This is a genomic window from Amycolatopsis panacis, from assembly GCF_003600245.1.
Classification (GTDB): Bacteria; Actinomycetota; Actinomycetes; order Mycobacteriales; family Pseudonocardiaceae; genus Amycolatopsis; species Amycolatopsis sulphurea.
Genome location: NZ_QZFV01000131.1, coordinates 1 through 56,626, shown reverse-complemented (window position 1 = coordinate 56,626; position 56,626 = coordinate 1). Strand labels below are relative to the sequence as shown.

Genomic DNA, 56,626 nt, shown 5'->3' with positions numbered 1-56,626 from the left:
ACAGCGGGCGGCTGCTGGTGCGTTTCGAGCAGGTGCTCACCCGCGACGTCGCGGAAACGCTGCGCGGGGCTCTGCTCACCGTGGACACCGGCGCGCTGCCGCCGACCGGTGATCCGGAGGAGTTCTACGACCACGAGCTGGCCGGCCTGCGTGCCGAGCTGGCCGACGGCACGGTGCTGGGCACCGTCGCCGAGGTCGTGCACTCCCCGGCCGGGGAGCTGCTCGAACTGGACGTGGACGGCCGCGAAGTGCTCGTGCCGTTCGTCCGGGCGATCGTGCCGACGGTCGATCTCGCCGGCGGGCGCGTGGTGCTCGAACCGCCGGAAGGCTTGCTGGAATGAGGAAATCCCCGGCGCGGGCGGAAGCCACCGATTACGGGAACCGATAGCGGTGCGCATCGACGTCGTCACGATCTTCCCCGAATATCTCGACCCGCTGCGTGCCGCGCTGCTGGGCCGGGCGATCGACCGCGGCCTCATCGAGGTCGGTGTGCACGATCTGCGCGACTGGACGCACGACGTGCACCGTGCGGTCGACGACGCCCCGTACGGCGGCGGCCCCGGCATGGTCATGAAGCCGGAGATCTGGGGTCCGGCGCTGGACGACGTGTGCACCGCCGCGACGCGTCTCGTGGTGCCGACGCCGGCCGGTCGGCCGTTCACGCAGGAGATGGCACACGCGTACGCCGCGGAAGAGCACCTGGTGTTCGCCTGCGGCCGTTACGAGGGCATCGACCAGCGGGTGGTGGACGACGCGGCGCGCCGGATGCCGGTCGACGAGGTGTCCATCGGTGACTATGTGCTGGTCGGCGGCGAGGCCGCGGTGCTGGTGATGGTCGAAGCGGTGGTCCGGCTGCTGCCCGGAGTACTCGGCAACGTCCGGTCTGCGGCCGAGGACTCGTTCTCCGACGGCCTGCTCGAAGGCCCCAGCTACACTCGCCCGGAGGTGTGGCGCGAGCTGGCGGTGCCGGACGTGCTGCGCTCGGGCAACCACGCGGTGATCGACCGCTGGCGCCGGGACCAGGCGCTCGCGCGCACCGCCGCCCGCCGCCCGGATCTGCTGGCGCGGCTGCCCGAAGGCAGCCTGGACCGCCGCGATCACGAGGTGCTCGACCGGCTCGGCGAGGAGCCCGGCCAGCCCCCGTGCGAACCGGACTCGGCAGGTTTGCCATAATGGACCGGTTGGCGTGACGCGCAGCCTCCTTCGCCGCCGGATCTCCGGATGCGGAGCCGCGACGTCGGCCGGAATGCCATCAGCCCCGGGCTAGTCGCAGTGGGCCCCACTGCGCGCCCAAGCTGTACGTAAGCCAGACGAATACGAGGACGGACCACCGATGAACACCCTGGACGCGCTGGACGCGCAGTCACTGCGTTCCGACATCCCGGACTTCCGCCCGGGCGACACGCTCAAGGTCCACGTCCGCGTCATCGAGGGCAACCGCGAGCGCAACCAGGTCTTCCAGGGCGTCGTGATCCGCCGTCAGGGCGGCGGCATCCGGGAGACCTTCACCGTCCGCAAGGTCTCCTTCGGCGTCGGCGTCGAGCGCACCTTCCCGGTGCACTCGCCGAACCTCGCCCAGGTCGAGGTCTTCAAGCGCGGCGACGTGCGCCGGGCGAAGCTGTACTACCTGCGCGAGCTGCGCGGCAAGAAGGCGAAGATCAAGGAGCGCCGCGAAAACCGCGAGACCACCGCTGCGCGCTGAGTGCCGGTCCGGTTACCGGTAGCCTGGCGCCGTGGTCGAACCCGTGTCCCAGAACGCCGCTGAAGGCGAACCCGACCGCCCGGAAGAGGAGCAGGAGCAATCCTCCGGGCGTGCGGGCTCGCATCGGCGGGGCAAATCCCCGAAGAAGAAGCGGTCGTTCTGGAAGGAACTGCCGATCCTGATCGCGATCGCCCTGGTGCTCACGATCCTGATCCAGGCGTTCCTCGCGAAGGTCTACATGATCCCCTCGGGATCCATGGAGTCCACCCTGCACGGCTGCCCCAGCTGCACCGGCGACCGGATCCTGGTCGACCGGGTGACCTACGACTTCACCGACCCCTCCCCGGGTGACGTGATCGTGTTCAAAGGCCCGCCCGCGTGGACCGAGAACGAGATCGCGCCGCAGGAGTCGAGCAACATCGTGGTACGCGCACTGCGCGGCCTCGGCTCGCTGGTCGGGTTCGCCCCGCCGGACGAGCGGGACTTCGTCAAGCGGGTGATCGCGACCGGCGGCCAGACCGTCCAGTGCTGCGATGCCCGGAACCGGGTGATCGTGGACGGCAAGGCGCTCGACGAGCCCTACATCCACTGGGAAGACTCCAACCACCGCGTTCAGGAGCCTTTCGCCCCGGTGAAGGTTCCGCAGGGTTCGCTCTGGGTGATGGGCGACAACCGCAACAACTCCGAGGACTCCCGATATCAGGGTGGCGGCGGAGCCAACGGTGCGGTGCCGGTCGACGACGTGATCGGCAAGGCCCGGCTCATCGTGCTCCCGCCGAGCCGTTGGAACGTCATCTCAGCGCCGAATCCGCAGGAGAACGCCCAGCCGGTGGCGTTGAGCGCCCCGGCCTGGCAGCAGGGCCTGCCGCTCGGCGCCGGCTTCGCCGCGGCGGTGCCCACGCTGTTCCTCGGCCGGCGCCTGAAGTCGGGCCTCCGCAAGGCGGCCGGCCGGAGACGGTAAGTGCCTGCGCGACAGTCCGGTGGTGCCGTTGTGACCCTTCCCCGCATGTCGGCCGAGCCGCTGCGTCCGCCACGGGCCGTGGTGCGCGGGGAGTTGTTCTGGGGCCTGCAAAGCGCGCTGGACCGGCGCGGCCTCGGCCCGGTCGCCGGAGTGGACGAGGCGGGCGCCGGAGCGTGCGCCGGTCCGCTGGTGGTGGCGTCGTGCGTGCTGCGGCCCGGTGACGGGGCGCGGCTGCCGGAGCTCACCGATTCGAAAATGCTCACCGCGAAGGCCCGGGACCGGGTGTACGACCGCGTGCTGCAGCGGGCGCTCGACTACGCGGTCATCGTCATTCCCACCGAACAGGTGGATCTGCTCGGTATCCGGGTGATGAACCTGGAAGGCATGCGCCGGGCCGTCGCGGCCTTGCACAGCCACCCCGGGTACGTGCTCACCGACGGTTTCCCGGTGCCCGGCATCCCGGCCCCGAACGCCGCGGTCATCAAGGGCGACCGCAGCGTCGCGGCGATCGCGGCGGCCTCGGTACTGGCGAAGGTGACTCGCGACCGCATCATGACCGGTCTGCACGACGAGCTGCCGGACTACGGTTTCAACGTGCACAAGGGCTACAGCACCTCGGATCATCTGGCCGCGCTGCGCGAGCACGGCCCGAGCCGGGTGCACCGCTGGTCCTATACCAATGTGGCCACCTCGGCCCTTGCGCACGGGCTCACCCCGCCGCATCCGGTCGTCCTCACTTACGCTGCACTGGAGAACTCCTTGGAGAAACCGGGCGGGCCGGTCCGTGCCACGGGCCGCTCGGTGGGTAAGAATGAACGCTCCGCCGCCGGAGCAGGACGAACGCGAGGAGGGGCGCGGATTTCATGAGCGCAGAGGATCTCGAGAAGTACGAGACCGAGATGGAGCTCTCGCTGTACCGCGAGTACCGCGACATAGTCGGCCAGTTCTCGTACGTGGTGGAGACCGAGCGGCGGTTCTACCTGGCCAACGCGGTGGACGTGCAGGTCCGCGACGGCGGGGGCGAGGTGTACTTCGAAGTCCGCATGTCGGACGCCTGGGTCTGGGACATGTACCGCCCGGCCCGGTTCGTCAAGCACGTCCGGGTCATCACCTTCAAGGACGTCAACGTGGAGGAGCTGGACAAACCCGACCTCCGGCTCCCGGAGGACGGCCCGTTCTCGGGCTGACTGTTTCGGCTCCGAAGGCCACGCGCACCCGATACCGGCGAGCGCGTGGCCTTCGTCGTCTTCGCGGCTGAGCGCTTTCAGCCATCCACAACCCCCCAGTTGTCCACAGGTGAGGCCGAAAGGTCTGGCGGCACGCTTTGTCACGCTGCGATGGTGGAGAGACCACGCACCGTGATCGCGGTGCTCCGTCCGTCGAGGGGGACCGATGAACGACGAACCGGACCCCGGCGCGCTCTGGCGCCGGACCTTCGGGCGCTGGGGTGAGGACCTCGCGCTCCGGCACCTGCAGAACGCGGGCATGATCCTGCTCAGCCGCAACTGGCACTGCCGCGAAGGCGAGCTCGACCTCGTTCTGTCCGAACGCAACCGCGGCCGTGACTGCGTCGTGTTCTGCGAAGTGAAGACCCGCTCCGGGGACAGCCATGGCACGCCGGCCGAATCAGTCACCCCGGAGAAAGCCGAACGCGTCCACCGCGCGGCCCTGCGTTGGCTGCGGGAGCACCGCGTCGGCTGGTGCCGGACCCGCTACGACGTCGTCACCGTTTTCGCCCGGGCCGGCGTGCAACCGGTTGTCCGCCATCTTGCCGGGGCGTTCTGATGCCTCACGCGAAATCGTGGTCCGTCGCGTTGTTCGGCATCGAGGGCCGGGTCGTCGAGATCGAGGCCGATCTCGGGGGCGGCCTGAGCCGGGTCACCTTGGTCGGGCTGCCCGACGCCGGGCTGCGCGAGGCGAAGGACCGCGTGCGCTCGGCCGTGCGGAACTCCGGCCAGCCGTGGCCGGACGGCAAGATCACCCTTGCCCTGTCCCCGGCGAACCTGCCGAAGATGGGTTCCGGCTACGACCTGGGCATCGCGGCCGCCGTCCTCGCCGCGACCGGCGCGGTGCCCGCCACCAAGCTGTTCCGCACCATCCTGCTCGGCGAACTCGCGCTCGACGGCCGGACCCGCCCGGTCCGCGGGGTGCTGCCCGGACTGCTCGCCGCCCGCGCCGCCGGTCACGAACGCGCCATCGTCCCCACGGAGTGCCTGTCCGAAGCCGCTCTCGTCGACGGGCTCGAGATCTCCGGCGTCTCCCGGCTGACCGACCTGGTCGCCTGGCTGAAGGACGAAGGCGAACTTGCCGAGGCACCGCCCCCGTCCGTCACCGAACCCGACCCGAGACCCGACCTCGCGGATGTCGTCGGCCAGCCGGAAGCCCGCTGGGCCTTGGAAGTCGCCGCCGCGGGCGGTCACCACCTGCTCCTGTCAGGCCCGCCCGGCGTCGGGAAAACCCTTCTCGCGCAACGGCTTCCCGGTCTGCTCCCGGAGCTGTCGCCGGAGGATGCGCTGCAGGTCACCGCCATCCATTCGGTCGAGGGAGCGCTGTCGAAGTCCTCGCCTCTGGTCACCGTGCCGCCGTTCGTCGCCCCGCACCACTCGATCACCACCGCCGCCCTGATCGGCGGCGGCACCGGCCTCGCCGCCCCCGGTGCGATCAGCCGGGCCCACCGCGGGGTCCTGTTCCTTGACGAAGCTTGCGAGTACGGAAACCAGAAACTCGACTCCCTGCGCACCGTCCTGGAAGAAGGCGAGGTCCGCATCGCCCGCGCGAAAGGCGTGGTCCGCTACCCGGCCCGGTTCCAGCTGATCATGGCCACGAACCCGTGCCCCTGCGCTCCGCCACGGGAGATCGACTGCACCTGCTCCGTCCCCACTCGCCGCCGCTACCTGGCGAGGCTCTCCGGCCCGCTCCTGGACCGCGTGGACCTCCGCGTCCGCCTCCACTCCCTGACCGCGATCTCCGCCCACCACACGACACCACCCGAACCCTCCGCGACGGTCCGGGAACGCGTACTGGCCGCCCGCGACCGCGCCCGCCACCGCTGGCGATCCCACGGCTGGCGCATCAACTCGGATGTCCCCGGCCCGATCCTGCGCCGAGACTTCCCGCTGCCCGCAAGCACCACCGTCGTACTCGACAAAGCACTGAACAAAGGCCTCCTCACCGCCCGCGGTGCCGACCGATGCCTCCGCATCGCCTGGACCCTCACCGACCTGGCCGGCCTTCCCACCCCCGCCGGCGAACAAGTCGCCGCCGCCCTCAACTTCCGCGAACGAGTCACCCCCTGACCGATCCGCCACATCCCACCCCGCCTTCGCCCGGAGCTACCCCCAGCCGAGCCGAGAGTCGCTCCTCCAGACCAAGGCCACCGCGTCCGAGCCGGGAGTTACCCGCCGGGCCAAGGTCCTACCCGAGGCGGGAGCTGCCCGCCGGGCCAAGGCCCCACCCGAGGCGGGAGCTGCCCGCCGGGCCAAGAACGGCTCCGTCGAGGCAGGAATCGCACCGTAGATCCAAGGCCCCCCGCCAGACCAGAAGGAGCCGCCCCATCCGAGCCGAGATCGCCCCACCGGCCCAAGCGGTCCGGCTCAGCCGAGATCCCCCGTCAAGCCAGGCAGCCCGCCGGGGCTCGGAGCCGCCCCGTCGAGCCAGTGCCACCCCCGTCCCAGCCAGGAATCGCCCCACCGGGCCGAGACCGTCCTGCCAAGTCCAGAGCAGCTCGCCAGGCTCGGAGCCACTCGGTCGAGCCCGGTCACCCCACCCGACCGAGGAGCCGCCCTGCCGAGCCAAGACTGCCCTGCCGAGCCAAGACTGCCCTGTCAACCCCAAGAACCGTCCGCCAGGCCCGGAGCCGCGCCCCGCCGGGACCGAGTTCGACTCTCCCGAGCCACCGAGCCACCGAGCCACCGAGCCACCGAGCCACCGAGCCACCGAGCCACCGAGCCACCGAGCCACCGAGCCACCGAGCCACCGAGCCACCGAGCCACCGAGCCACCGAGCCACCGAGCCACCCGGCTTTCGACAGCGCCGGTTCCCTCACCGGCGGCCTTTCCCGCCCCATCCGCCCATAGCCGACCGATCCGTCCCACCGTCTGCGACCTACCTCTGTCTCTTCGGCCTCCCGGACCCGAACTGACCGAAACCAACCCCGCGCCCGCAAACCCACGAATTCGCGAACCCACGAACAAGGAATTCCCGATGACCGACCCGACCAATTGCTCAGCTGTCCCTGAACCGCCCCAACGGCGAAAGCCCGCTCCCGCACCCAAACCCACCACAGCCCACGATTACCGCGCCCGCCCCGAACCCGACTCGCCCTACCACATCGATCCGGCCGCAGGCCCCGGACCAGCCCGCCCCCTCGCCTCCGGCAGCGACTCCGACCCGGACCTCAGCCCAGCCCCACACTCCGACTCCGCGCACCGACCCACCTCGCCCGGCCGCCCCCAGCAGCCCGCCCCCACCGACCCGGCCCATCTCCGCGAGCCCGAGCCGCCGTACGAATCACCGCAATCCCCGGCCCCCCGCCAACCTCGCAACTCCGAGTCCCCACACCAATCCGCCACACTCCGGCGCCGTCATCGCCGCCCGCACCTGCTGGCCGACGAACTGCCCACCGCGGGCCGGCCGCTCAAGCTCGTCCCGGATCAGGAACCTCATCCGGAACAGGACCCCGCCTGGGTCCGGGATCAGCTCACCTCACCCCGACCCTTCGCCGTCGTCGAGGACAGCGCCAGAAGAGGTGCGGTATGACCGCTCTTCCCGACCAGACATCGGCCACCGAAGTCGAACGCCTGGCCCGCGCGTACCTGTTACGTGTCGCGGAGCCGCCGGCTCCTGCGCTGCTCGCGTTCGTGGGCGAGCAAGGACCGATCGACGCGGCAGAGCGGGTTCGTACCGGCGACTGTCCTGAGCCGGTCCGCAAGGAGACCGCGGCGAGGCGGGTCTCCGTGATCGCAGAACGAGACCTCGAACTCGCCGATAAAGCCGGCGCGCGGCTGGTGACCCCGGAGGACCACGAGTGGCCGGCTTGGCCCCTGCTGTCCTTGGCGGTCGCGACCGGGCGCGGTGTGCCGAACGTCGCCGCGCCGCTAGGCCTTTGGGTTCGCGGCAGCGCCAACCTCGCGGAGGCAGCCGACCGCGCGGTAGCCATCGTCGGGGCCAGACTGGCCACGGACTACGGGCGGGAAAACTCCCTCGAGCTCGCGTACGCATTGGCTGCCCGCCAAATACCGGTGTTCTCCGGCGCCGCGATGGGGATCGATGCCGCTGCACATCGCGGAGCGTTGGGCGCTGAAGGAGTCACCGTCGCGGTGCTCGGCTGTGCTGTCGACTTCGTCTATCCGGCCGGTCACGTAGAACTGATGAAACGCATCGTCGACCACGGCGGCGCGGTCGTCAGCGAGTATGCGCCAGGCACGCCACCTGCTCGACATCGTTTTCTCGTACGCAACCGCCTCATCGCTGGCCTCACCGACGGCACGGTGGTCGTCGAAGCAGGCGTACGGAGCGGCGCGCGCAACACCGCCACCACGGCGGGCGCGCTCGGCAAAGTGGTGATGGCAGTCCCTGGACCAGTGCACTCCGTCAGCTCCGCGGGCTGCCACGCGCTCATCAGGGATTGCCAAGCCACGCTCGTGACCACAGTCGACGAAGTCATGGAAACCGTTGGCCGCTTCGGCGCTGAGGAAGCCAAGCCGGACGCACCTCGCCGCCCCACGGACAACCTTGCTCCGGAGGCGTTGCGGGTCTACGAAGCGCTGGAGCCGCGCGCAGGCCGTTCTCCGGAACAGATCGCTGAAGGTGCTGGAGTGCCGGTGACGAGGGTGCGCGCCTTACTGCCGGAGCTGGAAATCGACGGTTTCGCAGTACGTGGCGACAGCGGGTGGCGGCGAATAATCCGGACGGCTGCCCGATGATCGGCGTGGCGATACTTGACCAACGGCGATGGTTCGCGCAGCGTAATCGTCATGTCGTCAGCGACCGCGCGCACCGGTGCAACTGCGCGTCCCGGGGGGCACCGAAAACATCCGCCCCGCCCCGATCTTCGAGCTCTTCGCGATGCTCTGCCGGAAGCCGCCCAAGGCGCGGTCGCCGACTACGAACGGCATCTGTCGCTGGAGCGCGGGCTGTCGCCGCATACTGTCCGCGCGTACGTCGGCGACGTCGTGTCCCTCCTGGCGTTCCTGACCGCGGCGGAGGGTGAGGCGCCCGCTCGGAGCCTTCGCGACCTCGACATCACGCAGCTGCGCGCGTGGCTTGCCGGGCAACGCACTGCAGGCGCTGGCCGCACCACCTTGGCTCGCCGAGCCGCTGCGGCGCGCACATTCACGGCTTGGGCGCACCGGACTGGTTTGCTGCCGTCGGACCCGGGCGGGCGACTGGCCGCGCCCCGCGCACACCGGACGCTGCCGGGGGTGTTGCGGGCCGATCAGGCCGACGCCCTGATGACCGCTTCCGCGAGTGGAGCGGCTGACCGGAATCCGGTAGCGCTGCGTGATCGTGCGCTGATCGAGGTGCTGTACGCGACCGGTATTCGGGTATCCGAGCTGTGCGGGCTGGACGTCGGTGCGGTGGATTTCTCACGCCGGGTGGTCACTGTCGTGGGCAAGGGCGACAAGGAGCGCACGGTCCCGTTCGGGGTGCCAGCGGCCGCGGCGTTGTCCGAGTGGCTCGAAGAAGGCCGACCGGAACTCGTTGGGCAACGCTCGGGATCGGCGCTGTTCCTGGGCGTCCGCGGCAAGCGGATCGACCCGCGAGCAGCACGCCAGGTCGTGCATGAGGCGGTGGCCGCGGTGCCCGGTGCCCTCGACATGGGCCCGCACGGGTTACGCCATTCGGCCGCGACGCATTTGCTCGAGGGAGGTGCCGACCTCAGAAGCGTTCAGGAACTGCTCGGTCACGCTACGCTTGCCACGACCCAGCTCTACACTCACGTCACCGTTGATCGGCTGAAGGCGATCCATGACCGAGCACACCCCCGGGCCTGACGAGGCCGGCGGTTGCTCGGCCGGGAGAACCGGGGCCGCACCGGCGGCGCACGCGCATCCGCACGAGCACGGAGACCATACTGAGCCACATGCCGAGAACGACGGTGCAATGACCGCTACACCGCAGGTCAGCGAAACCGGGGTGGAAGCCGCCGGGGCACCGGACGCCGTCGACGAGGACGGGCGTCCGGGCCATGACGTCGATGCGGGGATACAGGCGCTGTGGCAGCAGTTCGCCGGTCAGCCCGACCAGGCCTCACGTGACCGGCTGGTCCTGCACTACGCGCCGCTGGTGAAGTACGTCGCGGGCCGGGTCGGCACCGGCCTGCCCACCCATGTCGACGTGGGTGACCTTGTGCAGTCCGGCATCTTCGGGCTGGTCGACGCCATCGAGAAGTTCGATCCGGAACGCGGCCTGCGGTTCGAGACTTACGCGATGCAGCGCATCCGCGGCGCCATCCTGGACGACCTGCGTTCCCAGGACTGGGTTCCGCGCGCCGTGCGGAGCAAGGCGAAGGAGACCGCGCGCGCCCTGGAACGCCTCGGCGCCCGCCTGCACCGCACCCCGACCGACGCCGAACTCGCCGGCGAGATGGGCATCGGCCTCGACGACCTGCGCGACTTCTACGGCCAGCTGCGGCTCACCAGCGTCGTGGCACTCGAAGACCTCGTCGCCGCAGGAAAGGATGCCGGCTCCCTGGTCGACACCCTGCCCGACGACGACGCTGTCGACCCGGTCGCCGTTCTCGTCGACCAGGACAACCGGCGCCAGCTGGCCGAGGCGATCGCCCAGCTCACCGACCGGGACAAGATCGTGGTGAGCCTCTACTACTTCGAGAGCCTCACCCTCGCCGAGATCGGCAAGGTCCTGGGCGTCACGGAATCACGGGTGAGCCAACTGCACACACGTGCCGTGATGCGGCTGCGCGCCAAGCTGATGGAACAGCCCAGCGGCTGACCACCGCGCCGACGAAACGGCGCTGGCCGGCTTGGCTCGGCCACGGCTGGACGCGGCGCCGATGGCCTGGTCGTGTCCGGGCTTGCCCGAGCGCGGTCGTGGGGCTGGTTGGGTCGCGGAGCGGGATGGGTGTTCGCGAGTCGAGACCTGTTTGGGTGTGCCGGGTTCGAACCAGCCACAGGCCCGAATCGAAGCTGGATATCACCTGATTGGGTTTCCTTCTTTCGGGTATTTCTGTTGTGGGCAAGGAAGCGTCGGCTCAAGGGCCTTCGGCCCAGGGTTTGAGGCTTACTCGTCCGGGTGAGCCGAGCAGGGACAGCGGGTCGAGGTATTCGGTGCCGCGGCGCGCGCCCCAGTGCAGGCAGGCCGCTACGGGGCAGCCGGGGTGTCCGGGGGCGACCGTGCCGATGGGCTGGCTGCGGTAGATCTGTTCGCCGGTGGTGACCGATGGTGTGACGGGCAGGTAAGTCGTATGGAGACCACCGTCGTGGTCCAGCGCGACGACGCCACGGCCGGCGACTTGACCGGCGAACACCACCACGCCCATGTCCGCGGCCAGTACTTGCTGTTCCGGCGCGGCTTCCAGGTCGACGCCGCGGTGTCCCGGTCCGAATGGTGTTTCCGGCGGCTCGAAGTTCCGCGTCACCTTCGGATGTGGGGTCAGCGGCCAGGCGAACCTTCCGGCTTGGGTCGAGGTAGCGGGCGTACCGGCTTGGGGTTCGGACGGTTCGGCGGCGTTTGCGCGCGTACTCGCTATGAAAGCGGACCAGACGATCAGGACGGCGGCGCTGGTCATGATCAGCCAGGTGTGCAAGGTGCGCTTGCGCGGGTCGTAGGCGGATACCGCGCCACCGGCCGGTTGCAACGGTGGCTGAGCCCAGCCGGGGCGGTGGGGGACTGTGCCTCGTGCTTCGATCGTTCGGGTGGGTGTTTCGTGTCGGTGGATTCCTTGGCGGGCAAGGGAAAACCATTTGGTGGCGAGGCGGAATAGAGCGGTGGCCGAGCGGATGAGGGTTCGGGTGGTGATGGCCAGGTAACCGCGTAACAGGAGCAGCAAGCGGAATTGGCGTGGCCGATGGGGGCGGCGTCGGTGCCGGCCGCTGGGACTGGGCGGTCTGGACCAGGCGAAGGTCGCCGTCGGGGATCCGGGTTCCGTGAGTAGTGCGATGCCGAAGTGCGCGTGATTTGTTGAGCGGAGCAGGACTGTGCGGGGTGCGGTCGGGCGCGAGTGCCGTCTGGCCAAGGCGGCGGTGGCCAGCGTGACGGGATGTTCGGGTGGTCGGGCCATTTCGGGGGAACGGTGTGCGAGGTGCGTTTTCCGTTGAGGTGCCGTGCCGTGTGGTGCGGGGTCGCGGAGTGATGTTTTGTCGTCGGGAGGCGTACGGCAGGGGAGACCGGTTGTTCTCGCCGGATCCGAGGGGGTTCCGGGACTGGCTCCGATGATCGGTGAGGATCCTGCGTTGGGTGGGAGGCCGGTGGTGGGGCGAGATGCAGCCTTGGGCGCGGGATCGTGGCCCGGCGAAAGATCGAGGTCTGGCAGGAGTTGTTCGTCCAGCGGGCGTGCGAGGCCCGCCTCGGGTTCGGGGGATGGCGGGAGATGCATGCTCGCCGGAGTCGGGTGCTGTCTCGGGCCAGGGCGGATTTCCCCGGCAGCCGGGTGCGCAGGGGTTGGTGGTTGTTCGGGGTCCGGCCGGAGTGGGCTGTCCGGCAGGAGCGAACCTTTCGATTCGAGCGGGTTATTTGATACTGCCCGGCCGTCCGGCGCGAGCCGGTGGACAGCCGGTGGTGGCGGGGGCAGGAGCCGTGGTCTGGTCACGGGGTCCATGGTCGGGGACGGGGCTGTCGTTACCCGTCGGTAGCGAGGGGGTTGTCCACAGGTGGGCCGAGTTGTGGACAACCGTGGGGCGATCCGGTGCCGCCGGTGGGGGCGGGGCTGGTGGCAGGGGGTAGAATCGGTTCCGCAGTCCACTTGGTGGGCTGACTTCGCGTGCACGTGTGTGCGTTCCCGGACGGTCCGCTTTTCCGAAGCGGGGGCCGGACGGAGAAGCGCGCGGTGCCCGGCGGTCCCGGGGGATTCTCACCGAATCCCGGCGGGTCCGGGTTCCGGCACGGCACCAGGGCGAGCGGTCACCCGGCCGCGAGCGACGAACCGGACAGCGCATCCGTGGCGGAATCGCCTCGGGCGCGCGCGAGTACAGAGAAGGTGTGATTCCGGCAATGGCCGTCGTCACCATGAAGCAGCTGCTCGACAGCGGCGTGCACTTCGGGCACCAGACCCGTCGGTGGAACCCGAAGATGAAGCGCTACATCTTCACCGAGCGCAACGGCATCTACATCATCGACCTGCAGCAGACGCTGACCTACATCGACCGTGCCTTCGAGTTCATCAAGGAAACCGTCGCGCACGGTGGCACGATCATGTTCGTCGGCACCAAGAAGCAGGCGCAGGAAGCGATCGCCAACGAGGCCGCGCGGGTGGGCATGCCCTACGTGAACCAGCGCTGGCTCGGCGGCATGCTGACCAACTTCCAGACCGTGCACAAGCGCCTGCTCCGCCTGAAGGAGCTCGAGGCGCAGGAGCAGACCGGTGGTTTCACCGGCCTCACCAAGCGCGAGATCCTCACGCTGACCCGCGAGAAGGACAAGCTCGAGAAGACCCTCGGCGGTATCCGCGACATGGCCAAGGTGCCGTCCGCGGTGTGGATCGTCGACACCAAGAAGGAGCACATCGCCGTCGGCGAGGCGCGCAAGCTCAACATCCCGGTCGTGGCGATTCTCGACACGAACTGCGACCCGGACGAGGTCGACTACCCGATCCCGGGCAACGACGACGCGATCCGCTCGGCCGCGCTGCTCACCAAGGTGGTCGCCGAGGCCGCCGCGGCCGGGCTGATGTCCCGCTCCAGCCGCAACGGTGCCGCCGTGGACACCAAGCCGGAGCCGGGTGCCGCGGACGAGCCGCTGGCCGAGTGGGAGAAGGACCTTCTCGCCGGTTCGGAGACCGCCACCGCCGAGGCGGCCGCCGCGACCGAGCCCGCGGCGGCGACCGCGGACGCGGCCGGCGAGCAGGCTCCGGCCAACTCCTGATCGAACTGCGCCCGGACGGCCCCTCGCGGCCGTCCGGGCGCAGCCGGAAGACGCACACGTACCTGAAACGGACGGATTCAACACGATGGCGAACTACACCGCCGCTGACGTGAAGCGCCTGCGCGAGATGACCGGCGCCGGCATGATGGACTGCAAGAAGGCCCTCGAGGAGAACGACGGCGACTTCGAGAAGGCCGTCGAGTTCCTGCGCATCAAGGGTGCCAAGGACGTCGGCAAGCGCGCGGAGCGGACCACCGCCGAGGGCCTCGTCGCCGGCGACGGCGGTGTGCTGATCGAGCTGGACTCGGAGACCGACTTCGTCGCCAAGAACGACGACTTCCAGCAGCTCGCGGCCCGGATCGTCGCGGTCGCCAAGGACCTGGGGTCCAGCGACGTCGAGGCGCTGAAGGCCGCGGACCTCGACGGCAAGCCGGTCAACGAGGTCGTGCAGGAGCTGTCCGCCCGGATCGGGGAGAAGCTGGAACTGCGCCGGGTCGTCGCGTTCGACGGCCAGACCACCAGCTACCTGCACCGCCGTGGTTCGGACCTGCCGCCCGCGGTGGGCGTGCTCGTCGAGTTCACCGGGGACGACGCCGAGGCCGCCCGCGCGGCCGCGATGCAGGTCGCCGCGCTGCGGGCGAAGTACCTGTCCCGCGATGAGGTGCCCGCCGAGCTGGTCGAGAACGAGCGCCGCATCGCCGAGCAGACCGCCCGCGAGGAGGGCAAGCCCGAGCAGGCGCTGCCGAAGATCATCGAGGGCAAGGTCACCGCGTTCTACAAGGACAACGTGCTGCTCGAGCAGCCCTCGGTCAAGGACAACAAGAAGACCGTCAAGGCGCTGCTGGACGAGGCCGGCGTGACCCTGACCCGGTTCGCCCGGTTCGAGGTCGGCCAGGCCTGAACGCGGCACTGGGACTAGGTTCTGGCACTGTGCCCCGTCTCCGCGATCCGGGGACGGGGCACAGTGCGGTCTACCGAGGGGCAGGAGGCGACAGAGATGGGTGAGCGCGTCGAGGGCGGGTACCGCCGGGTGCTGCTGAAGCTGGGCGGGGAGATGTTCGGCGGTGGTGCCGTCGGAGTGGATCCGGACGTGGTGCACTCGGTGGCGCAGCAGATCGCGGACGTCGCGCGCACGGGGGTGCAGATCGCGGTGGTGATCGGCGGCGGCAACTATTTCCGCGGTGCCGAGCTGTCGCAGCGCGGGATGGACCGCGACCGCGCCGACTACATGGCGATGCTGGGCACCGTGATGAACTGCCTGGCCCTGCAGGACTTCCTGGAGAAGGAGGGCCTGCCGACACGGGTGCAGACCGCGATCACGATGGGTCAGGTCGCCGAGCCCTACATTCCGCGCCGCGCGGAGCGGCACCTGGAGAAGGGCCGCGTGGTGATTTTCGGGGCAGGCGTCGGCATGCCGTACTTCTCCACTGACACCGCCGCCGCACAGCGGTCGCTCGAACTCGGGTGCGAGGCTGTGCTGATGGCCAAAGCGGTGGACGGCGTCTACACCGCGGACCCGAAGACCGATCCGGACGCGGAGATGTTCCACCGGATCAGCCACCGCGAGGTGCTCGAACGCGGCCTCAAGGTCGCCGACGCCACGGCGTTCAGCCTCTGCATGGACAACAAGATGCCGATCATCGTGTTCAATCTGCTCACCGAGGGCAACATCGCGCGTGCGGTGCGCGGTGAGAGGATCGGCACGCTGGTCTCCACCCCCGCGGACGGGCAGCCCGCCTAGACCTGCTGGGATCAGCACAGGTTCGACAATCACAACACCGGGAGTAGCCGTGATCGACGAGACCCTCCTCGACGCCGAGGAGAAGATGGAAAAAGCGGTGTCCGTCGCCAAGGAGGACCTCACGGCGGTACGGACCGGCCGGGCCACCCCGTCGATGTTCTCGCGCATCGTCGTCGAGTACTACGGCGCGCCGACCCCGCTGAACCAGCTGGCCAGCGTCAACGTGCCGGAGGCGCGGATGGCGCTGATCAAGCCCTACGACCAGACCCAGCTCGGCGCCATCGAGAAGGCGATCCGCGAATCGGACCTCGGCGTCAACCCGAGCAACGACGGCAACGTGATCCGCATCGTCATCCCGCAGCTCACCGAGGAGCGGCGCAAGGAGATGGTGAAGGTCGCCAAGGGCAAGGGCGAGGACGGCCGGGTGAGCATCCGCAGCATCCGCCGCAAGGCCAAGGAAGAGCTCGACCGGATCGCCAAGGACGGCGAGGCGGGTGAGGACGAGGTCGCACGCGCCGAGAAGGAGCTGCAGAATCTCACCGACACCTACGTGCACCAGGTCGACGAGCTGGTCAAGCACAAGGAAGCCGAGCTGCTCGAGGTCTGATGAGCCAGGTGAGCGAGGAACGCGAGGAACGGGTGGCGGACACCCCGCCGCCGGTTCCGGCACCCGAGCCGGAACCGGGCTCGCGGCCGGGCCGGGGAACCCCGTCCGGGCCGGGATCGCCCCGGCCGGGCCACGGCGGTCCGGCCCGGGACGAGTCCGGCGGGAAGTCCGGGGGCGGTTCTTCGCGTGCTGAATCCGGGCGAGCCGGGGGTGGTCGGAAGGGCGCGGGCGAGGGCGGTTCCGCGCGTGGTGAGGCCGGTCGGAACGACGCGACCGAGAGCGGCCCCGAGCGTGGTGAAGCTGGTCGGAAGGACACGGCCAAGGGCGGTTCCGCGAGTGGTGAAGCTGGTCGGAAGGACGTGACCGGCTCCGTCCCCGGCGAATCCGGTCCGGAGGGCACCGCCGAGAGCGGTGCCGCGGCGCGGGGCGAGGCCATACCGGACGGTCCGGTGGCTGGTGAGTCGCGGCGCAAGGTCGGCCGGAAAGACTCCGCCAAAGCCGATTTCGGGCGGACCGAAGCTATCCGGAATGAACCCGCCGCGACCGGCAACGGCGGCGACCGCGGCGAGGCCGAACCTGCCGAGCCGGAGAAAAAGGCGTCGCGCGCCGGGCGGAATCTGCCCGCAGCCATCGGGGTCGGGCTGTTGCTCGGTGCGGCGATCATCGTGTCCCTGCTCACCGTCCGGTTCCTGTTCATCGGGGTGATCGCGGCGGCGATCGCGGTCGGGACCTTCGAGTTCGCCGGCGTGCTGCGCCGGGTCGCGGACACCCGGATCGCGCTGATCCCGGTGCTCGTGGGCGGGCAGGCAATGATCTGGCTGTCCTGGCCGTTCGGGCACGAGGGGTCGCTCATCGCGTTCGTGCTGACGGTGCTGGCCTGTCTGCTCTGGCGGTTGCCCGGCGGTGCCGAAGGTTACCTGCGCGACATCGCCGGGTCTGTGTTCGCCGCCGCCTACCTGCCGTTGTTCGCGTCGTTCGCGGCCATGCTCGTGCCGCCGGACGATGGCGTCGGGCGGGTGCTCGCGTTCCTGATCGGCGTGGTCGCCTCCGACACCGGCGGCTACATCGCCGGGGTGCTCGGCGGCAAGCACCCGATGGCGCCCACGATCAGCCCGAAGAAGTCCTGGGAGGGCTTCGCCGGTTCACTGGTCGCGGGCATCGCCGCGGGCGTGCTCACGATCAGCCTGATGCTGCACGGGCACGCGTGGCAGGGGGCGATCTTCGGCGCCGCCATCGTGCTCACCGCGACGCTCGGCGACCTCGTCGAATCGCTGATCAAACGCGATCTCGGCATCAAGGACATGGGTACGCTGCTGCCCGGGCACGGCGGCATCATGGACCGTCTCGACTCATTGTTGCCCTCGGCCGTGGTGTCCTGGCTGCTGCTGTCCGCGTTCGTGCCCGCCTGATCCGCGGCCGTCAGTCGTCGTACGGGTCGTCGACCTCGGCGCGGCCGACGCCCTGCAGGACCCGCGAATGGTCGATCACCGCGAACACCGAACCGTCCGGATCGGCGAGTAGGGCGGTGCGGCCGAACGGGGTGTCGTAGGGCTCCAGCACCACCGAACCACCGAGCATCAACGCCTGCCCGGCGGCCGCGTCGGTCCCGCGGGCCGGGGAGATCTCGAAGTACACCAACCAGTGCGGGGGAGTGTCCGGCTCGTACTCCGCGCCCATCACGTACCGGTAGAGCACCGGCTCCCGGTCGATCAGGTACTCCGCGTAGTCGATGCTGTCCCCGTCGCCGACCTGCCGGCACGAGTAACTGAACAGCTTGGTGTAGAAGTGATCCGCGGCGACCCCGTCATGCGTGTTGAGGTCCGCGCCGCTGAAGGTGCCCGGTGCTCCGCTGGCGAACTCCCAGTCATGTGGCGCCTCCCAGAACACGATCGGCGCGCCGCACGCGTCGATCGCGTGCAGGATGCTGCCGCGCTTCGGGATCGCGACCGGGCCGAGGGTCACCTCGCCGCCGAGATGCTCGACCCACTCGGCCGCGTTCGCCGTGTGCGGCACCGAGATGTGCAGTGTCCAGCCGGGCGCCGAATGCGCCCCGGCCTGGTACAGACCACCGGTCGCCACGCCGTCGAGGGAGGAGATCGAATATCTGCCGGTCGGCGTCGCCGGATCACGGTGCACCTCGTACCGCCAGCCGAAGACGCCGGAGTAGAAGCGCTGCGTGGCCGCTTCGTCGTAACAGGCCAGCTCGACCCAGCAGGGCAGGCCGGTCGGGATCGTGCGATAACCGGGCGAATCAACGGACATCCTGGCCTCCTCCCGATGGGGAAAGTCTATTCGCCCGCCCCGCGTTCTACGCTCTGAGCGGGGAAATTCCGGCCGAACCGCAGCCGGCCCGTGATCATGGAGTCGCTTGTGCGCTGGTTGTCCCAGGTCCGTCCCGGTGCCGCGGAGGTGCTGCCGAGTCCGAACATCTGGTACTACCAGCAGGCTTACGAGGTGGAGAACCGCGCGCAGGACGTCGACGGCGAGATCTGGCGAGTCCTGCGCGAGGAGGCCGACTGGACCGGCCGCGACGTCCTCGACCTCGGTTGCGGCGACGGCTATCACTTGCCGTTCTTCGCCCGTGACGCGCGGTCCGTGCTCGGCGTCGAACCGCACCCGCCACTCGCGCGGGACGCGGGGCGGCGGGTGCGGGAGCTTGGGAACGTGCAAGTGCGGAAGGGGCGGGCGCAGCGGCTGCCCGCCGGCGACGCGAGCGTCGACGTGGTGCACGCGCGTACGGCCTACTTCTTCGGCCCGGGCTGTGAGCCGGGATTGCGTGAGGCGGAACGGGTGCTGCGGCCGGGTGGGTCGATCCTGATCGTCGACCTCGACGTGACCAGTGAGCCCTACGGCGGGTGGATGCGTGCGGACCTGCCGCACTACGATCCGCCCGCGGTGGAACGGTTCTTCGCCGCGCAGGGCTTCGGCTGCCGCCGCGTCGCCACCCGCTGGCGGTTCGCGGATCTCGCGGCCGCGGAGTCAGTGCTGAAGATCGAGTTCAGTGCGAAGGTGGCGAGCCGGGCGATCGGCGATGTCCGCCGGATGAATCCGGGGACGGGCGAGGTGACGGTGCCGGTGGGATATCGCGTGCACTGCCGCGACAAGCCCACCGGCCTCGTCCTGCCGGGTCACTCGGCCGCCTCGCCCGATGCGCCGGGCTCGTCCTCGACCTCGCCGAGGATCGAGTAGAGCGAACGGCGGGCTTCGTTGAGCACGTCGACCGCGCGAGCCTGCTGACCCGTGCTGCCGGCCCGCATCACCTGCACCACGGCTGCCGCGAGCGTGGCTGCGGACTTGCGCAGTTCGGCCTCGGCCGGAGCCACGTCGTCGGCGAAGTGCTCCCACGGCGGGGTGCCGGTCTGCTGCTCCGCGGCTGTGCGGCCTTCTTCGGTGAGCTCGAACAGCTTCTTGCCGCTTTCGTCGCGGCTCACCACCAGGCCTTCGTCGGCCAGCATCTGCAGCGTCGGGTAGATCGAGCCGGGGCTGGGCTTCCACAGCCCGCCACTGCGCTCGCCGATCTCACGGATGATCTCGTAGCCGTGCCGCGGCTGCTCCGCCAGCAGGGCCAGGATCGCCGCCCGCACGTCGCCGCGCCGGCCGCGCCGGGAGCCGGGTCCACGGCCTGGGCCGTGTCCATGCCGCCCGCGGCCGGGGCCGAAGGCGAACTCGCCGAATTCGCGGCCCCACGGACCGAATGCGGGCCTGCCGCGCTCGCCGTGATCGTGGCCGCCAGGGAAGGAGTGTCGTCGGTACCTCATGATCGGAATCCTTTCTTCGAACGGTTGCGACACGTTCACGATATATCGGAAACGGTCGTCACGCAACGGCGGACCTGACCGGCCACCGGAAACGGCGGTCGGCGATACTGCAGCAGGCACCCTCAAGCACCCCGACGACCTGGGAGACCCGACTTCCGATGCTGGACCGTTCGGTCATCGACGCCCTGTTCCCCGCGGATCTGCCCGAACCGGAGCACTGGGAGCAGCGCTACCCGGCTCGGCAGCTGCCCGACAGCGCGAAGGTGACCCGGTTCGGCCCGTCGCCCACCGGCTTCGTGCACATCGGCGGCATCTACACGGCCACGATCGACCAGGACGTGGCCCTGCACTCCGGCGGTCGGTACCTGGTGCGCGTGGAGGACACCGACCAGTCACGCGAGGTCGAGGGCGCGCTGGATCAGTTCGCGCGCGGCTTCGCGTACTTCGGCCTGACCGCCGACGAGGACTCGGCGCGCGGTGGCGAGTACGGGCCGTACCGTCAGTCCGAGCGTGAGCAGATCTACCTCACCTACGTCCGGCAGCTGCTCCGCGAAGGCCGTGCGTACATCGACTTCGCGACCAAGGACGAGCTGGCGTCCATCACCGCGCGTCAGCAGGCGACGAAGCTGCCCACCGGCTACTACGGCTCGTGGGCGATCTGGCGTGACGCCGAAGCTGCCGACGTACAGGCGAAGCTCGACGCGGGTGAGCCGTGGGTGGTCCGTTTCCGCGCGCCGGACGACACCGGTGCGCGCGTGCGCTTCACGGACGCGATCCGCGGCACCATCGAGGCCGAGGCGAACCGCAACGACGTGGTGATCCTCAAGAGCTCCGACCAGAGCCCGCGGCTGCCGACGTACCACTTCGCGCACGCTGTCGACGATCACCTGATGCGCGTGAACCTCGTCATCCGCGGGGACGAGTGGATCTCCTCGGTGCCGGTGCATCAGCAACTGTTCGGCGCGCTGGGCTTCGAGCCGATCCAGTACGCGCACGTCGCGCCGCTGATGAAGCAGGAAGGCGGCAGCAAGCGGAAGCTGTCGAAGCGCAAGGACCCGGAAGCGTCGGTCGACTTCTACCTGGAGTCCGGCTTCCCGGTGCGCGCGGTGCTGTACTACCTGCGCGGCCTGGCCAACGGCCGGCTCGCCGAGCTGCCGCTCGATCAGGCGCTCGAAGAGCCCATCAACCTCGACGAGTGCGGCGTCGCCGGCCCTCTCGTGGACCTGGTGAAGCTCGACGACATCTCGGCCGACTACGTCGCGACCATGTCCGGTGCGGAGATCCTCGATGCGGTGCAGGAGTGGGCGCAGCAGTTCGACCCGCAGCTGCGCGAGCTGCTGGAGTCGTCGCGTGCGCTGGCGCTGCGCGCGCTCGCAGTGGAGCGCGAAGGCGCCGAGAACCCGCGTAAGGATCTGAAGAAGTGGAGCGACTTCCGCGCCGTTTACGGGTTCTTCTTCCCCGAGCTGCACCAGCCGGTGACAGGTCCGGACGACGAGCGGATCGCCGCGCTCGGCGTCGCCCCGGATGTGGTGCGCGCGGTCGCGGCCGATTTTGTCGGCGCCTACCGTCAGCTGGACGACGGCCAGGAATGGTTCCAGCAGATCCGCGACGTCGCCGCGAAGCACGGATTCGCCCGCAATGCCAAGGAGTACAAGAAGGATCCGGACGCCTACCCCGGCTCGATCCGCGAGGCCTCGCAGATCATCCGGATCGCCATCACCGGCTCCACCCGCAGCCCGGACCTGCACTCGATCACGCAGGCGCTCGGCCGCGAGGAGACCCTGCGGCGATTCGGGAATCTCACCGCTTGAGCGGGGTTCCGTGAAGGGCACCTTCACGGACGCTGATTCCGTGAGGGTGCCCCTCACCGCCTGAGCGGCGGGTCGGTGAAGGTGCCCCGTACGGCTTCGGCCACCGGGGCTGATCGGCGCGTTCGCGTGGTGTGAGATACTGGATCGGTCATGACTGCCCTCCCGCTTGTTTTCGATGCGCCCAAGCGCGGCCTCCCGCCGCGCCATCTCGCCGACCTCACCGTCGCGGAGCGGGCCGAAGCCGTCGCCGGGCTGGGGGAGAAGCCGTTCCGTGCCAAGCAGCTGTCGAACCACTACTTCTCGCGGCTGACCGTCGATCCGGCCGAAATGACCGACATCCCCGCCGCCGCGCGAGAACGGCTGGTGGCCGAGCTGATGCCGCCGCTGCTGACCGAGGTGCGCGCGCTGGCCGCGGACGGCGGCGCGACCCGCAAGACGCTCTGGCGCGCCCACGACGGCACGCTGCTGGAAAGCGTCCTGATGCGCTATCCCGACCGCGCCACGCTGTGCATCTCCAGCCAGGCGGGCTGCGGGATGGCCTGCCCGTTCTGCGCGACCGGCCAGGGCGGGCTCGACCGCAACCTGTCCACCGCGGAGATCGTCGACCAGGTCCGCTCCGCCGCCGCGGTGATGCGCGACGGCGTGCTGCCGGGTGGTCCGGGGCGGCTGTCGAACATCGTCTTCATGGGGATGGGCGAACCACTCGCGAACTACAAGCGGGTGGTGGCAGCGGTGCGCCGGATCACCGATCCCGCGCCGGGCGGTCTCGGCATCGGCCAGCGTTCGGTGACGGTGTCGACGGTGGGGTTGGCTCCGGCGATCCGGAAGCTCGCGGACGAGAAGATGCAGGTGCGGCTGGCGGTGTCGCTGCACACCCCGGACGACGAGCTGCGCGACACGCTGGTGCCGGTGAACGAGCGCTGGTCGGTGGACGAGGTGCTCTCCGCGGCCCGGTACTACGCCGACACTTCCGGTCGCCGGGTGTCGATCGAGTACGCGCTGATCCGCGACATCAACGACCAGCCGTGGCGGGCGGAGCTGCTGGCGAAGCGGCTGCGCAAACACCTGGGGCAACTGGTGCACGTGAACGTGATCCCGCTGAACCCCACGCCGGGTTCGAAGTGGGACGCCTCGCCGAAGCCGGTGGAGCGGGAATTCGTGCGCCTGGTCAACGCCGGCGGGGTGGCGTGCACGGTGCGCGACACCCGGGGTCAGGACATCGCGGCCGCCTGCGGGCAGCTGGCGGCCGAAGGCTGATTGTTCGTTTCGAGTCTTGGAGTAATGAACCGTGTTGTCTGCGCCGAGCCTGCTTGATCCGGCGGCCGAGGAACTGAAGCTGACCGGCGACGCCGAGCGGTGCGCCGTCGATATCGCCCGCGCGGCCAGGGAGCTGCTGGGGGAGCGGTTCAACGCGGTGAGCTTCATGTACGTGCTGATGCGCGCTTTCGAGGTCGACTTCTACGCGGCCCGCGATGCCGCGCGGTGGCACGAGTTCCACGGCGGGCCGGGCGCGGTTTCGGACGCGGACCTGGAAGCGCTGCTGGCGCCCTGGCTCGCCGCCCGCTGACCCGAATCTTCGGGCGGACGCGCGAGGGGACGAAATGCACCGGCCCGACAGTGCGCGACCGTCCCTGATCCGGCCCGTTCGCCTCGCCGTGGACGCGGAGCGGAAATGGCTGGGCTTCCACGCTCTCCGGCTGGCGATGGGCGTGCTGGGTCAAGGACGTCCAGTCGAGGCGGTGCTGTCCGAGGATCTGCCGGAACCGGCGTTCACGGAGCTGCTCGAAGCGACCGACCCGGCGGCGCCGCTGGATTGGGACCGCGTCAGCATTTCCCATGATCCGCAACGGATCACGCTGCGTGCGGACAGCGGGCTTGAGCGCACTGTGGTGCGCAACGGCCGTCACGGGCTGCAGGTGCTCCCGTCCGGCGCTGCCGAGCCCCTCGTGCGTGCGCCGGAACCCGAAGTGCCTCAACGGGAAATCGGCAGGCCGTGGCCCCTCGGGGACGAGCCCGAGACAGGGCAGCTGCCTGCCGGTGCGGTGAGCCGGATCCGGGCGTTGCTCGATCGGCTCACCTCCGACGGGCTGGGCCGGGCGGCCGTGGTGGCGCACCGGGGGAAACTCGTCGCGGAAAGCTACGCGCCCGGGTTTCCCCGCGAGATGCGGCACAACGGCTGGTCGGCAACGAAGAGCGTGGCCGGGGTGCTGGCCGGGCGGCTCGTGCACGAGGGACTGCTGGAGCTGGACCGGCCGGCGCCGGTGCCCGAGTGGGCGCACGACGCGCGGTCCGGCATCACGCTGCGCCACCTGCTTGCCATGAGCAGCGGGCTCGATTGCCCGCCCGGGGCCGCCGCGTGGGCGCATGGCGACCGCCATTTCGGCGTCTACGCCGGGCCGGACGACGTCTGGCGCGACATGTCCGGGCTCGGCCTGCTTGCCCCGCCGGGCACACGATGCGCTTACCAGAACAGCGATCCGCTGCTCAGCGCGGGCATCGCCGTCCGGGTGGCCGCGGCCGCCGGGCTGGCGGAGCCGGTCGACGTGCCGTGGCGACTGCTGTTCGACCCGCTGGGGATGGACAGCGTGTTGCTCGGCTCCGACGCCGCCGGGAACTTCCTGCTCTCCGGCGTGTGCCTGGCCACGGCGCTGGATTGGGCGAGGTTCGGCCAGTTCGTGCTCGACGACGGCGTCTGGCAGGGCAGACGGCTGCTGCCCGGGGGATGGCTGGACTACGTCCTCGCCCCGGCGGAAGCCGACGACGAGGGGCTCTACGGCGGCGGCCTCTGCTGGCTCGGGCGACCGGTGTACGAAGGCGGTGTGCCGGACCGGACCGCGCTGGCCTCCGGAATGTACGGGCAGCGCGTGTTCGTCCTGCCCGAGCACGAGCTGGTCGTGGTCCGGCTCGGGCAGGGCGACGACGAGGAGCTGCTCGCCGCCGTCGTATGCGAGGTAGCCCGGATCGTGGCCGGGTAACCAGATCCGGCCGGCCGGATCTGGCTACGCTGGGAAGCGTGGTCGCGGGAGACGGCATGACCGACGAAGAACTCCTCATCGAGTTCTCCTTCGCACGGATGGACAATCCGGATCTCGAACTCGAAGAGGTCGCCGCGCTCGTGGTCCGCCGGGTCGGGCCGCAGCACATGCTCGACTTCGCCGCGCGCAACCTCGCCACTCGCGGGGAGCTGCGCGGCGCGATGTTCGCTTCGGCGGTCGAACACGTCTTACGTGTCGTCCTGACACTTCGCGGACCATCTGACTGAACCCTGGACAATTCGCTGACCTGCGCGAACTTCGTGGCCATTTGACCATGGACGGCGATCTCTTGAGGACAGGGCTCTCGGGCGGCTGGGATGGGGACACCGGGCCGGCCGGGACGACCGCAATTCCGAAACGTCTGAGGGGACATCGGGCCATGAAGATGGGCAAGACACTGCTGACCGCTTCCGCGCTGGGCATCGCGCTGGTCGGTGCCACCGCGCCGGCCGCGACCGCGGGCACGATGAGCACGCAGGCCAAGCACACCGCGAGCATCGCCTGCAGCTCGCCGAAGAACGCCAAGGCGAACTACTCATGGGGCGACGGCTTCACCAGCGTCACCGTGTACTTCAACAACCACTGTTCGCACAAGGTGTCCGCGGGCATCGTGCTGAAGGACACCACCGGCGGCGGCGCGCTGAGCGTCGAGTGCATGACCACCAACGGCGGCACCAGCGGCAAGAAGAAGTTCCACATCGGTGTCGACCACGTCGTGAAGCGGATCCAAGAGGGCTGCTCCATCTGATCGCGCCGAACTGAACGGCCGGTGGCCCGGGGCGGCGACGTCCCGGGCCACCTGGCACGCTCCAGTGAGCGGAGACGATCACTGGAGGCGGTATGGGCGAGCCGGGGCGCACCCCGGACAGCACGGGTGGCGCAGCCGAACCTCCCGCAACTTCGGCCCGGCGGGGACGACGGCACACGGTGCCGGACGTCAACGCCGGCCCCGCCGCACGCTTCGCCGCCGCCCTGCTGGACCTGAAACTGTCCGCGGGCGACCCGTCCTACGACCGGATGCGTACGCAGCTGCGGGCGGCCGCGTCGAAATCCGCTCTGTCCGCCGCCGCTCGGGGCCGCACTCTGCCTACCTGGCCGACCACGTGGGAGTTCGTCCGCAGCCTGGCTGTCACGGCCTTGGGCGGGGATGAGGAGAGCGTCCGCCGGGAATGGCGGGAACGCTGGGAAACGGCGTCCGTGACGGAGATCCGGGCGGGCGGTGGTGAGGCGGTTTGTCCCGTGGGCGACCGGGCGTCGTCCGGGCAGCCGAGCGTCGCCGGCTCGGACACCTCCGTCGCGGCCGATCCGCCGGACCCCTCTCCGTCACTCGTCCCGCCCGAAAGCCCGGTCACCCCGCTTCGCATCCCCTCCCGCCCACTGTGGGGAGTCGCGGCGACCGCAGTCGTCATGCTCGGGCTGGTGATCGCGGTGGTCGTGCTCGCTACGCCGGGCCAGGAGGCCGCTGCCCCGCGCTATCCACTCCCCGGCGACGCATCCTCTTTCGGCGGCGACGGTCTGCCCGGCGACGTGACGTTCCCGGACGGAGCCACCGTGGTGGCCGGCCGCCCGTTCACGAAGATCTGGCGCCTGAAGAACCTCGGCTCGGTCCCGTGGCATGACCGGTACCTGCAAGTCGCGGGCGGCACCACCGTGCTGTGCGAATCCCCGGACCGCGTCCCGGTCCCGGACACCGAACCCGGTGCGCTGACCGAAGTCCGCGTTCAGGTCACCCCGCGGGGCACCGGCATCTGCCACGTCCTGTGGAAGATGGCCGACGCCCGCGGTGCCCTGGTCTTTCCCGAACGGACCGGTGTCTATTACCAGGTCCGGGTGACCGAAGACTGAAGACGACGGGCCGAGTCCCGCGGCAACGGTGAACCGGCCGGCGCCGCGTCCGGCGTGCGCGCATTCCGGCCCAGGTCCGAGCAGGGTTTCCTGTTTCCTCTCTACCCGGCACCGGGAAACCGTCCGTTTCGGTTTCCTTCCGGCAGACTGCTACCTGCAGAATCGTCGCTGTGACAGGCATCGTGCACAGGCGTGGAACGGCCGTGGTATCGCAGGAGCCCGCCGGCCAGGGACAAGCACAAGACGAGTACGCCCAACCAGTCCGGTTGTGCTCGCGAGAGGCTGGCGAGCACTTCGAGAAGGGTCTTGAGGACAAGGATCACGACTGCGGCCGGTCGCCGCGCGTGCCCCATTCGCGTCGTTTCCTGCCGCACGTGCCGAACTGCGCTCATAGCATGACTCCATCCGTTGTAAATCGGAGATCTTGGTTTCGGGTACCGGCTGCCGGTGTGCTGCACTGTTCAGCGTGCCGCCGTCCGGAAAGGAAACGAAGGCTTTCCGGACGGCCTCGGCGACGGGCAACAGGCAACGGGGAGGAATCAGTGGCAGGCGACGACGTGCGGTTCGGCATCGAGCTTCGGCGGTGGCGAACGCGAGCCGGTATTTCGCTCGCGGATTTCGCCGCCGCAGTGCACTACAGCAAGGGTCATCTGAGCAAGATCGAGAACGGGCTGAAGCATGCGCAGCCCGAATTCGCTCGCCGCTGCGACGCCGAGCTGGATGCCGGAGGAAGGCTTGCCGCTCTCGCCGGCGCGACGGAAGCCCGTCCGCGCCCGGTCGAGGTCGCCGACGACGGAGAGGCGTGGATGATGAACTTGACCGGGGACGGAGCAGGCTGGTTCCGGCCGATGGGCCGGAGGGAGGCACTCGCACTGGGTGCCGCGGCCGGATTCAGCATGGGCGTACCCGCGCGAGTGCGGTCGGTGGAAGGCACCGCCGCAGTCGCGTTCCGCCGGCAGTTCGACCAGATTCGGAAACTCGGGCAGACGGCGAGCCCGGGAGTGGTGCTCCCTACGCTCGTCGCGCAGACCCACACGGTGCGCGCGCTGACCGGGCAGGCCGGCGCCGACGAGTCCGGGCAGCTGTTCCGGCTCGCCTCCCGATTCGCCGAGTTCGCCGGGTGGATGACCCAGGAAGCCGGGGACGAACGAGGCGCGCTGTGGTGGACCGATCGGGCAGTGGAAATGGCGGCTTCGGGCGGGGACCGGCATTTCGCCAGCTACGCGCTGACCCGGCGTGCGCTGATCTCGCTTTACCGTGACGACGCGGCCGAGGCGATCGGCCTTGCCCAGCAGGCGCAACGCGGGGCTGTGCCGGCGCGAATCCTCGGATTCGCCGCGCAGCACGAGGCTCAGGGCCATGCCCTGGCCGGTGACTACGACACCTGCATGCGCGCGCTGGACCGGGCGCGGCCGCTGCTGATCGCGCCGGCGGAAGAAGGGGAATGGTCGTCTCCCGTGCTGGGTACGACGAATCTCGACGATCCGGCGGCAATGGCCGTCGGCTGGTGCCTGCTCGATCTCGGCCGGCCGCGGGAGGCTGCGGTGGTTCTCGACCGCCAGCTCGAATCAGTGCCGGGCGACGCATTGCGTACGAGAGCACGATATGGTGCGCGCAGGGCGTTGGCCTATGCGCAGCTGAACGAAATCGAGCAGGCCTGTGCGCTGGTGTCCGAATTGCTGGGGCCGGCGGAAATCGTCGGATCGGCGACCGTCGCGCAGGACCTGCTCCGGCTGAAGAGGATCTTTTCCCGGCACCTTCGTACCCGGGCAGTCCAGGAGGTATACCCGCAGCTGACCCTTCAGTTGAGCACAACGAATTAAATCTTCTCCTCAATCGGCTGGTTTTGCGTCAATCAGGGAAAGGCCTATTTATCATGCCTGAAATATTCATGAACTATCGCACCGGAGACGGTGAGAAGCTGGCCACGATCATCGATCGTGATCTGTGTCATCGATTCGGTGTCGAATATGTGTTCCGGGACCACCGCTGCATTCCGGCCGGTGCCTCTTTCCCCGAGGTGCTGAAGAACGGTGTGTGGGGCAGCAAGGTGCTGCTGTGTGTCATCGGTGCCCACTGGCTGACGGCCGCTGATGCCGCGGGCCGGCGCCGGATCGACGACCCCGATGACTGGATTCACCGGGAACTGGTCCTGGCCCTCGAACACGGGGTGCGAGTGATCCCGATCCTCGATGAAGACGCGCCGTGCCCGTTGCCCATGGATCAGCTGCCGAAACCACTGGCGGTGCTGGCGAACCTCCACTACCGGACCTACCGCGACCAGGAGTCGGAGGCATCGCTGGAGCAGATCGCACTCGACCTGCTCCAGTTCGTGCCGAACCTGAAGGACCGCAGCAAATCCGCGGAAGAGGAAGCCGGCCGAGGGGCGGTGCGCAGCGACGTGCGCGACAGCGGGCGGGGCGCCGCGTTCGGTACCGTGTCCGGCAGTGAGCTCCGGGTCGACCTCGGAGACCGGTACCAGGGCGGCCACCAGCAGCACTCTTACCACGGAGACGTGTTCGGCGGTTCGAAGTTCACCGGGCCGGCCAATACCGGGCCGGGCACCTTCCTCAATCTGCCGAATGGCGGGCCCGCCGACGGTGGCCTGGACGGGGAATCGCGGCGTTGACCGCCGGTACCCAGCCATTCGGCGGCGGCGCGCGAACGGTACAGATCAACTTCACCGGCACCGGGGAACGCCGGCGGGCGTTCGATCAGGTGGACGAATCGGATCTGGGGTGGCTGTACCGTCGCTACGAGCCGCCGCGGGGGTTCGCGCAGGCACAGAGTGCACTCGACAAGTACGGCGTGGTGCTTCTCGAAGGGCAGCCCGGTACCGGGCGGCGTACTGCGGCGAAGATGCTGCTGCGGCTGTATGCCGATGCAGGACATCTGTTCCGGATCGTCTCCTCGGAGGACTCGTCCGACGAGTTCCGATCGGACGAAGTGGCCGACGGCGACCTGCTGTTGCTGGATCTGTCGCAGGTGGACCGGGACCGGTACGGAGGTTTTCGGCGGTCCGCGGCGAATCTGCGAGCCAAAGTCGGGGAAGTCAGGTCGGCGAAACTCGTCGTGATCCTGAACCCGTTGCTGGAGACTCAGGTCGAGCGGGACGAAAGCCGTCAATACACCGTATCGCTCGGCCGCCCTGACTGGCGTATCGTCCTGCAGCGGCATCTCGCCGCCGGTGAAGTCGTTTTTCGTGGTCGGTTGCCTGAGCCGGAAGGTTTTCAGAAGCACCTTGCCGGGGCGAGCATGGACAAGCTGGCCCGGTTCGCCGAGGCGGTCCGGGGGCGGGCCGAGTGGCGGACCGAGCCGTCGGATCTGCGCACGCTGCTGCAGGGTGCGCTGAGTGCGGTTTTCGATCAGCAGGGTTCGGTCCGGACGGAGCTGGGCAAGTGTGTGAATGGCGCGATGCGGGCTCTCGCCTTCGCGGCCGCCATGCTCGAGGGCGAGCATGGCAACGTTGTCTTCCAGGCCACCGAAATTCTCTTGAAAATCGTGGCACATCCGGGAAACGAAACTCCGGTACTGGAGAGAGATTCGTTGTATTCGATGTTGGAGGAAATCCATCTGGAGGTGGATGAACACGGGTCGGTATACTTCAAGAAATTCGGCTATGGCCGCGCGGTGGCCGGGTACTTCTGGGGAGAGAACCCGCACCTGCACGAGAGTCTTCGTGAGTGGGTGGCGCAGGTTTATTCCCATCTTGAGCAGCGGTCCCAGCTGGTCCTCGCCGGGCGCGCGGCCGAACAATGCCTTGCCGCGGATCGGCCGGGGCATCTCCTGAGCCTGGCCGAGCAGTGGTGCGCAGACCGGAGGGGAGCCGAATCGGCCGCGGTGGTCCTGCGCGCCGGCCTGGAGCATTCCCGGCACGGCCGGACTTTTCGCGGGAATTTTTACGAATGGGCAAAATCGCCGGACCTTCCGAAAGAGCTTGCCGGGGTCATCGCCGACTTGTGTGTGTCCACAGTGGCACCGGCCTACCCCGAACAGGCGCTCACGAGACTTCGCTGGCTGACGCAGCGCCGTCGTGATCACGTGGATGCCGTCGCGGTGGAGAAGCTGCTGGGCCTGCTTCGATCGAACCTGAGAATCTATCGCCGCCTGTTGTGGTGGCTGGCCGATGACACCCGGCGTGGCGGCGGGCAGGCCGAGGACGACTTGATCCGCCGCGTGCTTCATCCCGATATGCAGATGGTCTCCGACTTCCGGGGACGTCACTACTCGGCCGATCCGGTCGTGCAACGGTGCGCCGGACGGTTGTGGCGCAGAACCCTGCGGGCTCTGTCCGGGCCGGAATGGCGAGAGTATCTCCAAGAATGGCTGGCCGGCTGCACCAAGGTGGAAAACTCGAAAGTGCCGGTACTTGTCCGGGTGGTGGTGGGCTCGGTCAGAGATGAGCCACGGACTCTCGCCGCTGTTTTCGTCATCGCGCGGGACTGGGCGAGGAATGGCACCGATCGTGCCGAATGTATGCGCGTGGCCGGAGTAGTCCGGCGTTGTATCGACGAGGCACAGGGGTGGCATTCCCGGTGACTCGGCCTGAAAGGAAAGAAATGAACTCGTCCGACAAGTCCATGCTGGGCGCCGCGGTGTTCCTGTGCGCCGGTGTGCCGGTGATTTGCGGTTTTGTCTTCGGCTGGCCGCTCTGGCTGCTGTTCGCAGTGCCCCTGCTGGTGATTCCCGGCGTCGTCCACCGGCGGACCCGGGCACGGCTGGCGTACGAGCGGGACCTGGACCTCCGGATGTCGGCGCAGCGGCTGGCCGTCCAGCCACCGCCACCGGCTCCCGAGCCGGTCCGGCACCAGCAGACTTCGGTCCCGGTGACGGCGCTGCCCAGTGCTCAGCCGGACTACCGGTTCGTCTTCTCGGCGACGGTGTACTGGCGGTTCCGGCCGGACGTGCCTCAGCCGGTGCACGGGAATCCCGCCGCGCTGGCGATCGAGGCGATCGTGGCTCAGGCGAAGGACGTGACCGCCGCGGAGGAGCCGCTCGATCACCAGCAGGTCCGGCATCGGCTGGACAGCCTGCTCGGGCAGCCCCGGCTGGACCGGACCGGGGCGGTCGAGGCGTCCGCGGCCGGAGTCCGGCTCGAGCTGGAGCCTGCGGATCGGGAACGGCTCGAGATGTTCGCCCGGACCAGGAAGGACGCCGAGGTCTGGGACTACCAGCGCCATCGAGAGCAGGACAAGCGCCGCTACCTCGGAGAGGACGTCCTGCGTGATACCGGCAGCGCCGTCGTCTGGTGGCTTTCGCGGCACGAGAACGATGTGCAGACCGTGGTGCAGGACATTCCGACGCTGGCGGATCTCGCCCAGGCCGCGAACAACCAGTGGACACCGCCTGCGCAGCAGGGCCTGCCCTCCGGCGGGGACATGTCGATGTTCGAGGTGGACTTCTCCGGCGGATACGTGCCCGATGAGGATGTGGCGTCGCCGCGTTCCCTGTCCGACGTCGTCGAGGAGATGTTCGATCGCGCCGGGCTGGAAGCCGGAAGCCCGGAGCGGGACCTGTTCGTGGACAGGGTCGCCGACGGCCTGCGCGCGGCCGGCAAGACGGCGGCGGCCCAGGAACTCCACTCCACGTTCTCAACACTGGATCCGGAACTGCTCGGCGATGGTCCGGAACCGGACTCTGTACAGCCGGTCGCGTCTGCGGAGCCTTCGGAGGAGCCGGACGGCGCGGCCGAAGTATCGCGAGCAGGGGCGCAGGAAGGTCGGGGCGAGCCTTCGCCGCCTCTCCCGCCGGGTGTTGTCGCGCAACCGCCGGCCTCGGCCGAACCGGGCACCGGGGAACCCACCCCGCAGCGGCCGGATCCGGGTGCCGAAGCGAACGGGGAGAAGACCGACCATATCGAGCATCCCGGACCTCCGGAAAATGACTCCTCCTCCTGACCAGGCCGCTGCGGGGTGCCCGCGCCCGCGAATCCGCAGCTCCATTGTGGACAATTGCCGACCTCGTGTCCGGAGATGCCGGGATGAATTCCCGGGCGGTCCGCCGAAGGTGAGAGCGGTATCGGTCACATCACGTTGGGTGTATGGGTGAAACCCATCGTAGGATCACCCATAAGAGTTGCCTGTAGGGCAGTCCTGGGAAGATTGCCGCGGTACGTGGTCGCACAGCGTGATAGTCACTCGAACGAGAAGGTTGTGTTACATCACTCTTTCGGGGATGAATTCCGTGCTGCGATCACTGATCCGAACGGTGCCGCAGCGGCCTCGGGATGATCTTGGTTTGCGTTCCAGGTCCCTCTTGATAATGTCGCCTTCTCGCCGAGTGGCCGACAGTTGCAGTCGATCACGCGCGGATTCGGGGATCCGCGGAAGGCTTCATATCCTGTGTTCGGAAGGACAATTCATGCGTTCTGCCCTGCTGCGTGGACGGACCGTTGCGGTCGCCGTCCCCGCACTGGCCCTGCTCGCCACCGTCACCCCCTCGGCGATGGCCGACGAGGCGCCGGCCGGATCGGCTTACGGCGCCTCCGCTGCGATTTCGCTGCTGCCCGGGGTGCTGGGGGGCAAGGGAATCGCCGTGGAGACCGGCAAGCTGGCCGCGTCCTCCACCTCGGGCAAGCACTCCGCCGACGTGGTGGACGTTCCGCTCAAGGGTGTCATCACCGCCAAGGCGATCACCAGCTCGGCCGAGCAGGACGGGGCCCACGGGCCGGTCACCGCGAAGGCCGCCATCGTGGACGCCACGATCCCGCTGCTCGCCGGGCTCGCCGGCAGCACCCCGAAGACCAGCGTGATCAGCTCCGAGTGCAAGTCCACCCCGCAGGGCGTGACCGGCACCTCGAAGCTGCTCGGCCTCGACCTCGGCAAGATCGGCAACCTGGAGCTCGGCACCCCGCCGAACCAGAAGATCGGCGTGCCGGAGGTGCTGCAGGTCATCGTGAACGAGCAGATCAAGCACCCGGACGGCAGCCTCACCGTGAACGCGCTGCACCTGAAGCTGCTCGGCGGCCAGGTGACCGGTGCGCTCGGCAGCGGTGACATCGTGCTCGCCTCGTCCACCTGCGCCAAGGTCGCCGGCGGCGGCGAGCCGACCGAGCCGACGAAGCCGACCAAGCCCAGTGAGCCGACCAAGCCGAGCCAGCCGACCCGGCCCGGTCAGCCGTCGCAGCCGGGTCACCCCGGTGGCGGGAACACCAACACCCAGCCGCCCGCGGGTGGTCCCGCCCAGGTGAGCGTGGTGCCCGCCGGCGCGCCGGAGACCGGTGACGGTTCGGAGGCCGCGGGGAACGCCCGGTGACGCAGCCCGCGACCACCGGTGCCCGCCCGCGGGCCCGGTTCGGGCTGTTCGCCCTGTTGCTGGCGCTGGTCGCCAACTTCGCCCTGCTCGGCTGTGGCTCCTCCGACCCCGCCCCGGCGGCCGCGCCCGCGGCGGCCGCGAGCATGGTCAAATCGGAGCCGGTGTCGATCGACGTGCCGAGCATCGACGCGCATTCCTCGCTGGTCCCGCTCGGGCTCAACGAGGACAAGACGGTGCAGGTCCCGCCGGTCGACCAGCCGCTGCAGGCGGGCTGGTACCGCTTCGGCCCGACGCCCGGCGAGGTCGGCCCCGCGGTCGTGCTCGGGCACATCGACGGCAACCACCAGAAGGGCATCTTCTGGCGGCTGCACGAGATGAAGAAGGGCGACCAGGTCGTGGTCGGGCGCAAGGACGGGTCGAAGGCCACGTTCGCCGTCACCAAGGTGGACCAGATCGCGAAGAAGACGTTCCCCACCGAAGCGGTGTACGGGAACACCAGCGACGCGCAGATCCGGTTGATCACCTGCGGTGGCACGTTCGATCCGGAGAAGCACAGCTACCTGGACAACATCATCGTGTACGGCACTCTCGCCGCCTGAGCGAGCCGTCCCGGACCGGGGCCCCGTCATCCTGCGCTCGGGCAGGATGACGGGGCCCTGCTCGTCGGTCCGCACCGGAAGCGTCCTCCGGAGCCCGCTCACTCGAGCGGGGTGCAGGTAAACAATCCACAAAGGACAGTCAAGCGATTGTGATCCGTGTCTCGCAACAGTTCCGAAAGATTGCTTGTCTACCGCAAGCAACTTGCTTAGCCTAGCTAAGGGAACGTTGGGAGAGAGGTCTTCGACTGTGGCGGAGCGCCGGACTTATTCGATCGCGGAACTCGGTCCGCGGTACAAGTGGATCGCGCTGTCCAACACGACGCTGGGCATGCTGATCGCGACCATCAACTCGTCGATCGTGCTGATCGCGCTGCCGGACATCTTCAAGGGCATCGGGATCAACCCGCTGGAGCCGTCGAACACCAGCTACCTGCTGTGGATGATCATGGGCTTCCTGGTGGTCACCGCGGTGCTGGTGGTGGCGTTCGGGCGGCTGGGGGACATGTACGGCCGCGCCAGGATGTACAACCTCGGCTTCCTGGTGTTCACGGTGTCCTCGATCATGCTGGCCGTCACCTGGTTCGACGGGCCCGCGGCCGCGCTGTGGCTGATCGGCTGGCGGATCGTGCAGGGCGTCGGCGGCGCCTTCCTGATGGCCAACTCCTCGGCCATCCTCACCGACGCCTTCCCCGCCAACCAGCGTGGTCTCGCTCTCGGCATGAACGGCGTCGCGGCCATCGCGGGCTCGTTCCTCGGGCTGGTGATCGGCGGGGTGCTGGCGCCGATCGACTGGAACCTGGTCTTCCTGGTCTCGGTGCCGATCGGGGTGATCGGCACCGTCTGGGCCTACCTCAAGCTGCACGACACCGGGGTGCGCAAGCACGCGAAAATGGACTGGTGGGGCAACATCACCTTCGCGGTCGGGCTGATCGCGGTGCTGGTGGGCATCACCTACGGCATCCAGCCCTACGGCGACTCGGCGACCGGCTGGGGCAGCCCGATGGTGCTGTCCTGCCTGATCGGCGGGATCGCGGTGCTGATCGGCTTCGTGGTGATCGAGACGAAGGTGCCCAACCCGCTGTTCCGGCTTTCGCTGTTCCGGATCCGCTCGTTCAGCTGGGGCAACCTGGCCAACCTGACCGCCTCGCTCGGCCGGGGCGGCCTGCAGTTCATCCTGATCATCTGGCTGCAGGGCATCTGGCTGCCGCAACACGGCTACACCTTCGAGCAGACGCCGCTGTGGGCCGGGATCTACATGCTGCCCATGACGATCGGCTTCCTGGTGTCCGCGCCGACCTCCGGCGTGCTCTCCGACCGCATCGGCAGCCGTGCGCTGGCCTCTGGCGGCCTGGTCATCACCGCGGTCACGTTCCTGCTGCTGATCCTGCTGCCGGTGAATTTCGATTACTGGGCGTTCGCGGGCATCCTGCTGGTCAACGGGATCGGCATGGGCATGTTCTCCTCACCGAACCGGGCCGAGGTGATGAACAGTCTGCCCGCCGACTCGCGGGGGTCCGGCGCGGGCATGATGACGACGTTCCAGAACGCGGCGATGGTCTTGTCCATTGGCTTCTTCTTCAGCCTGATCATCGCCGGGTTGTCGAGCAGTCTGCCCTCGGCGATGGAGCAGGGCCTCACCTCGCACGGCGTGGCCGCCGGCCCGGCCGACCAGGTCGCGCACCTGCCCGCGGTCGCCGTGCTGTTCGCCGCCTTCCTCGGCTACAACCCGATCCAGCAGCTGCTCGGCGGCCACCTGGGCAGCCTTCCGCCGGACCAGGCCTCGTTCCTCACCGGCCGCAGCTTCTTCCCGAACCTGATCTCCGGTCCGTTCCAGGACGGTCTCGCGGTCGCTTTCGGCTTCGCCATCGTGGTCTGCCTGATCGGCGCGATCGCGTCCCTGCTGACCTCGGACCCGAAGAAGAAACCGGCCGAGTCCGTCGGCGAGGAACTGGCCGCGGTGGCCGGGGAATCCGGCGGTGGGCCGAGCGAGCTGGTCGCTCCACAGAGCGATCGGTGACGAGAAGGCCGTCCTGGAGTTCGTCCGGGACGGCCTTTTTGTGCTCGCGGGCGTTCAATGGCCGAAGGCGGCTCGCCGGATCTTCACCGGATGGGCCGGGGCGCCATCGAGCGGGCCGCCCGGGTCGGCGGGGACGATCGCCGGCGGCCCGGGTTAGCGACGCCATTGGGGTGGGCGACCAGCATGAATGCGGTCGTCTGGTTGGTTGCACCTGGCGGAGAACAGCGCGTTGTCTCGTTTCCGGAAGGAACCAGACGCGGTGCGTTAGCATCCGAGCTGTTGATCTTGCCGCAGTCGGGCGGCGAGGCGACGCAGTGAGGGGGGTTTACGAGCCATGGCCGGAGAACAATCGAAGCCGGAGCAGCCGAAGATCCCGGTGCCGCCGGTGCCGCCGATCCAGGTTGACGGGTACGGCCCTGGCGGGGGTTATGTGTTCAACGCGGAGGAGGCGGGCGGGGTCATCAAGCAGTGGGAAGACCTGCTCGTCGGCCTGCGAGAAGATCTTGAGAATGCGAGGGCTGTCGCCTACGTGACGGCGCCGGCGGATGAGGTGGCGAGCCACGTCTTCATCGACAACGGTGCCAGGCCGTCGGGGCAGTCGCTGCTGGCCGAACACCAAGCGATGGTTGACTACACCACGAATTTCATCACGGCGCTGAAGGCCGCCAAGAACAAGATCACAGTGGCGGAGCAGGAAGCCGCCGATTCTGTCAAGAAATCTGGAGATGTCTGAGTGCGTGCAAACTGGTCTCGCTCTCGCCGCGCCGGTACTGTGGCGGGCCTGGCGTTTGTGGCCGTGGCGTCCCTTGTCGCTTGTAGCGGCGGTGGCTCGGCCGGCAACAGCTCGTCCCCGTCTTCTTCGGCGCCTGGTGGATCTTCATCGTCGGTGGATCCGTCGCTTAAGGTGCCCGCCCCCCTGCAGGCGCAGGAGCTGCTGAGCAACCCGTGCAGCGCGCTCACCGACGCGCAGCTCAAGGACATCGGACTGGCCCCGCCGGGCAGGGTCAATCCAGGGCCGCCGGACCTGTGTGGATGGTCTGCCGCCACGATTCCGGAGAACGGTGTCGGTGTGGGCGCGGTGCCGCAGAACAAGGGCGGGATCAGCGATATCTACGCGCAGAAGGCGAAGTCCGCCTATTTCGAGCCGGTCACGGTGAACGGGTATCCCGGGGCTTTCGCCGACATGCAGGACGGTCGCTCGTCCGGCAGTTGCAGCCTCTGGGTCGGCATCACCGACCAGCTCGCCTTTACCGTGATCACCAGCATCAACATCGGGCAGAACAAGGCCACCCCGTGCAGGAGCGCGCAGAAGATCGCCGAAGCAGTGGTAACGCACCTCAAGGGCGCTGCCTGAATAAGACCCGGCCGCCGCACCGGTATCGGGTCCGGCGCGGCGACCGGGGATCAGGGGGCGGTCACTGCGCAAGGTCGGTCGTGCGTGGCGCCCGACGGTTTCGCGGCTTCTTCGTCTCGCCGATTTGCACAGTCATGACTCACTGGCCTGCCGGGACGCGGCGACGGACGCCGACATGGCGAAGACAGCAAGAGCAAGCGCGACCAAACGAGATTTCATGGCCCGCCAAAGTAACCGGGCCGATACTCACCGCTTCGCGGACTACTTCCGCCAAGCGGTACGGCGGCGGCGCAGGTCGAGCAGCAGCATCAGTACCAGGAACGCGGCGAGCCCGATCAGCCACACGTTCTCGGTGTTGTTCTCGTGGTTGCCCTTGAGCATCACCAGCAGGATGAGCGCGCTGACCCAGCCCGCGATGCGGGTGGCCTTCGGGAACGAGCCGTGCCAGCCCCACTCCGCGGACGGTTCGTCGCGCGGGTCGACCTGGGGGCGCTTCTCGATCGCCTTGCCTGCCACGACCACTCCTTCGGGCCCACCGGACGTTGTACCCCCGAATGATCCCACACCGGCGGGTGCTCCGCGGACACGCCCCGGGCAGGCGATAATGACTCTCGATGACTACCTCGCGAAGCGTTCTCGTGCTGGGTTCCACCGGGTCCGTGGGTGCGCAGGCGCTCGACGTCGCCGCACGTAACCCGCATCTGTTCACTGTCGCCGGCATCGCCGCCGGCGGCTCCGATCCGGCTGCGCTGGCCGCGCAGGCGCTCGCGCATCAGGTGACCGCCGTGGCCGTGACGAAGCCCACGGTGGTGGAAGACCTGCAGCTCGCGCTGTACGCGGAGGCTCAGCGGCGCGGTTACGCGAAGGGGGAGTTCCGGCTCCCGCGCATCCTCGCCGGCGCCGACGCGGTGGCGGAGCTGATCGAGACCGTCGAAGTCGACGTCGTGCTCAACGCGCTTCCCGGTTCGCAGGGCCTCGATCCCACGCTGCGTACGCTCGCCACCGGCGCCAGGCTCGCGCTCGCGAACAAGGAGTCGCTGATCGCGGGTGGCCCGCTGGTGCTCGCCGCGGCCAAGCCCGGCCAGATCGTGCCGGTGGATTCCGAGCACTCGGCGATCGCGCAGGCGCTGCGGTCCGGCCGGGACGAGGAGGTCGCCCGGCTGGTGCTCACTGCGTCCGGCGGTCCGTTCCGCGGCCGCAAGCGGGCCGACCTCGCGGACGTCACCGTCGAGCAGGCGATGGCCCATCCGACCTGGTCGATGGGGAAGCTGATCACCATCAACTCGGCCACACTGGTCAACAAGGGCCTGGAGCTGATCGAGGCGGCGCTGCTGTTCGGCATCGAGCCCGCGCGCATCGACGTGACCGTGCACCCGCAGTCGATCGTGCACTCCATGGTCACCTTCACCGACGGCTCGACGATCGCGCAGGCCAGCCCGCCGGACATGCGGCTGCCGATCGCGCTGGCGCTGCACTGGCCGGACCGGGTGCCCGGCGCCGCCGCGGCGTGCGGCTGGGACACCGCGGCGAGCTGGACCTTCGAACCGCTGGACAACGAAGCGTTCCCGGCAGTCGAGCTGGCTCGCGAGGCGGGCACGGTGGGCGGCTGCCTGCCCGCGGTCTACAACGCGGCGAACGAGGAGGCTGTGGCCGCGTTCCTCGCGCAGAACAGCAGCTTCACGTCGATTGTGGACACTGTTTCGCAGGTGGTGGAAGCTGCCGACGAATGGCGTCGCGAACCTCGCGACGTCGAAGATGTACTCGCGGCCGAGCGTTGGGCTCGGGCGCGCGCAATGACGATGCTCGAGGGGAAGTAGCGCGTGCTCGCCTACATCATCGGGGTGGTGCTGTTCGCCCTGGGGATCTGCATCTCCGTGGCGCTGCACGAGGCCGGCCACATGGTCACGGCCAAGGCGTTCGGGATGAAGGTCCGCCGGTATTTCGTCGGTTTCGGGCCGACCGTGTTCTCGTTCCGCCGCGGTGAGACCGAATACGGTCTCAAGTGGATCCCGCTCGGCGGCTTCTGCGACATCGCCGGCATGACCGCCCTCGACGAGGTCACCGAGGAAGAGTCGCCGCGCGCGATGTGGCGGTTCAAGACCTGGAAGCGGACCGTCGTGATGATGGCCGGTTCGGTGACCCACTTCATCCTCGGTTTCGTGGTGCTGTACCTGATGGCGGTCACCATGGGGCTGCCCAACATCGCCGCCGCGTCCGAGCCGCGGCAGCCGGTCATCGCGAGCACCTCGTGCGCACGGGCGGCCACCACCTCCGCGCAGCTCAACGACACCGCGTGCCCGCCCGGCGCGCCCGCCCCCGCGAAGGCCGCGGGGATGCTCCCGGGCGACAAGATCCTCTCGGTCGGCGGGAAGCCGACGCCGGCCTGGGACACCGTGCTGCAGATCGTGCAGAACTCCGGCGGCCCGACGCCGATCACCGTCCAGCGCGGGGACCGGACGCTGAACCTCGTGGTCGACATCCCGCGGGTACAGCGGCTGACCAGCGACGGCCAGGTCCGCGAGGTCGGCATGATGGGGGCCTCCACGCAGATCCCGCCCGCGTACCTGCATTACAACGGTGCGACCGCGATCGGCGCGACGTTCTCCTTCACCGGCACCATGTTCTCCGAGACCGCGCAGCGGCTGGTGCAGTTCCCGGAGCGGATCCCGGCCGTGATCAGTGCGATCTTCGGCGGGGAGCGCGATCCGAACACCCCGGTCAGCGTGGTCGGCGCGAGCCGGATCGGTGGCGAGGCGGTCGAGCAGGGGCTGTGGGAGATCTTCTTCTTCCTGCTGGCCAGCCTGAACTTCTTCATCGGCGTGTTCAACCTGCTGCCGCTGCTGCCGCTGGACGGCGGGCACATCGCGGTGGTCTGGTACGAACGCGTCCGGGACTGGCTGCGCGGTCTGCGCGGGAAGGCCGCGGGCGGGCCGGTCGACTACACGAAGCTCTCCGCGGTCACCATGGTCCTCGTGGTGATCGGCGGGGGCATCACGCTACTGACCGTGACCGCCGACATTGTCAACCCGATCCGGTTGCAGTAGCCGCCGGCACCGGCCGGGTTGCCCGGCCGGTGCCACTCCGACCGGCCGTAATTCCGCTCACCGTGACGGCCGACTTCGTTGAACCGGTCGCCGGGCAAGTGAGTAGGCTGGACGGCGTGACCGTCCCCTTGGGTATGCCCGCCGTGCCTCCCCCCGTGCTCGCCGATCGTCGCAAGACCCGCCAGCTGATGGTGGGACCGGTGGGGGTCGGCAGTGCCCACCCGATCTCCGTGCAATCGATGACCACCACACTGACCTCGGACGTGAACGCCACCCTGCAGCAGATCGCCGAGCTGACCGCGGCGGGCTGCGACATCGTCCGGGTGGCCTGCCCCTCGGCCGACGACGCGGAGGCGCTGCCCGCGATCGCGCGGAAGTCGCAGATCCCGGTGATCGCCGACATCCACTTCCAGCCCAAGTACGTGTTCGCCGCGATCGAGGCCGGCTGCGCGGCGGTGCGGGTGAACCCCGGCAACATCCGGAAGTTCGACGATCAGGTCAAGGAGATCGCGCAGGCCGCGAAGGACCACGGCACGCCGATCCGGATCGGCGTGAACGCCGGCTCGCTGGACAAGCGGCTGCTGGAGAAGTACGGCAAGGCGACCCCGGAGGCGCTGGCGGAATCCGCGCTGTGGGAGGCCTCGCTGTTCGCCGAGCACGATTTCCACGACATCAAGATCTCGGTCAAGCACAACGACCCAGTGGTCATGGTGCGGGCCTACGAGCTGCTCGCCGAGCAGTGCGACTACCCGCTGCACCTCGGCGTCACCGAGGCGGGCCCGGCGTTCCAGGGCACCATCAAGTCCGCGGTGGCGTTCGGCGCCCTGCTGCGACAGGGCATCGGGGACACCATCCGGGTGTCGCTGTCCGCGCCGCCGGTCGAGGAGGTCAAGGTCGGCGCGCAGATCCTGCAGTCGCTGAACCTGCGTCCGAGGAAACTGGAGATCGTGTCCTGCCCGTCCTGCGGGCGTGCGCAGGTCGACGTCTACACCCTCGCCGACCAGGTCACGGCCGGGCTGGAGGGGATGGAGGTGCCGCTGCGCGTCGCGGTGATGGGCTGCGTCGTGAACGGTCCCGGTGAGGCGCGGGAAGCCGACCTCGGCGTCGCGTCCGGCAACGGCAAGGGCCAGATCTTCGTCAAGGGCGAGGTCATCAAGACCGTGCCCGAGCACGCCATCGTGGAGACCCTGATCGAAGAGGCCATGCGCATCGCCGAGGAAGCCGGCGAAGGCATCGGCGAGGGCGCCCCGAGCGTCACCGTCGGCTGATCCGGGCTCAGCCCTGCAGATGGTGCCGGGCGGCGTCCTGGATTTGCCCGCGCACGTTCTCCAGCGAGGCGGCCAGCTCGTCGATCTGGTGGAGGGCGAGCTGGATCGCGCCCTGCACGGCGGTGGCCGTGCCGGTGGCGCCGAGTACCCCGAGCACCCGTGCCTGCAGGTCCTCCAGCTCGCTCTTGGTGGCCAGCGCGATGCCGGTGGGCACCTGGTCGGCGAGCTGTTCGAGGTGCTGGGCCTGCTCCTGGATGGACATCCGCTTCTCCTCTTCGTGGGGACCGCACTCCCGTGGTAGCAGAAACCGGCGGGCTTAACCTCGTTCTGTGGGTCACAGCAGGGCGTTGCGGCGGCCGCATCCGGTAGTGCGGCCATTTGTCGCGCGCTACCTCGGCTACGCCCAGGACGACGTGACCCTCGCCGTGCACCGTGGCCTGCCCTCTCGGCACGTGACGCTCATCGTCAGCCTCGCCGAACCGATCGACTGCGCCGGGCTGCCCGGCGCCGGCCGCCTGCAGGCGCTCGTCGGCGGCCTGCACACCAGCCCGGCGCTGATCACGCAGAGCCGGGTGCAGCGGGGCCTGCACCTGGAACTCGACCCCCTGGGCGTCCGCACCCTGCTGGGCGTTTCCGCCGCCGAACTGAGCGGCTCCATCACCGACCTGGCCGAGTTCGGCGCCGATCTGGCCCGGTTGCCGGAACGCCTGTCCGAAGCGCCGGACTGGCCGTCCCGCTTCGCCCTCCTCGACGAGGTACTGGCCGCTCGCGCCGTCGAACCGGCGCTGCCCGAGCCGCCCCGAAACAGGCCGCCCGCGTCCTGCGTTTCGAACGGGCCGGCCACCTGCTTCGTACCGGCCGCCACGACCTGTCGGCCGTCGCCCTCGCGGCGGGCTATTACGACCAGGCCCACTTGTCCAATGAATGGCGGGCGCTGGCGGGCTGCTCCCCGCGTACCTGGATGACCGAGGAACTGCCGAATCTGGCGGAAGAACCGGCGGAGTGACCCGCTGAGCGAGGGGCCAGTGCGGCACCGGCTATCGCAGTGCAGGACATCAGGCGCTTGATCATGAACGACCTCCCCAGACGAGATGTGCTGGGAAGTCGCCGACCACCGCGCGCGTGTTACGGCCGCCGGTTCCCGTTTCTCCAAGACCGGCGGGGAGCCGGCGGTTCAGACTCGATGCCATGACTCCACAACCGACAGTCTGGCCCGCGCTCCGTTATGACGATGCGCCCCGGGCGATTCGCTTTCTGGTCGACGTTCTCGGATTCGAAGAGACGCTCGTGGTGCCCGGTTCCGCGGAACGCGAAGTCGCGCATGCCGAGCTTCGCTGGCCGGAGGGTGGTGGTGTGATGCTCGGCAGCACCGGTGGCCCCGATGACGGGGTGCACGACGCGATGAAGCCGGGTACCGGCGCCGTCTACGTCGTGTCCGACCGGGTCGACGAGATCCACCGGCGGGTGCGCGCCGCGGGGGCGGAGATCACCCTGGCTCTGCACGACACCGAATACGGCTCGCACACCTTCAGCTTGCGTGACGGGGAGGGCAATTCCTGGACCGTCGGCACGTACCGGGGTGCCTGACCGGCGGAGATTCCACAGTGGACAAACCGGCCACGATGACCGGGAGTCGGGCGCCGCCGGGAGCCGGGAACGGCATCCCGGCGGCGCCGGAGGGGTTCCATCGCGTTGCGGGACGGCTTTCCGCCGTGGTGGGGGAGATGTTCCCCGCCTTGCCCGGCAGTCGCACCGTGATGGTCCGGGTGGGTGAATCCGAAATCTCAGTCCACGGGTCGTTCGAAGGTCACCAGAAGACCTTCGACCCCGCCCGGGCCGACCCGGCCCTTGATCTCCGCGGCGGTGATCGTTTTCAGCTGCCAGCCCTCGCCCGCGCGATCGTTCAGCAGTTTCTCGAGCCGATCACCGGAGATTTTTCCGCCGAGCATCTTTTCCCGGACTTCCACGACCTGGTACACGTAGCGCTGCATACGCCGATTGTGCCGAAAACCGGATCACCGGTGCGGGCAGCCCGATGTGCGTTCCGTTCCTTGCCTTCTTCTGGCACTCTTGACCTCGTGTTGCGGCTTGCCGGCGCCCGGCTGCTCGATGACCGGGACTACCCGGCGGTTCGTGCTGCGCTCGCCGCGGATCCGGTGGGCAGCTGCATGGTCAGCGCGCGGGTCGAGGTGGCCGGGCTGGACCCGTGGCGGCTGGGCGGCGAGCTGTGGGCCGCGGACAGCCGCCCGGCCCGCTACGGCAGGCTTTCCGGACTCTGTTTCGCCGGGCCGAATCTGATCCCCTTGCGCGGCAACTCCTCGGCGCTGCGGTCGTTCGCCGACCGGGCGCTGCGGCGGCAGCGCGCCTGTTCCTCCCTCGTCGGGCCCGCCGAGCAGGTGCTCGGGCTGTGGGGCGAGCTGGAGACCGAATGGGGTCCTGCCCGCGAGGTACGCGAGGACCAGCCGCTGCTGGCGCTGGACCGCAGCCCCCTGGTGCCCGCCGACCCGCGGGTCCGCGCGGTACGGCGGGACGAGCTGGACCGCTACCTGCCCGCGGCGGTGGCGATGTTCATCGAGGAGGTCGGCGTCGACCCGCGGGCCGGGGACGGCGGGGCCAGCTACCGGGCCAGGGTCAACGAGCTGATCTCCGGGGGCCGCGCGTTCGCCCGCTTCGAGGACGGCGAGGTCGTGTTCAAGGCCGAGATCGGTGCGATGTCCGCGGACGTCGGGCAGATCCAGGGCGTGTGGGTGCATCCGGACCGCCGCAGTGCCGGGCTCGGCACCGCGGGGACCGCCGCGGTGGTGAGCAGGCTGGTCCACGGGCTCGGCCGCACCGCGAGCCTGTACGTGAACGGGTTCAACACCCCGGCGCTGGCGGCCTACCGCAAGATCGGCTTCCGGCAGGTCGGGCAGTACGCCACGGTGCTGTTCTGACCTGGGCCCGGCGGGGTCGGTCGTTCTCATGGGGGACGTCGTAGGGTGGAGGGCATGCCCGATCGTGCTCCGCTGCAGCCCGGCGTCCAGACGCCGCGCCGTGCCGTCCCCGCCGACATCGCCCGCCCCGAGTACGTCGACCGGCCGGCGCCGAAACGGGACACCGGCAACGGTGTGCGTACGCCAGAGGTGATCGAGGCGATGCGCGTGGCGTCGAAGATCGCGGCGCAGGCGCTGGAAGAGGGCGGTAAAGCGGTCAAGCCGGGCGCGACCACCGACGATGTCGACAAGGCGGTGCACGAGTTCCTGCTCGACCACCACGCCTACCCGTCCACGCTCGGCTACCGCGGCTACCCGAAGTCCTGCTGCACTTCGCTGAACGAGGTCATCTGCCACGGCATCCCGGACTCGACGGTGATCGAGGACGGTGATATCTGCAACATCGACGTGACCGCGTTCATCGGCGGGGTGCACGGCGACACCAACGCCACCTTCTTGGCCGGCGACGTGTCCGAAGAGGCGCGGCTGCTCGTCGAGCGCACTCGTGAGGCCACCGCGCGTGCGATCAAGGCGGTGCGTCCCGGTCGTCAGCTGAACGTGATCGGCCGCGTTATCGAGGCCTACGCGAAGCGGTTTGGCTACGGGGTCGTACGCGACTTCACGGGTCACGGCGTCGGCCCGGCGTTCCACACCGCGCCGACGGTGCTGCACTACGAAGAGCCTTCGGTGCACACGGTGATCGAGGAAGGCATGACCTTCACCATCGAGCCGATGATCACGCTCGGCACCATCGACTACGACATGTGGGCCGACGACTGGACTGTCACCACGAAGGACAAGAAGTGGACGGCCCAGTTCGAGCACACCCTCGTCGTCACCGCGGACGGCGCGGAGATCCTCACGCTGCCCTAGCTCCGGAAGGCTCCTCAAAGGACAGTCGCGGGCGTGCGCCGGACCGGTGCCGGGGTGCGGTGGTAGGCGTAGTGCTCCACTGCGACGGCCTCGCCGCCCGCGCCGGCTGATCATGCCCGGTCCACCCGGGTGAGCAGCTCTTCGAGGAAGCCCGCGGCCTCCCGGCCGGCGCGGTCCACGTCGCCGTCCTCGATCGCGTCGACGAGGCCTTCGTGCTTGATCCGCTCGGCGTGTTCCGGATTGTCCGAAGTGGACGCCACGCTCGCGGTGATCACCTCCAGCAGACCGCGGTACAGCTCGAACAGCAGCTCGTTGTGCCCGCAGCGGACGACGTCGAGGTGGAATTCCGCGTCCGTGCGGGCGAAATCCTCGACGCGGCCCTCGCGCCAGTCGGTGGCGCGCCGGGTCAGCAGCTCGCGCAGGCCGGCCAAGTCCTCCTCCGTGCGGGCGGCGGCGGCCAGCCGTGCCCCCTCCACTTCCAGGACCCGCCGCACCTGCAGCACTTCACGCAGCTCGGTGCCGCACAGCCGGCGGACCGCGCCGGACAGGTCGCTCGTCGCGCGCACGTAGGTGCCGTCGCCCTGGCGGACCTCAAGGATGCCGGTGTGCGCGAGCGCGCGAACCGCCTCCCGCACGGTGTTGCGGCCGACGCCGAGCTGGGCGACCAGCTCCGCCTCGGTCGGGATCCGGTGCCCGACCGGCCACTCCCCGTCCCGGACCGCCTGGCGCAGCTGGTCGATGACCTGGTCGACGAGTCCGGCGCGGCGGGTGGTGGCCAACGGCACAGGTAAATCCCTTCATCCAATCATCCTACGTATGGAAGAGTAGCGCACGTGTCCGTCGACTCGCCTGACTCCGCCGCCCGTCCGCCCGCGTACGCCGACCGGCTCGAACTGGAGCTGGAGGGCGGGATCGAGGCGACGCGGCCCGGGGTGATCGCGGGTGGCGTGCTGCTCGCGGTCGCGGTGGTGCTCACCGCGCTGAATCTTCGGCCGGCCATCACCAGCGTCGGCCCGCTGCTCGCCGAAATGCGCACGGGGCTGGGCGCCTCCGCGCTGTGGGCGAGCGTGCTTACGACGGTGCCCGGCTTGTGCTTCGCCGGTGCCGGGATGGCCGCGCCACTGCTGTCACGCCGGTTCGGCATCGGCACGGCGATCGGGTTCGCGCTCGGCGTCCTCACCGTCGGGCTGGTCGTGCGGGTGCTCGACGGTCCGTACGTGGTGCTCGGCGGCACCCTCGTGGCCACTGCCGGAATCGCGCTGGTCAACGTGCTGATCCCGGTGGTCATCAAGGATTCCTTCCCGGCGCGGGTCGGGCTGATGACCGGCGTCTACACCGCCGCGTTACAGGGCGGCGGGGCGGCGGGCTCCGCGCTCAGCCCGCCCCTGGAAACGGCGCTGGGCGGCTGGCGGGCCGCGCTCGGCTCGTGGGCCGCGGTGGCCGCGATCGCGCTGCTCGTCTGGTTCCTGGCCACGCGTGGCGGCGGACGCTCGCCTCGTCCGGCCGCGGACGGCACCGGGCGGTCCTTGCTGCGCAGCCCGCTGGCCTGGATCGTGACCACGTTCTTCGGCCTGCAGTCGTTCATCGCCTACGTGGTGATGGGCTGGCTGCCGCAAGTGTTCATCGACTCCGGGGTGAGCAAGAGCGCCGCCGGGCTGCTGCTCGGGCTGATCTCGGTGATCGCGGTGCCGATCAGCCTGGTGATCCCGCCGATCGCGGCGCGCCAGGGCAGCCAGAGCGCGTGGATTGTGGGGATGGGCGGATGCGGGGCGGCCGGGCTGGCCGGGGTGCTCCTCGCGCCGAGCTGGTCGCCATTGCTGTGGAGCGTGCTGATCGGCATCGGGATGAGCGTGTTCTCGCTGGCGCTGACGGTGATCGCGCTGCGGGCGCGGACCGGCGCGGACACCGCGCGGCTGTCCGGGATGGCGCAGGGCTTCGGCTACCTGCTCGCCGCGGTCGGGCCGTTCGTGTTCGGCCTGCTGCACGACGTCACCGGCGGCTGGCAGGTCTCGCTGATCGTGCTGCTCGCGGTGCTGCTGGTGCAGATGGTGTTCGGCGCGCTGGCCGGACGCCGCCGCTTCGTCTGACCGCCGTGGAGGGCTGTGAAGGGCACCTTCACAGCCTCAGAGTCCGTGAAGGTGCCCTTCACAGCCTGCGTAGTGGTCAGTCCAGCGGAAGGTTGAGCAGTGCGTTCTCGATCAGCTCCGGCATCGCCGGGTGGATCCAGTACTGGCCACGGGCCATCGACCGCGCGTCGAGGCCGAAGCTCATCGCCTGGATCAGCGGCTGGATCACGGTGGACGCCTGCGGGCCGATGATGTGCGCACCCAGCAGCTGCCCGGTCGCCGGATCGGCGAGCAGCTTCGCGAAGCCGGTGGTGTCCTCCATCGCCCAGCCGTAGGCGATGCCCGCGTAGTCCTGCTTCGAGACCACATAGGACAGTCCACGGCGCACGGCCTCGCGTTCGGTCAGGCCGACCGAGGCGACCTGCGGCGCGGTGAACACCGCGTGCGGCACGAAGCGGTGGTCGGCCTTGATCCGAGCGTCCGGGTGCAGCAGATTGTGCTGCACCACGCGGGCTTCGTGGTTGGCGACGTGCTTGAGTTCCAGGGGCGACGAAAGATCGCCGAGTGCGTAGATGCCCTCGACGGGGGTCTCCTGGTAGTCGTCCACGACCACGTGCCCGGTCTCGCCGGTGGCCACGCCGGTGGCGGCCACGTCCAGCAGATCGGAGTTCGGCCTGCGCCCGGCGGCCACGAGGATCAGGTCGGCCTCCACGGTCTCGGCGCCGTGGGGGCCTTCAAGGTCCAGCGCCACGCCCTCGGCGGTCCGGCGGGCGCGCACCGTCTTGCGCTCCAGCCGCACGTCGAACCGCTCCGCGGCCAGCTCCGTGAACCGCGCGCTGATGTCCTCGTCCTCCTGGCGCAGCAACGCGCCGGAGCGGTTGACCACGGTCACCGCCACCCCGAATGACGCGAATACATGCGCGAATTCGGCCGCGATGTAGCCGCCGCCGATGATCACGATCCGGGCCGGCAGCTCGTCCAGCCGCATCACGGTGTCGGAGGTGGAGAAGCCGGTCTCGGCCAGCCCCGGCACGTCCGGGACCACCGGCCGTCCGCCCGCGGCGAGCACGAACCGGTCCGCGGTGAGCACCTCGTCCGGTCGTCCACCGGGGAATTGCACGCGCAGCTGCCGCAGGCCGGTGAACCGGCCTGCACCACGGTAGACGTCGACGTTCCGGTTGTCCTCGTGGTTCGTCCGGTACTGCGCGCCGCCTTCGGCGATCGGATCGATCCGGCCGAAGATCCGGTCCCGGATGTCCGGCCAGCGCACGCCGTCGAGCCGCTCGTCCACCCCGTAGCGAGCGCTGTGGGCCGGGGTGGCCGCGACATCCGCCGCGTAGACGAACATCTTGGTCGGGATGCAGCCGACGTTCAGGCAGGTGCCGCCGAACACGCCCTTCTCGACGATGGCGATCTTCCAGTCCGCGAATTCCGGGCCGGGGACGGAGTTGCCAGAGCCGGTCCCGACGATCACCAGGTCGTAGTGCGGCACAGCGGTCCTTTCCGAAAGCCAGTTGGGGTCCAGACTAGTCAACCTGGCCGCGCGCCAGGGTGTTCCCGCTCATGCGCCGGTGGCGGTGAAGTGCATCCGATCGGTCGGCGACCGCCACGCGCCACCCCACTGCCAGCCCTCCCGCGCGAACGCCCGCACCACCGGATCGTCGGCCAGCACCATGCCCGGCCGTACGTTCTTCCGGTCCAGATAGGACGAAGCCAGCTCCGGCAGGACGAGATCGCTCTTGGTGTAGGGATTGCAGAAGGGATCGACGTCCACCGCGAGCCCGTACGCGTGCGCGGACCAGCTTGCCTGCCCGCGTGCCGGACGGCAGACGAAGGCGCTCGTGTTGTTCCCGTCGCCGGTCGGCGCGGCGTCGAGTTCGGCCGGAGCGGTGATCCGCATCTCCTCGATCGGGAACCGCTGCGCGAACAGCTCGCCGAACGCGTCGGTGACCGGCTTCGCGGCGTCTTGGCGGACCAGCAGCTCTCCGGTGTGCGCGCGTCCGTCGAAACCCCAGAAGGAGAGCGTGACGTAGCGCAGGTCGGCCGAAGCGACGGGGCACGCGGGTTGCCAGGTACTGCGGGCGAGCACGTCGGCAGGCACCGCGGTGACTTTCGCGGCGTACCGATCGCGCGTGGGAGGAGGGAGCAGATCCCGGGTGGGCAATGCCCGATTCACCAGTTCGGGTGGGGTGGGCAGGATCTCGCCGAAGCCGTCCGGACGCAGCGGCAGCGGACGCGCACCCACCTGCCAGGTGACCGGTGGTGGTGTCCCGCTCGTCCGGGTTGCCGGAACTGCCGGGCTCGCCGGATTCCCCGGAGCGCGCAACGGGCTGACCGGGGGCGGCGCCGGGGCCGGGGCATCGCATCCGGCCAGCAGCGATACTCCGAGGACGCCGGCTGCGGCGGCCGTTCTCGCACGCATGTCACCAGCTAAGCAAACGTCCACCGGTTGGGCGGAATCCACCCGTTCCAGTGACACCGCTTCGGGCCTGCTCCGTTTAGGGTAATCCCGGCCCCGTGTTCACGCGCCGGAGTCGGGTGGCTCCCGGGCGCGTCCGGGCCTCGACGACGTATTCACCGGCCGAAGGGGAATCCCATGCCCGCCACACTCCGCCGTCCGCTCCTGCTCGTGGTGGGGGCGCTGCTCGCCGCCGCGGTCGCGGTGCCGGTCGGCTCGGCGTGGGCCACCGGTCCCGATGAGCCGGCTCCGGGGACCAGCGGGTCCCAGGCCGCGCAGCCGCGGATCGTCGGCGGCGGTGAGGCGTCGGTGTCCGACTACCCGTACGCGGCGTACCTCACCGACCAGAGCGGCAACCAGTTCTGCGGCGCGGTGATCGTCAGCTCGACAGCGGTGGCCACCGCGGCGCACTGCGCCAAGGCGATCTCCGCCACGGACATGCGCGTGGTCGCCGGGCGGCAGGACAAGCGCGGCTCGGACGGCGTGGTGCTCGCCGTGTCGCGGGCCTGGATCTCCCCGGATTTCACCGATCCGACGAAGGGCGACGACCTGGCCGTGCTCAGCGTGCGCGGGCAGCTGCCCTATCGCCCCGCCAAACCGGCCGGTTCGTCCGAGCGGTCGCTTTACGCCGAGGGCACCCGGGCGACCGTGCTCGGCTGGGGCCGGCTCGCCGAGGGCGGCCAGCGTTCCGACATCCTGCGCAGCGCGGACGTCCCGCTGGTGAGCGACAGCAGCTGTAAGAGTGCCTACGACACCTACGACCCGGCGAAGATGGTCTGCGCCGGCTACCCGCAGGGCGGAACGGACGCCTGTCAGGGCGACTCGGGCGGCCCGCTGATGGTCGGGGACACGCTGATCGGCATCGTCTCCTTCGGCGACGGGTGCGCGAAGGCGGGCAAGCCGGGCGTGTACACGCGGGTGTCCGCGTACTCCGGAGTCATCGCGGCGCAGTCCCGGCAGCGGTTGTTCGGCTGACTTGTGTTAAGCAGGGCGGGTGACGACCCTGCACCACGCGGCCGGTCCCGACCTGACTGCCGCCCAGCTCTACGCGATTCTCCGGCTGCGAGCCGAGGTGTTCGTGGTGGAGCAGGACTGCGCGTACGCCGACCTCGACGGCCGGGACCTGCATTCGGACACCCGGCACCTGTGGCTGGCCGGGGACGACGGTGACCTCCTGGCCTACCTGCGGGTGCTGGCCGATCCCGGTGGTGTGGGCCGGATCGGCCGGGTGGTCACGGCGCGTGCGGCTCGCGGCCGGGGCCTCGCCGCCCGGTTGATGGCTGCGGCGCTGGAGCACGCCACCGGCGAGTTCGTCCTCGACGCACAGGTTTACGCCCAGAGCCTGTACGCGCGGTTCGGCTTTGTGGCCGAGGGGGACGAGTTTCTGGAGGACGGCATCCCGCACCGGACCATGCGCCGGATGGCTGCTGCTGGTTGATCTTGTTCGGCCATTCGCGGGCCGAGGTCGCGTGCGTCGCTTCTCGTTGCCGGGTTGCCGGGTTGCCGGGTTGCCGGGTCTGGCCCGTCCAACCGGCTTGGGCGGACGCGGGCTGTTTCCGCGCGGTCGACTCCGCTCAGGTGGCGTCGCGGGGCGCGGTCGTGGTGATGACCTTCACCGCACGGTCCACATCGGACTCGGTCAGGTCGGCGCGGGCGGTCAGGCGGAGCCGGGAGATCCCGTCCGGCACCGACGGCGGCCGGAAGCAGGCGACGCGGATTCCTTGCTCGGCACAGGATTCCGCCCATCCGACCGCGGTTTCCGGGGATGGCGCGCGCACGGAGATCACCGCGGCTTCCGGGAGGGTGACGCTCAGTCCTGCGGCCTTCAGCTGCATGGCCAGGTTCGCCGCGTTATCGGTCGCCTTCGCCGGCAGGTCCGGTTCGGACTTGAGCACGCCCAGCGCGGCCAGCGCCGCGGCGGCACTCGCGGGCGCCAGCGCGGTGTCGAAGATGAAGCTGCGCGCCGTCTCCACCAGATGCCGGATCACCCGGCGTGGACCGATCACCGCTCCGCCTTGCGCGCCGAGTGCTTTGGACAGCGTGCAGGTGGTGACAACATCCGGGGCCGCGGACAGTCCGGCCGCGTGCACCGCGCCCCGGCCGCCCTCGCCGAGTACCCCGAGACCATGTGCGTCGTCGACGAGCAACGCCGCGCTGTGCTCGCGGCAGATCCCGGCCAGCTCCGCGAGCGGGGCGAGGTCGCCGTCCACCGAGAAGATCGATTCGGTGACCACCAGCGCCCGTGGCTTCCGCCGCGTGGCCAGCGCGTGGCGGACCGCGTCGGGGGTCGAGTGCGCGACCGCCGCCACGTCGGCCCTGGAGAGCCGGCAGCCTTCGATCAGCGAGGCGTGCACGTACTTGTCGCTGACGATTGCCGATTCCGAACCGGACAGCGCCGTCACCGCACCGAGGTTTGCCGCGAATCCGGACGAGAAGACGAGCGCCGCCTGTGCCCCGCAGAATCGGGCCAGCTCGTGCTCCAGCTCGGCGTGCAGCTCGGTCGTACCGGTCACCAGGCGGGACCCGGTGGCCCCCGCTCCCCACCGCAACGCAGCTGCCGCGGCCGCCCCGGCGACCCTCTTGTCCCTGGCGAGGCCGAGGTAGTCGTTGCCTGCCAGATCCAGCTCGTCCGGCTGCGCCGGCCGCGGCCGTAGACGGCGGGTGAGTCCTGCTTCCGCCCGCTTTCCGGCTTCACCATCAAGCCAGTCGAAAACGTTGTCCGGCGGCAGTGCTGGCGAGGCGTTCACGCCTGGCAGTGTCGCATCCACCCGACCTCGCCGAGCGTGCGACCCGCCACAGCTGTATCGCCCTGCCGGTACCCGGAAACTCCTTCCCGCGTGGTGGCGTCGTTCAGGTACCCCATCGCCGGAAGGGCTGGTTGGAGCAGATGATCTCGTCATCGGCATGGGTCGCCGGGTGATGGGTTCGGATGGTCTGGGTATATGGCCACAACACAAGAACAGATCAGCCCAGCCGACGCGGCGGCCTGGGTAGGCGGCGGCGTCGGCTGGGCTGATCAGCTGGTGACGGGGTCAGGAATCGTAGCTGCGGCGCGGGCCGCGGCCAGGGCGTTGCGGGCGGCCGGAGCCGCCGCCGAAGCGCTGCTGGCGGCCGCGGCCGCCGTAGCCGGGGCGGCCGTCGCGGGAGGACTGGTCCCCGTGGTTCCGGCCGCCGTGGTGCGGGCGGTCGTCCCGGGAACCCTGGTGGCCGTAGGCGGGGCGGTCGTCGCGCGAGCCCTGGTGGCTGTACGAACGATCGTCGCGGGAGGAGGACTGATCGCCATAGCCCCGGCTGTCGCGCGAGCCGTGGCCGTAACCCCGGTCCTCACGCGGGCCACGGGAACCGTCGCCGTAGCTGCGTCGGCCGCGGTCCTCGTACGAGCCGCGGCGGGGACCGCGGTCGTCACGGCCACCGCGGTGGCCGCGGTCGTCACGGTCGCCGAAACGGCCGCGGCGCGGGGTCTCGCGGCGTCGCTCCACGACCGGCTCGCCGCTGGGTTCGCGGGCGCCGGTGATGCGGGACAGGTCGTCGTCCTCCGGGCGGATCATGGTGGTCGCGGCGCGCACGCCCGCGCGGTCGGTCATCCGGTTGACGGTGCGGCGCTGGTCGCGGGTGACCAGCGTGACCACGATGCCCGACGCCCCGGCCCGCGCGGTGCGGCCGGCGCGGTGCAGGTAGTCCTTGTGGTCGGCGGCCGGGTCCACGTGCAGCACCAGCGAGATGTCGTCGACGTGGATACCGCGCGCCGCGACGTCGGTGGCCACCAGCACCGCGGCGTGGCCTTCCTTGAAGTCCGACAGCACCCGGTTGCGCTGGCCCTGGGTCTTGCCGCCGTGCAGCGCCGCCGCGTGCACGCCCTGCTCGCGCAGCCGCTCGGTGAGCCGGTCCACGTGGTGCTTGGTGCGCACGAACATGATCGTGCGGCCCTCGCGCGCCCCGATCCGGGTGATGATGTCCTGCTTGTCCGAGTGCGACACCTGGAACAGGTGGTGGTCCATGGTGGTCACGCTCGCGGTGGACGGCGCGACCGAATGCGTCACCGGGTCGGCCAGGTACTGGCGGACCAGCTTGTCCACGTCACCGTCGAGCGTGGCGGAGAACAGCAGCCGCTGCCCGCCCGGCGGGGTGAGGTCGAGGATCTCCCGCACCTGCGGCATGAACCCCATGTCGGCCATCTGGTCGGCCTCGTCGAGCGCGACGAAGTTGCAGTCGCCCAGCGAGGCGGTGCCCTGGCGGACGTGGTCGGACAGCCGGCCGGGGGTGGCGATCAGCAGGTCGACCCCGCGGTGCAGGGCGTCGGCCTGGCGGGTGAAGGACATCCCGCCGACCGCGGTGCGGCACCACAGGCCGAGCGACTTGGCCAGCGGGGCCAGCGAATCGGCCACCTGCATGGCCAGCTCGCGGGTGGGCACCAGGATCAGCGCGCGCGGCCGCTTCGGGCGGGCCTTGCCGCCGTCGAGCCGGGCCAGCATGGCCAGCCCGAAGGCGAGGGTCTTGCCGGACCCGGTCTGCGCGCGGCCCAGCACGTCGCGGCCGGCCAGCGCGTCCGGGATGGTCGCGGACTGGATCGGGAACGGCGCGTCGATGCCCAGCTCGGCCAGCGCCCGCAGCAGCCCGTCGGGCAGGCCGAGCTCGGCGAAGGTGCGGGTCTTCGGGGTCTCCACCGCGTCGTCGCGCAGCAGCTCACCGCCGGACTGGCGGTGCCGCGGGGCGCGATCGGGCCGGCCGGCTCGCGGGGAGCGGGTGGAGTGGCCGGAATTGAACGTGACTGTCACAGATGCCTCTCGGACGTGGCACGTCGCAAGGAGGCCCGGGCTGCCCGCTCGCAGGCAGGGCAAGATGGTGTGCGGTGGGCGTTCACAGGGACGGACCCGGTGGACGACGCCGCGGCGCCGGACACCGATGGAAAATGCTTCGGATTGCACCGCGAGCCCTGCAGTGGGCTATGGAGGCGACGGACACCAACTCATCCACGCCGCCGTTGCGGTCGGTGGTTACTGTACCGGAGCGGCACCCACGGCCGCGCACCCAGGTCCGCGGTTGTGGCCGGGGTCGCAGGTGTGCGTTGCGCCACTCCCGCGACCCCGCCGCGCCGCCTCAGCCGAGCCCGGCCGCGAAGGTCAGGCGCGCCACCAGATCCTCGGTGGCGGCCAGGTCTTCGGGCAGGCCCCGGCTGCGGAACCAGCCGGCCAGATTCGCCACGTCACGGGCCAGGAACTCAGGCCCGCGCGGGTTGACGATCAGGTCGACCACCTGTGGCAGATCGATCACCATCAGGTGCCCTTCGTGCACCAGCAGGTTGTACGCGGACAGGTCACCGTGCGCGAGTCCTTGTGCAGCCAGCAGTTCCAGCGCCGAACCGGCTTGTTCCCACAGGGCGGCCAGTTCGTCCGGCTCCGGGCGGAGCTGGGCCAGCCGGGGAGCCGCGGTGCCGTCCGGCTCGCCGAGGAACTCGAGCAGCAATTCGGTACCGTGCCGCTGCACCGGGTAGGGCACCGGGGCGCCCACCGTCCACAGCTTGCTCAGCGCGGCGAATTCGGCGGCTGCCCACTGTTCGGCGATCAGGTTGCGGCCGAACGTGGTCCGCCCGGCGATCGCGCGCATCTCGCGGGACCGGCGCAGGCGCCTGCCTTCCAGGTAGCCCGCGTCGCGGTGGAACAGCTTGTGCTCGTCCGAGCGGTATCGCTTGGCCGCGAGCAGCACCCCGTCGGCGCCCGGCTCGTGGCGGCGCATCAGGTGGACATCGGCCTCCTTGCCGGTTTTGAGGACGCCGAGGTCGGTATCGAGCGCGCCGAGCCCGGTGGGTACCCAGTCCGGCCGCGGATGCGGTCCCTGCTCGGCATCGCCCCAGGTGGTCCGGCGATCGGCGCCGTCCGGGAGTTCGGGCTCGGCGTAGGCCTCCTCGCGGAGCTGGGCCAGCCGGACGCGTTCGCCCTCGGTGAGCCGCCCGCGCCGAGCCGGGGCGGGGGCATTGTCGGACCGGCGGTGTGGCCGCCGCGGGGAATCGTCGAAGGAATCGGAATAGTCTTGGTAATCGTCCCAGCGCACTGGTGGGTTCTCCTCGATCGGAATGCCCCACCGGACGAGCACGTGCGCTAGCCCCGTATTTCGCACATGGGGGAAGGTGGGGTGATCGGGGCTTTCGTTCTTGATCATCATAGGGTCGCGGTCCATGCGAGGACAGCGGGTCGCTTATGGACGCCCGAGTGTGGAGAAGTTGC

At 69.6% G+C, this 56,626-nt stretch carries 55 protein-coding genes (1 of these 55 cut by a window edge); 43 read left to right on the top strand and 12 right to left on the bottom strand.

Annotated elements, in window-relative coordinates; all coding sequences use genetic code 11:
- From rimM to D5S19_RS27850, 11 genes are all read left to right on the top strand, one after another.
- Window positions 1-341, top strand: partial view of a ribosome maturation factor RimM gene (gene rimM / locus D5S19_RS27900; protein WP_098510718.1) — the 3' portion only. It extends 169 nt beyond the left edge of the window; only the last 341 of its 510 coding nucleotides appear in the window; the start codon falls outside the window, past its left edge; its stop codon occupies window positions 339-341.
- 49 nt (window positions 342-390) lie between these two features.
- Entirely contained in the window at window positions 391-1,173 is a 783-nt protein-coding gene (gene trmD / locus D5S19_RS27895) for a tRNA (guanosine(37)-N1)-methyltransferase TrmD (RefSeq protein ID WP_120026343.1), read from the top strand.
- A 160-nt stretch (window positions 1,174-1,333) separates the two neighbouring features.
- The gene (gene rplS / locus D5S19_RS27890) at window positions 1,334-1,702 is read left to right on the top strand and encodes a 50S ribosomal protein L19 (protein WP_098510716.1); all 369 of its coding nucleotides are present in this window, start codon (window positions 1,334-1,336) and stop codon (window positions 1,700-1,702) included.
- 31 nt (window positions 1,703-1,733) lie between these two features.
- Window positions 1,734-2,663, top strand: coding sequence for a signal peptidase I (gene lepB, locus D5S19_RS27885; protein ID WP_120026342.1), 930 nt, complete (start codon window positions 1,734-1,736; stop codon window positions 2,661-2,663).
- Between the two features lie 78 nt (window positions 2,664-2,741).
- Complete coding sequence (locus D5S19_RS27880) at window positions 2,742-3,530, top strand: ribonuclease HII (protein ID WP_120026431.1); 789 nt, start codon at window positions 2,742-2,744, stop codon at window positions 3,528-3,530.
- On the top strand, window positions 3,527-3,850 hold the full coding sequence (locus tag D5S19_RS27875; protein WP_003096226.1) for a DUF2469 domain-containing protein: 324 nt from the start codon (window positions 3,527-3,529) through the stop codon (window positions 3,848-3,850). The genes D5S19_RS27880 and D5S19_RS27875 overlap by 4 nt, the downstream gene beginning before the upstream one ends.
- A 205-nt stretch (window positions 3,851-4,055) precedes the next feature.
- On the top strand, window positions 4,056-4,448 hold the full coding sequence (locus tag D5S19_RS27870; protein WP_120026341.1) for a YraN family protein: 393 nt from the start codon (window positions 4,056-4,058) through the stop codon (window positions 4,446-4,448).
- Complete coding sequence (locus D5S19_RS27865) at window positions 4,448-5,959, top strand: YifB family Mg chelatase-like AAA ATPase (protein WP_120026340.1); 1,512 nt, start codon at window positions 4,448-4,450, stop codon at window positions 5,957-5,959. Before D5S19_RS27870 ends, D5S19_RS27865 begins: the two co-directional genes overlap by 1 nt.
- Window positions 5,960-7,417: 1,458 nt before the next feature.
- Entirely contained in the window at window positions 7,418-8,587 is a 1,170-nt protein-coding gene (gene dprA, locus D5S19_RS27860) for a DNA-processing protein DprA (protein WP_120026339.1), read from the top strand.
- A gap of 51 nt (window positions 8,588-8,638) precedes the next feature.
- Window positions 8,639-9,658, top strand: coding sequence for a tyrosine recombinase XerC (locus D5S19_RS27855; RefSeq protein ID WP_120026338.1), 1,020 nt, complete (start codon window positions 8,639-8,641; stop codon window positions 9,656-9,658).
- Between the two features lie 109 nt (window positions 9,659-9,767).
- On the top strand, window positions 9,768-10,616 hold the full coding sequence (locus tag D5S19_RS27850) for a FliA/WhiG family RNA polymerase sigma factor (protein ID WP_407641797.1): 849 nt from the start codon (window positions 9,768-9,770) through the stop codon (window positions 10,614-10,616).
- Between the two features lie 259 nt (window positions 10,617-10,875).
- On the opposite strand, the gene D5S19_RS27845 is transcribed toward D5S19_RS27850, so the two are convergent.
- The gene (locus D5S19_RS27845; RefSeq protein ID WP_120026430.1) at window positions 10,876-11,412 is read right to left on the bottom strand and encodes a murein hydrolase activator EnvC family protein; all 537 of its coding nucleotides are present in this window, start codon (window positions 11,410-11,412) and stop codon (window positions 10,876-10,878) included.
- Between the two features lie 1,421 nt (window positions 11,413-12,833).
- Between D5S19_RS27845 and rpsB the strand changes: the two genes are divergently transcribed.
- The 5 genes from rpsB to D5S19_RS33375 all read left to right on the top strand — a co-directional run bounded on the left by rpsB (window position 12,834) and on the right by D5S19_RS33375 (window position 17,460).
- A complete protein-coding gene (gene rpsB, locus D5S19_RS27835) occupies window positions 12,834-13,703 on the top strand; it encodes a 30S ribosomal protein S2 (protein ID WP_120026335.1) in 870 nt (289 codons plus the stop codon).
- An 85-nt stretch (window positions 13,704-13,788) separates the two neighbouring features.
- The gene (gene tsf / locus D5S19_RS27830) at window positions 13,789-14,604 is read left to right on the top strand and encodes a translation elongation factor Ts (protein ID WP_120026334.1); all 816 of its coding nucleotides are present in this window, start codon (window positions 13,789-13,791) and stop codon (window positions 14,602-14,604) included.
- A gap of 96 nt (window positions 14,605-14,700) precedes the next feature.
- Complete coding sequence (gene pyrH / locus D5S19_RS27825) at window positions 14,701-15,444, top strand: UMP kinase (RefSeq protein WP_098510706.1); 744 nt, start codon at window positions 14,701-14,703, stop codon at window positions 15,442-15,444.
- Window positions 15,445-15,493: 49 nt separating this feature from the next.
- On the top strand, window positions 15,494-16,051 hold the full coding sequence (gene frr / locus D5S19_RS27820) for a ribosome recycling factor (RefSeq protein ID WP_098510705.1): 558 nt from the start codon (window positions 15,494-15,496) through the stop codon (window positions 16,049-16,051).
- 521 nt (window positions 16,052-16,572) lie between these two features.
- On the top strand, window positions 16,573-17,460 hold the full coding sequence (locus tag D5S19_RS33375; protein ID WP_233574214.1) for a phosphatidate cytidylyltransferase: 888 nt from the start codon (window positions 16,573-16,575) through the stop codon (window positions 17,458-17,460).
- A 10-nt stretch (window positions 17,461-17,470) separates the two neighbouring features.
- Here D5S19_RS33375 and D5S19_RS27810 read toward each other — a convergent pair whose 3' ends face one another.
- Entirely contained in the window at window positions 17,471-18,313 is an 843-nt protein-coding gene (locus tag D5S19_RS27810) for a VOC family protein (protein WP_120026332.1), read from the bottom strand.
- A gap of 108 nt (window positions 18,314-18,421) precedes the next feature.
- Here D5S19_RS27810 and D5S19_RS27805 point away from each other — a divergent pair, with 108 nt between their 5' ends.
- Window positions 18,422-19,240, top strand: a complete 819-nt coding sequence (locus tag D5S19_RS27805) for a class I SAM-dependent methyltransferase (protein WP_233574208.1) — start codon at window positions 18,422-18,424, stop codon at window positions 19,238-19,240.
- Here the strand turns inward: D5S19_RS27805 and D5S19_RS27800 are convergent.
- On the bottom strand, window positions 19,180-19,809 hold the full coding sequence (locus tag D5S19_RS27800; protein ID WP_199730740.1) for a PadR family transcriptional regulator: 630 nt from the start codon (window positions 19,807-19,809) through the stop codon (window positions 19,180-19,182). The genes D5S19_RS27805 and D5S19_RS27800 overlap by 61 nt on opposite strands.
- A gap of 158 nt (window positions 19,810-19,967) precedes the next feature.
- Here D5S19_RS27800 and D5S19_RS27795 point away from each other — a divergent pair, with 158 nt between their 5' ends.
- From D5S19_RS27795 to D5S19_RS27715, 16 genes are all read left to right on the top strand, one after another.
- Window positions 19,968-21,620, top strand: a complete 1,653-nt coding sequence (locus D5S19_RS27795) for a glutamate--tRNA ligase (RefSeq protein ID WP_120026331.1) — start codon at window positions 19,968-19,970, stop codon at window positions 21,618-21,620.
- A 150-nt stretch (window positions 21,621-21,770) separates the two neighbouring features.
- Complete coding sequence (gene rlmN / locus D5S19_RS27790) at window positions 21,771-22,877, top strand: 23S rRNA (adenine(2503)-C(2))-methyltransferase RlmN (RefSeq protein ID WP_120026330.1); 1,107 nt, start codon at window positions 21,771-21,773, stop codon at window positions 22,875-22,877.
- A gap of 31 nt (window positions 22,878-22,908) precedes the next feature.
- Window positions 22,909-23,187: a hypothetical protein gene (locus D5S19_RS27785; protein WP_098510699.1), complete on the top strand. Its 279-nt coding sequence runs from the start codon at window positions 22,909-22,911 to the stop codon at window positions 23,185-23,187.
- 34 nt (window positions 23,188-23,221) lie between these two features.
- Window positions 23,222-24,595: a serine hydrolase domain-containing protein gene (locus D5S19_RS27780; RefSeq protein ID WP_158605660.1), complete on the top strand. Its 1,374-nt coding sequence runs from the start codon at window positions 23,222-23,224 to the stop codon at window positions 24,593-24,595.
- 56 nt (window positions 24,596-24,651) lie between these two features.
- Complete coding sequence (locus tag D5S19_RS27775) at window positions 24,652-24,882, top strand: hypothetical protein (RefSeq protein ID WP_120026328.1); 231 nt, start codon at window positions 24,652-24,654, stop codon at window positions 24,880-24,882.
- Window positions 24,883-25,034: 152 nt separating this feature from the next.
- Entirely contained in the window at window positions 25,035-25,403 is a 369-nt protein-coding gene (locus D5S19_RS27770) for a hypothetical protein (protein ID WP_120026327.1), read from the top strand.
- A 92-nt stretch (window positions 25,404-25,495) separates the two neighbouring features.
- Window positions 25,496-26,500, top strand: a complete 1,005-nt coding sequence (locus tag D5S19_RS27765) for an NBR1-Ig-like domain-containing protein (RefSeq protein ID WP_147397525.1) — start codon at window positions 25,496-25,498, stop codon at window positions 26,498-26,500.
- Window positions 26,501-27,042: 542 nt separating this feature from the next.
- A complete protein-coding gene (locus D5S19_RS27760; protein ID WP_233574207.1) occupies window positions 27,043-28,323 on the top strand; it encodes a helix-turn-helix domain-containing protein in 1,281 nt (426 codons plus the stop codon).
- Window positions 28,324-28,376: 53 nt separating this feature from the next.
- Complete coding sequence (locus D5S19_RS27755; RefSeq protein WP_120026324.1) at window positions 28,377-29,129, top strand: TIR domain-containing protein; 753 nt, start codon at window positions 28,377-28,379, stop codon at window positions 29,127-29,129.
- 89 nt (window positions 29,130-29,218) lie between these two features.
- The gene (locus tag D5S19_RS27750; protein ID WP_325050331.1) at window positions 29,219-31,039 is read left to right on the top strand and encodes an nSTAND3 domain-containing NTPase; all 1,821 of its coding nucleotides are present in this window, start codon (window positions 29,219-29,221) and stop codon (window positions 31,037-31,039) included.
- 20 nt (window positions 31,040-31,059) lie between these two features.
- Window positions 31,060-32,397 carry a hypothetical protein gene (locus D5S19_RS27745; RefSeq protein ID WP_120026322.1) on the top strand — a complete coding sequence of 446 codons (1,338 nt, stop codon included), beginning with the start codon at window positions 31,060-31,062 and terminating at the stop codon, window positions 32,395-32,397.
- Between the two features lie 463 nt (window positions 32,398-32,860).
- Window positions 32,861-33,754, top strand: coding sequence for a choice-of-anchor P family protein (locus D5S19_RS27740; protein WP_120026321.1), 894 nt, complete (start codon window positions 32,861-32,863; stop codon window positions 33,752-33,754).
- Window positions 33,751-34,353 carry a class F sortase gene (locus tag D5S19_RS27735; protein ID WP_120026320.1) on the top strand — a complete coding sequence of 201 codons (603 nt, stop codon included), beginning with the start codon at window positions 33,751-33,753 and terminating at the stop codon, window positions 34,351-34,353. Before D5S19_RS27740 ends, D5S19_RS27735 begins: the two co-directional genes overlap by 4 nt.
- A 247-nt stretch (window positions 34,354-34,600) precedes the next feature.
- The gene (locus D5S19_RS27730; protein ID WP_120026319.1) at window positions 34,601-36,370 is read left to right on the top strand and encodes an MFS transporter; all 1,770 of its coding nucleotides are present in this window, start codon (window positions 34,601-34,603) and stop codon (window positions 36,368-36,370) included.
- Between the two features lie 334 nt (window positions 36,371-36,704).
- The gene (locus D5S19_RS27720) at window positions 36,705-37,103 is read left to right on the top strand and encodes a hypothetical protein (RefSeq protein ID WP_233574206.1); all 399 of its coding nucleotides are present in this window, start codon (window positions 36,705-36,707) and stop codon (window positions 37,101-37,103) included.
- A complete protein-coding gene (locus D5S19_RS27715) occupies window positions 37,104-37,724 on the top strand; it encodes a DUF3558 domain-containing protein (RefSeq protein ID WP_120026318.1) in 621 nt (206 codons plus the stop codon). It abuts the gene before it with no gap.
- 261 nt (window positions 37,725-37,985) lie between these two features.
- Here D5S19_RS27715 and D5S19_RS27710 read toward each other — a convergent pair whose 3' ends face one another.
- Entirely contained in the window at window positions 37,986-38,240 is a 255-nt protein-coding gene (locus tag D5S19_RS27710; RefSeq protein ID WP_120026317.1) for a DUF2631 domain-containing protein, read from the bottom strand.
- Between the two features lie 98 nt (window positions 38,241-38,338).
- Here D5S19_RS27710 and dxr point away from each other — a divergent pair, with 98 nt between their 5' ends.
- From dxr to ispG, 3 genes are all read left to right on the top strand, one after another.
- Window positions 38,339-39,541 carry a 1-deoxy-D-xylulose-5-phosphate reductoisomerase gene (gene dxr / locus D5S19_RS27705; RefSeq protein ID WP_120026316.1) on the top strand — a complete coding sequence of 401 codons (1,203 nt, stop codon included), beginning with the start codon at window positions 38,339-38,341 and terminating at the stop codon, window positions 39,539-39,541.
- 3 nt (window positions 39,542-39,544) lie between these two features.
- Window positions 39,545-40,768: a M50 family metallopeptidase gene (locus D5S19_RS27700; protein WP_120026315.1), complete on the top strand. Its 1,224-nt coding sequence runs from the start codon at window positions 39,545-39,547 to the stop codon at window positions 40,766-40,768.
- A gap of 116 nt (window positions 40,769-40,884) precedes the next feature.
- Window positions 40,885-42,036, top strand: coding sequence for a flavodoxin-dependent (E)-4-hydroxy-3-methylbut-2-enyl-diphosphate synthase (gene ispG, locus D5S19_RS27695; protein ID WP_199730739.1), 1,152 nt, complete (start codon window positions 40,885-40,887; stop codon window positions 42,034-42,036).
- 7 nt (window positions 42,037-42,043) lie between these two features.
- Here the strand turns inward: ispG and D5S19_RS27690 are convergent, their stop codons facing one another.
- On the bottom strand, window positions 42,044-42,298 hold the full coding sequence (locus D5S19_RS27690; protein WP_098510683.1) for a hypothetical protein: 255 nt from the start codon (window positions 42,296-42,298) through the stop codon (window positions 42,044-42,046).
- A gap of 114 nt (window positions 42,299-42,412) precedes the next feature.
- On the opposite strand from D5S19_RS27690, the gene D5S19_RS27685 reads away from it, so the two are divergent.
- A complete protein-coding gene (locus D5S19_RS27685; RefSeq protein ID WP_325050330.1) occupies window positions 42,413-43,042 on the top strand; it encodes a helix-turn-helix domain-containing protein in 630 nt (209 codons plus the stop codon).
- A 182-nt stretch (window positions 43,043-43,224) separates the two neighbouring features.
- The gene (locus D5S19_RS27680; protein ID WP_120026314.1) at window positions 43,225-43,623 is read left to right on the top strand and encodes a VOC family protein; all 399 of its coding nucleotides are present in this window, start codon (window positions 43,225-43,227) and stop codon (window positions 43,621-43,623) included.
- A gap of 197 nt (window positions 43,624-43,820) precedes the next feature.
- Here D5S19_RS27680 and D5S19_RS27675 read toward each other — a convergent pair whose 3' ends face one another.
- On the bottom strand, window positions 43,821-44,027 hold the full coding sequence (locus D5S19_RS27675) for a DUF4177 domain-containing protein (protein ID WP_120026313.1): 207 nt from the start codon (window positions 44,025-44,027) through the stop codon (window positions 43,821-43,823).
- A gap of 87 nt (window positions 44,028-44,114) precedes the next feature.
- On the opposite strand from D5S19_RS27675, the gene D5S19_RS27670 reads away from it, so the two are divergent.
- Together D5S19_RS27670 and map are read left to right on the top strand one after the other, a co-directional pair.
- Window positions 44,115-44,969 carry a GNAT family N-acetyltransferase gene (locus D5S19_RS27670; protein WP_120026312.1) on the top strand — a complete coding sequence of 285 codons (855 nt, stop codon included), beginning with the start codon at window positions 44,115-44,117 and terminating at the stop codon, window positions 44,967-44,969.
- 54 nt (window positions 44,970-45,023) lie between these two features.
- Window positions 45,024-45,881, top strand: a complete 858-nt coding sequence (gene map, locus D5S19_RS27665; protein ID WP_120026311.1) for a type I methionyl aminopeptidase — start codon at window positions 45,024-45,026, stop codon at window positions 45,879-45,881.
- 110 nt (window positions 45,882-45,991) lie between these two features.
- On the opposite strand, the gene D5S19_RS27660 is transcribed toward map, so the two are convergent.
- On the bottom strand, window positions 45,992-46,666 hold the full coding sequence (locus D5S19_RS27660) for a FadR/GntR family transcriptional regulator (RefSeq protein WP_120026310.1): 675 nt from the start codon (window positions 46,664-46,666) through the stop codon (window positions 45,992-45,994).
- A gap of 48 nt (window positions 46,667-46,714) precedes the next feature.
- Here D5S19_RS27660 and D5S19_RS27655 point away from each other — a divergent pair, with 48 nt between their 5' ends.
- On the top strand, window positions 46,715-47,968 hold the full coding sequence (locus tag D5S19_RS27655) for a CynX/NimT family MFS transporter (protein ID WP_407641796.1): 1,254 nt from the start codon (window positions 46,715-46,717) through the stop codon (window positions 47,966-47,968).
- 76 nt (window positions 47,969-48,044) lie between these two features.
- Here the strand turns inward: D5S19_RS27655 and D5S19_RS27650 are convergent, their stop codons facing one another.
- Window positions 48,045-49,439 carry a mycothione reductase gene (locus tag D5S19_RS27650; protein WP_120026309.1) on the bottom strand — a complete coding sequence of 465 codons (1,395 nt, stop codon included), beginning with the start codon at window positions 49,437-49,439 and terminating at the stop codon, window positions 48,045-48,047.
- 69 nt (window positions 49,440-49,508) lie between these two features.
- On the bottom strand, window positions 49,509-50,369 hold the full coding sequence (locus tag D5S19_RS27645; protein WP_120026308.1) for a M15 family metallopeptidase: 861 nt from the start codon (window positions 50,367-50,369) through the stop codon (window positions 49,509-49,511).
- A 174-nt stretch (window positions 50,370-50,543) separates the two neighbouring features.
- Between D5S19_RS27645 and D5S19_RS27640 the strand changes: the two genes are divergently transcribed.
- Both D5S19_RS27640 and D5S19_RS27635 read left to right on the top strand, forming a co-directional pair.
- Window positions 50,544-51,380 (top strand): S1 family peptidase, encoded by an 837-nt coding sequence (locus tag D5S19_RS27640; protein WP_120026307.1) that lies wholly within the window; start codon window positions 50,544-50,546, stop codon window positions 51,378-51,380.
- A 19-nt stretch (window positions 51,381-51,399) separates the two neighbouring features.
- The gene (locus D5S19_RS27635; RefSeq protein ID WP_120026306.1) at window positions 51,400-51,843 is read left to right on the top strand and encodes a GNAT family N-acetyltransferase; all 444 of its coding nucleotides are present in this window, start codon (window positions 51,400-51,402) and stop codon (window positions 51,841-51,843) included.
- Between the two features lie 136 nt (window positions 51,844-51,979).
- Here the strand turns inward: D5S19_RS27635 and D5S19_RS27630 are convergent, their stop codons facing one another.
- The 3 genes from D5S19_RS27630 to D5S19_RS27620 form a co-directional block, all read right to left on the bottom strand.
- Complete coding sequence (locus D5S19_RS27630; RefSeq protein ID WP_233574205.1) at window positions 51,980-53,152, bottom strand: 8-amino-7-oxononanoate synthase; 1,173 nt, start codon at window positions 53,150-53,152, stop codon at window positions 51,980-51,982.
- Between the two features lie 285 nt (window positions 53,153-53,437).
- Window positions 53,438-55,180, bottom strand: coding sequence for a DEAD/DEAH box helicase (locus tag D5S19_RS27625; protein WP_233574204.1), 1,743 nt, complete (start codon window positions 55,178-55,180; stop codon window positions 53,438-53,440).
- A 322-nt stretch (window positions 55,181-55,502) separates the two neighbouring features.
- Window positions 55,503-56,453, bottom strand: a complete 951-nt coding sequence (locus D5S19_RS27620; protein ID WP_120026305.1) for a serine protein kinase RIO — start codon at window positions 56,451-56,453, stop codon at window positions 55,503-55,505.
- Window positions 56,454-56,626: the final 173 nt, after the last annotated feature.

Bases quoted from the DNA above. Each gene is read 5' to 3' on its own strand.
- rplS (WP_098510716.1), top strand. From the start codon at position 1,334: ATGAACACCCTGGACGCGCTGGACGCGCAGTCACTGCGTTCCGACATC.
- D5S19_RS27645 (WP_120026308.1), bottom strand. From the start codon at position 50,369: ATGCGTGCGAGAACGGCCGCCGCAGCCGGCGTCCTCGGAGTATCGCTG.
- rlmN (WP_120026330.1), top strand. From the start codon at position 21,771: ATGACTGCCCTCCCGCTTGTTTTCGATGCGCCCAAGCGCGGCCTCCCG.
- D5S19_RS27720 (WP_233574206.1), top strand. From the start codon at position 36,705: ATGGCCGGAGAACAATCGAAGCCGGAGCAGCCGAAGATCCCGGTGCCG.
- D5S19_RS27745 (WP_120026322.1), top strand. From the start codon at position 31,060: ATGAACTCGTCCGACAAGTCCATGCTGGGCGCCGCGGTGTTCCTGTGC.
- D5S19_RS27690 (WP_098510683.1), bottom strand. From the start codon at position 42,298: ATGTCCATCCAGGAGCAGGCCCAGCACCTCGAACAGCTCGCCGACCAG.
- D5S19_RS27775 (WP_120026328.1), top strand. From the start codon at position 24,652: ATGACCGACGAAGAACTCCTCATCGAGTTCTCCTTCGCACGGATGGAC.
- D5S19_RS27875 (WP_003096226.1), top strand. From the start codon at position 3,527: ATGAGCGCAGAGGATCTCGAGAAGTACGAGACCGAGATGGAGCTCTCG.
- pyrH (WP_098510706.1), top strand. From the start codon at position 14,701: ATGGGTGAGCGCGTCGAGGGCGGGTACCGCCGGGTGCTGCTGAAGCTG.
- D5S19_RS27675 (WP_120026313.1), bottom strand. From the start codon at position 44,027: ATGCAGCGCTACGTGTACCAGGTCGTGGAAGTCCGGGAAAAGATGCTC.
- D5S19_RS27755 (WP_120026324.1), top strand. From the start codon at position 28,377: ATGCCTGAAATATTCATGAACTATCGCACCGGAGACGGTGAGAAGCTG.
- D5S19_RS27780 (WP_158605660.1), top strand. From the start codon at position 23,222: ATGCACCGGCCCGACAGTGCGCGACCGTCCCTGATCCGGCCCGTTCGC.
- D5S19_RS27845 (WP_120026430.1), bottom strand. From the start codon at position 11,412: ATGACCAGCGCCGCCGTCCTGATCGTCTGGTCCGCTTTCATAGCGAGT.
- D5S19_RS27680 (WP_120026314.1), top strand. From the start codon at position 43,225: ATGACTCCACAACCGACAGTCTGGCCCGCGCTCCGTTATGACGATGCG.
- dprA (WP_120026339.1), top strand. From the start codon at position 7,418: ATGACCGCTCTTCCCGACCAGACATCGGCCACCGAAGTCGAACGCCTG.
- D5S19_RS27865 (WP_120026340.1), top strand. From the start codon at position 4,448: ATGCCTCACGCGAAATCGTGGTCCGTCGCGTTGTTCGGCATCGAGGGC.
- D5S19_RS27765 (WP_147397525.1), top strand. From the start codon at position 25,496: ATGGGCGAGCCGGGGCGCACCCCGGACAGCACGGGTGGCGCAGCCGAA.
- D5S19_RS27850 (WP_407641797.1), top strand. From the start codon at position 9,768: ATGACCGCTACACCGCAGGTCAGCGAAACCGGGGTGGAAGCCGCCGGG.
- D5S19_RS27810 (WP_120026332.1), bottom strand. From the start codon at position 18,313: ATGTCCGTTGATTCGCCCGGTTATCGCACGATCCCGACCGGCCTGCCC.
- D5S19_RS27870 (WP_120026341.1), top strand. From the start codon at position 4,056: ATGAACGACGAACCGGACCCCGGCGCGCTCTGGCGCCGGACCTTCGGG.
- dxr (WP_120026316.1), top strand. From the start codon at position 38,339: ATGACTACCTCGCGAAGCGTTCTCGTGCTGGGTTCCACCGGGTCCGTG.
- tsf (WP_120026334.1), top strand. From the start codon at position 13,789: ATGGCGAACTACACCGCCGCTGACGTGAAGCGCCTGCGCGAGATGACC.
- rpsB (WP_120026335.1), top strand. From the start codon at position 12,834: ATGGCCGTCGTCACCATGAAGCAGCTGCTCGACAGCGGCGTGCACTTC.
- D5S19_RS27740 (WP_120026321.1), top strand. From the start codon at position 32,861: ATGCGTTCTGCCCTGCTGCGTGGACGGACCGTTGCGGTCGCCGTCCCC.
- D5S19_RS27640 (WP_120026307.1), top strand. From the start codon at position 50,544: ATGCCCGCCACACTCCGCCGTCCGCTCCTGCTCGTGGTGGGGGCGCTG.
- map (WP_120026311.1), top strand. From the start codon at position 45,024: ATGCCCGATCGTGCTCCGCTGCAGCCCGGCGTCCAGACGCCGCGCCGT.
- D5S19_RS27855 (WP_120026338.1), top strand. From the start codon at position 8,639: ATGTCGTCAGCGACCGCGCGCACCGGTGCAACTGCGCGTCCCGGGGGG.
- D5S19_RS27800 (WP_199730740.1), bottom strand. From the start codon at position 19,809: ATGAGGTACCGACGACACTCCTTCCCTGGCGGCCACGATCACGGCGAG.
- D5S19_RS27795 (WP_120026331.1), top strand. From the start codon at position 19,968: ATGCTGGACCGTTCGGTCATCGACGCCCTGTTCCCCGCGGATCTGCCC.
- D5S19_RS27770 (WP_120026327.1), top strand. From the start codon at position 25,035: ATGAAGATGGGCAAGACACTGCTGACCGCTTCCGCGCTGGGCATCGCG.